This is a genomic window from Sphingomonas lutea, from assembly GCF_014396785.1.
GTDB lineage: Bacteria > Pseudomonadota > Alphaproteobacteria > Sphingomonadales > Sphingomonadaceae > Sphingomicrobium > Sphingomicrobium luteum.
Map to the genome: position 1 here is coordinate 2,340,127 of NZ_CP060718.1, position 54,338 is coordinate 2,394,464.

At 65.8% G+C, this 54,338-nt stretch carries 60 protein-coding genes and 1 pseudogene (2 of these 61 only partly in view); 24 read left to right on the plus strand and 37 right to left on the minus strand.

Annotated elements, in window-relative coordinates; all coding sequences use genetic code 11:
- Positions 1-324, plus strand: partial view of a bacterioferritin gene (bfr, locus tag H9L13_RS12145; protein WP_187537926.1) — the 3' portion only. 159 nt of this gene lie to the left of the window's left edge; only the last 324 of its 483 coding nucleotides appear in the window; its start codon lies beyond the left edge, outside the window; the stop codon is at positions 322-324.
- A gap of 38 nt (positions 325-362) precedes the next feature.
- On the opposite strand, the gene H9L13_RS12150 is transcribed toward bfr, so the two are convergent.
- The 5 genes from H9L13_RS12150 to panB all read right to left on the minus strand — a co-directional run bounded on the left by H9L13_RS12150 (position 363) and on the right by panB (position 5,260).
- A complete protein-coding gene (locus H9L13_RS12150; protein WP_187537927.1) occupies positions 363-788 on the minus strand; it encodes an Hpt domain-containing protein in 426 nt (141 codons plus the stop codon).
- Positions 789-822: 34 nt separating this feature from the next.
- Positions 823-2,175: a ribosome biogenesis GTPase Der gene (gene der, locus H9L13_RS12155; protein ID WP_187537928.1), complete on the minus strand. Its 1,353-nt coding sequence runs from the start codon at positions 2,173-2,175 to the stop codon at positions 823-825.
- A gap of 40 nt (positions 2,176-2,215) precedes the next feature.
- A complete protein-coding gene (locus H9L13_RS12160) occupies positions 2,216-3,547 on the minus strand; it encodes an outer membrane protein assembly factor BamB family protein (protein ID WP_187537929.1) in 1,332 nt (443 codons plus the stop codon).
- Between the two features lie 8 nt (positions 3,548-3,555).
- On the minus strand, positions 3,556-4,221 hold the full coding sequence (locus H9L13_RS12165; RefSeq protein WP_187537930.1) for a tetratricopeptide repeat protein: 666 nt from the start codon (positions 4,219-4,221) through the stop codon (positions 3,556-3,558).
- A 154-nt stretch (positions 4,222-4,375) separates the two neighbouring features.
- A complete protein-coding gene (panB, locus tag H9L13_RS12170) occupies positions 4,376-5,260 on the minus strand; it encodes a 3-methyl-2-oxobutanoate hydroxymethyltransferase (protein ID WP_187537931.1) in 885 nt (294 codons plus the stop codon).
- 151 nt (positions 5,261-5,411) lie between these two features.
- On the opposite strand from panB, the gene H9L13_RS12175 reads away from it, so the two are divergent.
- Positions 5,412-5,606 carry a hypothetical protein gene (locus H9L13_RS12175; RefSeq protein ID WP_187537932.1) on the plus strand — a complete coding sequence of 65 codons (195 nt, stop codon included), beginning with the start codon at positions 5,412-5,414 and terminating at the stop codon, positions 5,604-5,606.
- Here H9L13_RS12175 and H9L13_RS12180 read toward each other — a convergent pair.
- The 8 genes from H9L13_RS12180 to H9L13_RS12215 all read right to left on the minus strand — a co-directional run bounded on the left by H9L13_RS12180 (position 5,603) and on the right by H9L13_RS12215 (position 14,259).
- Complete coding sequence (locus H9L13_RS12180; RefSeq protein ID WP_187537933.1) at positions 5,603-6,037, minus strand: hypothetical protein; 435 nt, start codon at positions 6,035-6,037, stop codon at positions 5,603-5,605. The genes H9L13_RS12175 and H9L13_RS12180 overlap by 4 nt on opposite strands.
- The gene (locus H9L13_RS12185) at positions 6,034-6,501 is read right to left on the minus strand and encodes an RrF2 family transcriptional regulator (protein ID WP_187537934.1); all 468 of its coding nucleotides are present in this window, start codon (positions 6,499-6,501) and stop codon (positions 6,034-6,036) included. The genes H9L13_RS12180 and H9L13_RS12185 overlap by 4 nt, the downstream gene beginning before the upstream one ends.
- Positions 6,502-6,543: 42 nt before the next feature.
- On the minus strand, positions 6,544-7,119 hold the full coding sequence (locus tag H9L13_RS12190) for a L,D-transpeptidase family protein (RefSeq protein ID WP_187537935.1): 576 nt from the start codon (positions 7,117-7,119) through the stop codon (positions 6,544-6,546).
- A 61-nt stretch (positions 7,120-7,180) separates the two neighbouring features.
- Positions 7,181-10,105: a PAS domain-containing protein gene (locus H9L13_RS12195; protein WP_235090995.1), complete on the minus strand. Its 2,925-nt coding sequence runs from the start codon at positions 10,103-10,105 to the stop codon at positions 7,181-7,183.
- Between the two features lie 128 nt (positions 10,106-10,233).
- Positions 10,234-11,805 (minus strand): glutamine-hydrolyzing GMP synthase, encoded by a 1,572-nt coding sequence (guaA, locus tag H9L13_RS12200; RefSeq protein ID WP_187537936.1) that lies wholly within the window; start codon positions 11,803-11,805, stop codon positions 10,234-10,236.
- Positions 11,806-11,892: 87 nt separating this feature from the next.
- Positions 11,893-12,483 carry a hypothetical protein gene (locus H9L13_RS12205; protein WP_187537937.1) on the minus strand — a complete coding sequence of 197 codons (591 nt, stop codon included), beginning with the start codon at positions 12,481-12,483 and terminating at the stop codon, positions 11,893-11,895.
- A 131-nt stretch (positions 12,484-12,614) separates the two neighbouring features.
- On the minus strand, positions 12,615-13,034 hold the full coding sequence (rplQ, locus tag H9L13_RS12210) for a 50S ribosomal protein L17 (protein ID WP_187537938.1): 420 nt from the start codon (positions 13,032-13,034) through the stop codon (positions 12,615-12,617).
- A gap of 112 nt (positions 13,035-13,146) precedes the next feature.
- Positions 13,147-14,259: a fatty acid desaturase family protein gene (locus tag H9L13_RS12215; protein ID WP_235090997.1), complete on the minus strand. Its 1,113-nt coding sequence runs from the start codon at positions 14,257-14,259 to the stop codon at positions 13,147-13,149.
- 130 nt (positions 14,260-14,389) lie between these two features.
- On the opposite strand from H9L13_RS12215, the gene H9L13_RS12220 reads away from it, so the two are divergent.
- Positions 14,390-15,535 (plus strand): N-acetyltransferase, encoded by a 1,146-nt coding sequence (locus H9L13_RS12220; protein WP_187537939.1) that lies wholly within the window; start codon positions 14,390-14,392, stop codon positions 15,533-15,535.
- A 60-nt stretch (positions 15,536-15,595) separates the two neighbouring features.
- Here H9L13_RS12220 and xth read toward each other — a convergent pair whose 3' ends face one another.
- Together xth and H9L13_RS12230 are read right to left on the minus strand one after the other, a co-directional pair.
- Complete coding sequence (gene xth / locus H9L13_RS12225) at positions 15,596-16,372, minus strand: exodeoxyribonuclease III (RefSeq protein WP_187537940.1); 777 nt, start codon at positions 16,370-16,372, stop codon at positions 15,596-15,598.
- A 23-nt stretch (positions 16,373-16,395) separates the two neighbouring features.
- The gene (locus tag H9L13_RS12230; protein WP_187537941.1) at positions 16,396-17,136 is read right to left on the minus strand and encodes a helix-turn-helix domain-containing protein; all 741 of its coding nucleotides are present in this window, start codon (positions 17,134-17,136) and stop codon (positions 16,396-16,398) included.
- Between the two features lie 282 nt (positions 17,137-17,418).
- Here H9L13_RS12230 and H9L13_RS12235 point away from each other — a divergent pair, with 282 nt between their 5' ends.
- Both H9L13_RS12235 and H9L13_RS12240 read left to right on the plus strand, forming a co-directional pair.
- Positions 17,419-17,607 (plus strand): hypothetical protein, encoded by a 189-nt coding sequence (locus tag H9L13_RS12235; RefSeq protein WP_187537942.1) that lies wholly within the window; start codon positions 17,419-17,421, stop codon positions 17,605-17,607.
- Positions 17,608-17,621: 14 nt separating this feature from the next.
- A complete protein-coding gene (locus H9L13_RS12240; protein WP_223176455.1) occupies positions 17,622-18,242 on the plus strand; it encodes a hypothetical protein in 621 nt (206 codons plus the stop codon).
- Here H9L13_RS12240 and erpA read toward each other — a convergent pair.
- Together erpA and H9L13_RS12250 are read right to left on the minus strand one after the other, a co-directional pair.
- Positions 18,239-18,571 carry an iron-sulfur cluster insertion protein ErpA gene (gene erpA, locus H9L13_RS12245; RefSeq protein ID WP_187540416.1) on the minus strand — a complete coding sequence of 111 codons (333 nt, stop codon included), beginning with the start codon at positions 18,569-18,571 and terminating at the stop codon, positions 18,239-18,241. The genes H9L13_RS12240 and erpA overlap by 4 nt on opposite strands.
- A gap of 37 nt (positions 18,572-18,608) precedes the next feature.
- Complete coding sequence (locus H9L13_RS12250) at positions 18,609-19,553, minus strand: M23 family metallopeptidase (RefSeq protein WP_187537943.1); 945 nt, start codon at positions 19,551-19,553, stop codon at positions 18,609-18,611.
- Between the two features lie 364 nt (positions 19,554-19,917).
- Between H9L13_RS12250 and H9L13_RS12255 the strand changes: the two genes are divergently transcribed.
- The 4 genes and pseudogenes from H9L13_RS12255 to H9L13_RS12270 all read left to right on the plus strand — a co-directional run bounded on the left by H9L13_RS12255 (position 19,918) and on the right by H9L13_RS12270 (position 23,622).
- Complete coding sequence (locus H9L13_RS12255; protein ID WP_235090999.1) at positions 19,918-21,054, plus strand: phosphoserine transaminase; 1,137 nt, start codon at positions 19,918-19,920, stop codon at positions 21,052-21,054.
- Positions 21,051-21,521, plus strand: coding sequence for a Rid family hydrolase (locus H9L13_RS12260; protein WP_187537945.1), 471 nt, complete (start codon positions 21,051-21,053; stop codon positions 21,519-21,521). The genes H9L13_RS12255 and H9L13_RS12260 overlap by 4 nt, the downstream gene beginning before the upstream one ends.
- Positions 21,518-23,106 (plus strand): annotated as a pseudogene (serA, locus tag H9L13_RS12265) (phosphoglycerate dehydrogenase). Before H9L13_RS12260 ends, serA begins: the two are co-directional and overlap by 4 nt.
- A gap of 78 nt (positions 23,107-23,184) precedes the next feature.
- Positions 23,185-23,622 (plus strand): DUF6766 family protein, encoded by a 438-nt coding sequence (locus H9L13_RS12270; RefSeq protein ID WP_187537946.1) that lies wholly within the window; start codon positions 23,185-23,187, stop codon positions 23,620-23,622.
- Here H9L13_RS12270 and H9L13_RS12275 read toward each other — a convergent pair.
- The gene (locus H9L13_RS12275; RefSeq protein ID WP_187537947.1) at positions 23,619-24,614 is read right to left on the minus strand and encodes an alpha/beta hydrolase; all 996 of its coding nucleotides are present in this window, start codon (positions 24,612-24,614) and stop codon (positions 23,619-23,621) included. The two genes, H9L13_RS12270 and H9L13_RS12275, sit on opposite strands and share 4 nt — an antisense overlap.
- A 180-nt stretch (positions 24,615-24,794) precedes the next feature.
- On the opposite strand from H9L13_RS12275, the gene H9L13_RS12280 reads away from it, so the two are divergent.
- A complete protein-coding gene (locus H9L13_RS12280; protein WP_187540418.1) occupies positions 24,795-26,084 on the plus strand; it encodes an adenylosuccinate synthase in 1,290 nt (429 codons plus the stop codon).
- A 122-nt stretch (positions 26,085-26,206) separates the two neighbouring features.
- On the opposite strand, the gene H9L13_RS12285 is transcribed toward H9L13_RS12280, so the two are convergent.
- The 6 genes from H9L13_RS12285 to H9L13_RS12310 form a co-directional block, all read right to left on the minus strand.
- Entirely contained in the window at positions 26,207-26,482 is a 276-nt protein-coding gene (locus H9L13_RS12285; protein WP_187537948.1) for an acylphosphatase, read from the minus strand.
- Complete coding sequence (locus H9L13_RS12290; RefSeq protein WP_187537949.1) at positions 26,479-26,655, minus strand: KOW motif-containing protein; 177 nt, start codon at positions 26,653-26,655, stop codon at positions 26,479-26,481. The genes H9L13_RS12285 and H9L13_RS12290 overlap by 4 nt, the downstream gene beginning before the upstream one ends.
- 13 nt (positions 26,656-26,668) lie before the next feature.
- Complete coding sequence (gene fabI, locus H9L13_RS12295) at positions 26,669-27,472, minus strand: enoyl-ACP reductase FabI (protein WP_280528164.1); 804 nt, start codon at positions 27,470-27,472, stop codon at positions 26,669-26,671.
- A 103-nt stretch (positions 27,473-27,575) separates the two neighbouring features.
- The gene (locus H9L13_RS12300; protein ID WP_244954814.1) at positions 27,576-28,457 is read right to left on the minus strand and encodes a YihY/virulence factor BrkB family protein; all 882 of its coding nucleotides are present in this window, start codon (positions 28,455-28,457) and stop codon (positions 27,576-27,578) included.
- Between the two features lie 53 nt (positions 28,458-28,510).
- Entirely contained in the window at positions 28,511-29,473 is a 963-nt protein-coding gene (locus tag H9L13_RS12305; RefSeq protein ID WP_187537950.1) for a DnaJ C-terminal domain-containing protein, read from the minus strand.
- A gap of 97 nt (positions 29,474-29,570) precedes the next feature.
- The gene (locus tag H9L13_RS12310; protein ID WP_235091002.1) at positions 29,571-30,842 is read right to left on the minus strand and encodes a hypothetical protein; all 1,272 of its coding nucleotides are present in this window, start codon (positions 30,840-30,842) and stop codon (positions 29,571-29,573) included.
- A gap of 144 nt (positions 30,843-30,986) precedes the next feature.
- On the opposite strand from H9L13_RS12310, the gene pdxH reads away from it, so the two are divergent.
- The 5 genes from pdxH to H9L13_RS12335 all read left to right on the plus strand — a co-directional run bounded on the left by pdxH (position 30,987) and on the right by H9L13_RS12335 (position 35,007).
- Entirely contained in the window at positions 30,987-31,562 is a 576-nt protein-coding gene (pdxH, locus tag H9L13_RS12315; RefSeq protein WP_187537951.1) for a pyridoxamine 5'-phosphate oxidase, read from the plus strand.
- Positions 31,563-31,627: 65 nt separating this feature from the next.
- On the plus strand, positions 31,628-32,530 hold the full coding sequence (locus H9L13_RS12320) for a cation diffusion facilitator family transporter (protein WP_187540424.1): 903 nt from the start codon (positions 31,628-31,630) through the stop codon (positions 32,528-32,530).
- Positions 32,490-33,272: a PhzF family phenazine biosynthesis protein gene (locus tag H9L13_RS12325; protein WP_187537952.1), complete on the plus strand. Its 783-nt coding sequence runs from the start codon at positions 32,490-32,492 to the stop codon at positions 33,270-33,272. Before H9L13_RS12320 ends, H9L13_RS12325 begins: the two co-directional genes overlap by 41 nt.
- Positions 33,269-34,540 (plus strand): APC family permease, encoded by a 1,272-nt coding sequence (locus H9L13_RS12330; protein WP_187537953.1) that lies wholly within the window; start codon positions 33,269-33,271, stop codon positions 34,538-34,540. Before H9L13_RS12325 ends, H9L13_RS12330 begins: the two co-directional genes overlap by 4 nt.
- Complete coding sequence (locus H9L13_RS12335) at positions 34,537-35,007, plus strand: YybH family protein (protein ID WP_187537954.1); 471 nt, start codon at positions 34,537-34,539, stop codon at positions 35,005-35,007. Before H9L13_RS12330 ends, H9L13_RS12335 begins: the two co-directional genes overlap by 4 nt.
- Here H9L13_RS12335 and H9L13_RS12340 read toward each other — a convergent pair.
- Together H9L13_RS12340 and mnmA are read right to left on the minus strand one after the other, a co-directional pair.
- Positions 34,976-36,070, minus strand: a complete 1,095-nt coding sequence (locus H9L13_RS12340) for an alpha/beta fold hydrolase (protein ID WP_187537955.1) — start codon at positions 36,068-36,070, stop codon at positions 34,976-34,978. The two genes, H9L13_RS12335 and H9L13_RS12340, sit on opposite strands and share 32 nt — an antisense overlap.
- A 41-nt stretch (positions 36,071-36,111) precedes the next feature.
- Entirely contained in the window at positions 36,112-37,218 is a 1,107-nt protein-coding gene (gene mnmA, locus H9L13_RS12345; protein ID WP_187537956.1) for a tRNA 2-thiouridine(34) synthase MnmA, read from the minus strand.
- A gap of 118 nt (positions 37,219-37,336) precedes the next feature.
- Here mnmA and H9L13_RS12350 point away from each other — a divergent pair, with 118 nt between their 5' ends.
- The 3 genes from H9L13_RS12350 (at position 37,337) to H9L13_RS12360 (ending at position 38,362) form a co-directional block, all read left to right on the plus strand.
- On the plus strand, positions 37,337-37,507 hold the full coding sequence (locus H9L13_RS12350) for a hypothetical protein (protein ID WP_187537957.1): 171 nt from the start codon (positions 37,337-37,339) through the stop codon (positions 37,505-37,507).
- A gap of 110 nt (positions 37,508-37,617) precedes the next feature.
- On the plus strand, positions 37,618-37,917 hold the full coding sequence (gene sciP / locus H9L13_RS12355; protein WP_187540426.1) for a CtrA inhibitor SciP: 300 nt from the start codon (positions 37,618-37,620) through the stop codon (positions 37,915-37,917).
- Between the two features lie 193 nt (positions 37,918-38,110).
- Positions 38,111-38,362: a GlsB/YeaQ/YmgE family stress response membrane protein gene (locus tag H9L13_RS12360; protein ID WP_187537958.1), complete on the plus strand. Its 252-nt coding sequence runs from the start codon at positions 38,111-38,113 to the stop codon at positions 38,360-38,362.
- Between the two features lie 67 nt (positions 38,363-38,429).
- Here the strand turns inward: H9L13_RS12360 and H9L13_RS12365 are convergent, their stop codons facing one another.
- The gene (locus H9L13_RS12365; RefSeq protein WP_187537959.1) at positions 38,430-39,161 is read right to left on the minus strand and encodes an SIMPL domain-containing protein; all 732 of its coding nucleotides are present in this window, start codon (positions 39,159-39,161) and stop codon (positions 38,430-38,432) included.
- A gap of 76 nt (positions 39,162-39,237) precedes the next feature.
- Positions 39,238-39,507 (minus strand): GlsB/YeaQ/YmgE family stress response membrane protein, encoded by a 270-nt coding sequence (locus tag H9L13_RS12370; RefSeq protein ID WP_235091004.1) that lies wholly within the window; start codon positions 39,505-39,507, stop codon positions 39,238-39,240.
- A gap of 209 nt (positions 39,508-39,716) precedes the next feature.
- Between H9L13_RS12370 and H9L13_RS12375 the strand changes: the two genes are divergently transcribed.
- The 5 genes from H9L13_RS12375 (at position 39,717) to H9L13_RS12395 (ending at position 47,541) form a co-directional block, all read left to right on the plus strand.
- Positions 39,717-40,892: an efflux RND transporter periplasmic adaptor subunit gene (locus tag H9L13_RS12375; RefSeq protein ID WP_187540430.1), complete on the plus strand. Its 1,176-nt coding sequence runs from the start codon at positions 39,717-39,719 to the stop codon at positions 40,890-40,892.
- A gap of 33 nt (positions 40,893-40,925) precedes the next feature.
- Complete coding sequence (locus H9L13_RS12380) at positions 40,926-44,078, plus strand: efflux RND transporter permease subunit (RefSeq protein WP_187537960.1); 3,153 nt, start codon at positions 40,926-40,928, stop codon at positions 44,076-44,078.
- 54 nt (positions 44,079-44,132) lie between these two features.
- Positions 44,133-45,389, plus strand: a complete 1,257-nt coding sequence (locus H9L13_RS12385; protein ID WP_235091351.1) for a DUF445 domain-containing protein — start codon at positions 44,133-44,135, stop codon at positions 45,387-45,389.
- Positions 45,386-46,153 (plus strand): GNAT family N-acetyltransferase, encoded by a 768-nt coding sequence (locus H9L13_RS12390; RefSeq protein ID WP_187537961.1) that lies wholly within the window; start codon positions 45,386-45,388, stop codon positions 46,151-46,153. Before H9L13_RS12385 ends, H9L13_RS12390 begins: the two co-directional genes overlap by 4 nt.
- Before the next feature lie 62 nt (positions 46,154-46,215).
- Positions 46,216-47,541 (plus strand): metal-dependent hydrolase family protein, encoded by a 1,326-nt coding sequence (locus tag H9L13_RS12395; RefSeq protein WP_187537962.1) that lies wholly within the window; start codon positions 46,216-46,218, stop codon positions 47,539-47,541.
- A gap of 38 nt (positions 47,542-47,579) precedes the next feature.
- On the opposite strand, the gene murA is transcribed toward H9L13_RS12395, so the two are convergent.
- The 3 genes from murA to H9L13_RS12410 form a co-directional block, all read right to left on the minus strand.
- Positions 47,580-48,863, minus strand: a complete 1,284-nt coding sequence (gene murA / locus H9L13_RS12400; protein ID WP_187537963.1) for a UDP-N-acetylglucosamine 1-carboxyvinyltransferase — start codon at positions 48,861-48,863, stop codon at positions 47,580-47,582.
- A gap of 119 nt (positions 48,864-48,982) precedes the next feature.
- A complete protein-coding gene (gene clpS, locus H9L13_RS12405) occupies positions 48,983-49,315 on the minus strand; it encodes an ATP-dependent Clp protease adapter ClpS (RefSeq protein ID WP_235091352.1) in 333 nt (110 codons plus the stop codon).
- Positions 49,316-49,466: 151 nt separating this feature from the next.
- Positions 49,467-50,192 carry a phasin family protein gene (locus H9L13_RS12410; protein ID WP_187537965.1) on the minus strand — a complete coding sequence of 242 codons (726 nt, stop codon included), beginning with the start codon at positions 50,190-50,192 and terminating at the stop codon, positions 49,467-49,469.
- 133 nt (positions 50,193-50,325) lie between these two features.
- Between H9L13_RS12410 and gmk the strand changes: the two genes are divergently transcribed.
- On the plus strand, positions 50,326-50,973 hold the full coding sequence (gene gmk / locus H9L13_RS12415) for a guanylate kinase (RefSeq protein WP_187537966.1): 648 nt from the start codon (positions 50,326-50,328) through the stop codon (positions 50,971-50,973).
- Here the strand turns inward: gmk and H9L13_RS12420 are convergent.
- The 6 genes in view from H9L13_RS12420 to H9L13_RS12445 are tightly spaced (at most 12 nt apart) and all read right to left on the minus strand, a layout consistent with a single transcriptional unit that may run on beyond the window.
- On the minus strand, positions 50,960-51,670 hold the full coding sequence (locus H9L13_RS12420) for an ATP12 family chaperone protein (RefSeq protein WP_187537967.1): 711 nt from the start codon (positions 51,668-51,670) through the stop codon (positions 50,960-50,962). The genes gmk and H9L13_RS12420 overlap by 14 nt on opposite strands.
- Before the next feature lie 6 nt (positions 51,671-51,676).
- The gene (locus H9L13_RS12425; protein WP_187537968.1) at positions 51,677-51,925 is read right to left on the minus strand and encodes a hypothetical protein; all 249 of its coding nucleotides are present in this window, start codon (positions 51,923-51,925) and stop codon (positions 51,677-51,679) included.
- Positions 51,918-52,583 carry an HAD-IA family hydrolase gene (locus H9L13_RS12430; RefSeq protein WP_187537969.1) on the minus strand — a complete coding sequence of 222 codons (666 nt, stop codon included), beginning with the start codon at positions 52,581-52,583 and terminating at the stop codon, positions 51,918-51,920. The genes H9L13_RS12425 and H9L13_RS12430 overlap by 8 nt, the downstream gene beginning before the upstream one ends.
- The gene (locus H9L13_RS12435; protein WP_235091005.1) at positions 52,580-53,656 is read right to left on the minus strand and encodes an RluA family pseudouridine synthase; all 1,077 of its coding nucleotides are present in this window, start codon (positions 53,654-53,656) and stop codon (positions 52,580-52,582) included. The genes H9L13_RS12430 and H9L13_RS12435 overlap by 4 nt, the downstream gene beginning before the upstream one ends.
- A 12-nt stretch (positions 53,657-53,668) precedes the next feature.
- Entirely contained in the window at positions 53,669-54,034 is a 366-nt protein-coding gene (locus tag H9L13_RS12440) for a ribose-phosphate pyrophosphokinase (protein WP_187537970.1), read from the minus strand.
- Positions 54,031-54,338, minus strand: the 3' portion of a protein-coding gene (locus H9L13_RS12445; RefSeq protein WP_187537971.1) for a DUF4893 domain-containing protein. The gene runs 355 nt beyond the window's last position; only the last 308 of its 663 coding nucleotides appear in the window; its start codon lies beyond the right edge, outside the window; it ends in the stop codon at positions 54,031-54,033. Before H9L13_RS12445 ends, H9L13_RS12440 begins: the two co-directional genes overlap by 4 nt.

Consider the following 54,338-nt stretch of genomic DNA (forward strand, 5'->3'; position numbering starts at 1 on the left):
CATGCCGACCGCTTGGCGGAGCGCATCCTGTTCCTCGACGGCCTGCCCAATTTCCAGGCGCTTGGCCGGCTGCGGATCGGCGAGAATGTCGAGGAAGTCCTCAAGGCCGACATGGAAGCCGAGCTGTCCGGCGCGAAGCTTTACCGCGACCTCGTCCAGCACGCCGAAAGCGTCCGCGACTATGTCACCCGCGACCTTGCGCGCGAAATCCTGGCGGACGAGGAAAAGCACATCGATTTCCTCGAGACGCAATTCGAGATGATCGCCCGAATGGGCCTGCAGAATTACGTGCAACTGCAAAGCGAGGCGGCGGAGGGCGAGTAAGGTCTACCGGATCAGGTCCGGGATGACTCCGACGCGGTTCAGATTCGCCCGAACCCCTGGTTGCTGGCTTTGCGGCCGAAGCCCGTGGGCGCGGCGCGCGTCATCAGCGGGTTGGTCGCCCGGTCGAACTGATCGACGGTCGAATCGAACAAGCGGCGCAATTCCACGACTTCCGGGACGAGTTCGTCGGGGAAGCGATGAGTTTCCACGCAAACGCGGGCGGTGGATTCGATGAGTTCCGCGATCTTCGCCAGCGGCTCTGCGCCCAGTTGCCGCGATTCGCCCTTGATGGTGTGCGCGGGAAGGACGAGCGCGGGCGTGTTCTGCTCGCGCATCGCCTGCTCGATCTGGGTGATCGACTTGGCGCCGTCCTCACGGAAATAGCTGAGGATGCGGATGAACCCCGGGCCCAGCTCCGCCCGACTCTTTTCGAAGAGCGCCCAATCGATGATGTCCGCGTCCATAGCTCCGGACTAGGCACAAACGGTAAACTTTGCCTTAGCGCCGCGCCCGGTCGAACGGATTGGCACGACCGCGGAATTCAAGCCGGAGCGGGACCGGACCAATCCCCAGGTCGCGCCGCATCGCGTTCAGCAAATAGCGGCGATAACTGTCGGGCAATTCGTCGAGCCGATTGCCGAACACGACGAAGCTGGGCGGTCGGCTTTTCACCTGCGTGATGTAGCGCAGCTTGATCCGCTGGCCCTTCGGCGCGGGCGGCGGGTTGGCCTCGATCGCGCCTTCGAACCAGCGGTTGAGCTCGCCCGTGGGAACGCGCTTGCTCCACGCCTCGCGCAGGTCGAACGCGACTTCGAGCAAGGTATCGATGCCCTTGCCCGTCTTCGCTGACACCGTGAGCAGCGGCACGTCGCGCAATTGCGACAGCCCTTCCGCAAGCGCCGCCTTGATACCGTTGAACAGCGACGAGGCCTGTTCGGCGACGTCCCACTTGTTGACCGCGATGATCAGCGCGCGGCCTTCCTCCAGCGTTTGCGAGGCGATGCGCAGGTCCTGTGCCTCGAGCCCGCGGGTGGCATCGAGCAGCAGCACCACCACCTCGGCATAATCGATCGCCCGGCGGGTGTCGGCGGCGGATAGCTTTTCAAGCTTGTCCTCGACCTTGGCGCGCTTGCGAAGGCCGGCCGTGTCCACCAGCCGCACCGGCTTTCCCTGCCAGGTCCAGTCGAGGCTGATTGAATCGCGCGTGATGCCCGCTTCGGGTCCGGTGATCATCCGGTCTTCGCCAAGCATGCGGTTGACCAGGGTCGACTTGCCCGCGTTGGGGCGCCCGACGATCGCCAGCTTGAGCTGATGGTCGCCGTTCGCCTCGTCGTCCTCCTCCGCGTCGGGATCGCGCTCGACATGGGGGCGGACGGCCTCGAACAGATCGGCGACGCCCTCGCCATGTTCGGCGCTGAGCGCGATGGGGTCGCCGAAACCAAGGCCGAAAGCTTCGAAAATGCCCGATTCGGCGGCGCGGCCCTCGGCCTTGTTGGCGACCAGCACGACCGGGGTCTTCGACGCGCGCAGCCAGCGGCCGATCTCCTCGTCGAGCGGGGTCAGGCCTTCGCGCGCATCGACCAGGAACAGGGCGACATCGGCCTCATTCACCGCGGCTTCGGTCTGCTGCCGCATTCGCCCGGGCAGGCTGGCGGGATCCTCGTCCTCGAACCCCGCCGTGTCGATCACGCGAAAGTCGAGCCCAAGCAGATTCGCCTCGCCCTCGCGCCGGTCGCGGGTCACGCCGGGCCGGTCGTCGACCAGCGCCACGCGCTTGCCAACGAGCCGGTTGAACAGGGTCGATTTACCGACGTTGGGCCGGCCGACGATCGCAACAGTGGGGAGCGGCATGGCAGCGCCGATAGCAGGCTGTTCGCCTCGCGGCGAAATATTAGCGGAAGGCGTGCAACTGGCCGTCGTTGTCGAACACGAACAAGGTCGAATCCGCGACGATCGGCGACAGGTTGATGCCCGCCGATACGCGCGTCTGGCTCTGGAAGGATCCGCTGACCGGATCGACGTTCACCAGGACGCCGTTGGAGCCGGCGACAATCAGGCGGTCACCGGCCAGGATCGGCCCCGAATAATCGATTTGCCCGCGCTTCGAGCCGGGCCGTTCGAACTGCGGCAATTGGTTGATCCAGCGCACGCGCCCGGTCGCCCGCGACAGGCACAGCAGCTTGGCGTCGGCGGTCACGACGAAAATCCATTCCGGCGCCACCCACGGCGTCGAAATGCCCGAGATGTTCACTTCCCAGATGCGCTGGCCGGTGGTCAGCTCGAGCGCGACCATGCGCCCGCCTTGCCCGACCGCGATCACCTGGCCATTGTCGATCACCGGATCGGCGTCGATGTCGCTGAGCGAGGAGACGCTGGTGCGGATGCTGGTCGGCTGGAGCGCGTCCTGCCACACCTGCCGGCCATTTTCGTAGCGGTATGCGTTGAGCTCGCCCGACGAAAAGCCGGCAACGACCGTGCCCTGCCCGACGGCGGGCGCGGCCGATCCAAAGATCCCCGCAATCTCGAGCGAGGCGGGCTGCGACCAATTCTGGCGGCCGTCGGATTCCCGAAGCGAAAAGATCTGATTGTCCTGGCTGATGACGTAGAGCGCGCCATCGGCCACCGTCGGCGCGCCGCGCAGCGGTCCGCCCGGGCGCACTTGCCAGACGATGCCGCCATTGGTGACGTCGAGCGCGGCGACATAACCGAGGCCGTTGGTGGCGTAGATGCGACCGTTGTTGAAGGCGATCCCGCCGCCGTAGAGGGAGGCTTCGTTGCCGCGGTCGTTGGGGGTCTGGCTAGCCCACAGCAGCCCGCCGTTTCGCGTGTCGAAGGCACGCACGGTGCCCAGGATATCGATGGTGTAAACGCGGCCGCCGGCAACCACCGGCTCTGACGCCAGGCGCGCGGTCAGCGTACTTCCGCGGCCGCCATTGACGGTGAAGGCACGTGTCAGGGCATTGCCGAGCGCGAGATGCCCCATCGACTTGGTCGCATTCCCGCCCGACTGCGTCCATTCGCTGTTTACGGTGGCGGGAGGAAGCGACATCGGCAGTGCCGTGGTCGCCGGATCGACCTGAACGTCACTGTCCGCGGTCAGCACCGCAATGCGCTCGCCAAGAACCGGGGTCTTGGGAGTCGATTTCTTGATGATGCCGCATCCGCTGACGGCGAGCGCCGCTGTGGCGATAACGAAGAAACGGGTGATGTCAGACTTGATCATGCTTGGTCCTACTGGGCCGTCGCCGGCAGCGCCGCGCTTGCATCCACGCCGAGTGTAGCGGCGATCTGAACGGCGCGAGCGCGAAGTGCGTCCGGAACGGTGTTGTCCTTGGCGATGGTGGCAAAAAGGCGACCCGCTTCATCCCGCTTGCCCTGCTTCAACAATGCTGCGGCGGTCATTTCCCCGGCAGAGCCGAACCACGGCTGTCCCGGCTTGGCCAACGGCGCCATTCGGGCAATCACGTCTTCGGGCTTCATGCTGTCGAATTCGAGTGCAGTCTGCCGAAGGAGGGCGAGATCGCGATAGGGTTGCGGCATATCCTCGTCCCCGGACACCTCGCGATACTTGGCCAAGGCGAGCTTGATGTCGCGTTGTTCGATCGCGATCGCCGCACGGGTAAACAGCGCGGAGGCGCGAATCGCTTCGTCACTTTCGGCCGCCAGGCTATCGAGCTGCGCGGGTGCCTGGCGAATGTTTCCGTTGGCGATCGCGCGATAGATTTGCGCGAGCTGCTCGACCTGGGCTTCGGCTTTCCTGATCTGCTGCTGCTTCCAGAAAATATATCCGCCGCTGGCGACCAGGAACAGCACCACGCCGGCGATGATCCATGTGCCATATCGCTTCGCGAAGTCGCGCGCGCGGTCCCGCCGGAGGTTCTCGTCGACCTCCCGCAAAAAGGTTTCGCTAGTGTTCGGGGGTTGCGCCAAAGACGTGCCTCAGTCCGCTCGCTCGGGGTCTTCATGCCGGATCGCTTCCTTCCCCACCCTTGATGAATGGAAGCTGGCGGCGACCGTCTAGCGGCTGGCGTGGCAAAGGCAAAGGGGCCGATCAGGCGCTTTTCGGCCGATACGTCTGGTCGGCCGTGGGGAAGGCGCGGTCGCGCACTTCCTGTGCATAGGCCGCCGCCGCGTCGCCGATCCGCGCGGCGAGGTCGTCGTAACGCTTGACGAAACGCGGCGTGCGCTCGAACAGCCCGAGCATATCGTCGGTGACGAGGATTTGGCCGTCGCAGGCGTTTGAAGCGCCGATGCCGATGATCGGAACGGCAATCGTATTGGCAAGCTCGGTCGCGAGCTCCTCCATCACCCCTTCGACGACGATGCAGAAGGCACCGGCCTCCGCGACCTTTTGCGCATCGCGGCGGATTTTCTTCGCTTCGGACGACTCCTTGCCGCGCGCGCCATAGCCGCCAAGGATATTCACTGCCTGCGGGGTCAGGCCCACGTGGCCGATCACCGGGATGCCGCGATGCGTCAGATATTCGATCGTCGGCGCCATTGCCTCGCCGCCTTCGAGCTTGACCGCGGCGCAGCCGGTTTCCTTCATCACCCGCGCGCAACTTTCGAACGCCTGCTGCGGCGAGCCCTCATAGGAGCCGAACGGCATGTCGACCGCGACCAAGGCATGCCAGCTGCCGCGCACCACCGCCGCTCCGTGCGCGATCATCATGTCGAGCGTCACTGGGATCGTCGAGGGAAGGCCGTAGATCACCTGCCCCAGGCTGTCGCCGACGAGCAGGAAATCGCAATGCGCGTCCAACAACTGCGCCATGCGCATCGTATAGGCCGTGAGCGCGACGATCGGCTGATCGGTGCGCCAGCCCTTGTCCGCTTCGACCTTGCGCGCGCGAATGGCGGGCGCGGTCATGCGCTTGCCAGGGACCGGCGAGGGCGTCGCACGGCTGGTCGACGTGTCGAGGGTGAAGGTCGACATAAGGCGCGGCTCTAGCGCCTCCGCCACCGGAAGGAAATCGGACGTACAGTGCGAGCGCGGTCGTTAATCCGGAACATTAACGGCCTTCCGTCGTCGAACCGGGCAAGTGCGCGGACGCCAGCGTCCACGTGGATGTGATCTGGAGTTGACCATGTTTGACCGTTCGATGCTGCGCGATGCGGCATTCGCCATCCTGTTGGGTGTGCCGACACTGGCCCTGGCCCGTCCCCAATCCGAACCTGCTCCCCTGAATGCGCCGGCGGCGCAGCCACTGGTCGAGCAAGCGGCGATCGCCGATCAGAGCCAGGCCGAGCGCCGCTTCACCGTTTCCGACACGCAGGCCTAGCGCAACCAGCCGCGCTGGCGTGAGTGCCGCGCGAACCAGTAAATCGTCCATGTCACGGCCGTGACCACAATGGCGACGATCAGGTCGTTGGCCGACATGTTCTCGCGAAGTTCGGTCACGACGATCAGCCCCGCAAGCCATACCAGCACCGCGACAAGCGCGACCAGCAGGACCCATTCGGCCAGCTTGCGCTTCATCACCAGAAGAACCGTTCCGGCAAGGCCGACCCACACTGCGACGGCGTTGGCGCCTGTTACCCAGGTCGGCTCGGCTAGGTAGGCGGCGCGCTGGTCCAGCGTCAGGCTAGCGGGATCGGCGAGGACATGCGTCAGATAGGCCACGCATCCCAAGCCCATGAATAGAAGTGACGCGATCGCCGCGGGCGTGAACCAGCCCGCAATTGGCCGCGGCGAATATGAATCCTCGGTCATGATTCCCCCTGTTTTTGGCGCGCGTCGGTGGCGCCATTGCCAAAACGCTCTTCCCAATCGGCGCCCTGCGCAAGCGAAATGGAATCGAGCAATTCGGTCGTTTGATCGCGCAAGATCGCGAAGGCGCGGCGAATGGCGCAGGTTGCCTCGTCGCGGCAGTCGCCGCAGGGCGCGTAGTGATTGACGCTGGCGCAGGACACGAGCGCGATCGGCCCTTCCATGCTGCGAACGATCTCACCGAAGGAAATCTGCTCCGGCGGGCGAGCGAGCCGATAGCCGCCCTTGGGCCCGCGCGCGCTCTTGACCAGTCCGGCGCGCTTGAGGTCGAGCATTATGAGTTCAAGATATTTGGGCGGGACCTGCTGCGTTTCCGCGATCCGGCTTAATTGAACGGGCAAGCCGTCCTGCGCCTCGGCCAGGAACAACAGCGAACGCAACGCATAACGGGTTTTCTGGGCAATCATGCTTGTGGCCGACGGTAGCGCCGCCCCGCGCCCGAGGCAAAGTCAGCCTTCGATGACGACCTTCGACCCGACGCGGGTCAGGGCATAGAGCTTCTCGGCAAACTTCATCGGCAGCCGGACGCACCCGTGGCTTGCGGGGTAGCCGGGGTTGGCACCGCCGTGGAGCGCGATGCCATATTCGTCGAGCCGCTGCATGAAGGGCATGGGCGCATTGTCATATTTGCGGCTGCGGTGGAATTTCTTCTTTTCCAGCACCGACCAGAAGCCGAGCGGCGTCACCTTGCCGGTCTTGGCGCTCGAAATGCTCGATGCTCCCACCAATTGCGGCCCGCGGTACGCGTATGCCGTCTGGGTAAGCAGGTCGATCACGATCCGCGTCTCCCCGGCCTGCGGCACCGAAGCGGCCCACACGAACTCGCCCGGCGCAAGCCCGCCGCGGCTGAAGGTCGCGAGCATGTCCTTGTGCGCCTTGGGGGCATTGCCCTGGGTCCAGCGATAGGGTGGCGGCTGCGGCGCCGGTGCGGTCGCGGCAACGCTGCGCGGCGCGCTGAACGGCGTAATCGCCGAACAACCTGAGAGGAGTGCCGCGGCCAGGATCAGGGGAATTGAGAACTTCATGCCTGCGAGACAGCCGAAGCGCGCCGGGCCGTCAATGCCCCGGTAAACGGCGATTTAGCGGTTAACTCTTGTGCGCATGCGCCGACGAACCGTCCGCGGCGCCCAGGCCAAGCGTCGCCAGCTTCGCCGCCAAATCGTCGTTCCGAAACGGCTTGGTCAGCCGCGGCAGGTCGGCGGCAATGCCTTCGATATCGGTATATCCCGACACGACAAGCACGGGCATGTCGGGCTTCTCGTCCCGCAGCCGCCGCGCCAGCTCGGTCCCGGTCATCCCGGGCATGAGGTGATCGGTAACAAGGAGGTCGGGTTCGAGGCCCTGCTCGACGAGGAGCATCGCCTGTTCCGCCGACTCAGCCTCGATCACGCCATAGCCGAGCCCGGCAAGCATATCCGCGGTGCTTGCGCGCACGAGTTCCTCATCATCGACAAGGAGGACCTGGCCTTGCGAATCGCGCGGCCCCGTGGGCTCCGTCGGAATCGTCACTGGAGCGGCAACGTCGTCGGTTCGCGGAAGCCACAGCGCGACATTGGTCCCAAGCCCAGGCCGGCTGTCAATCGTCAGCGCACCGCCCAGCTGCGAGGCAAGGCCGTGGACCATCGACAGGCCGAGGCCCGTGCCCTTGCCGACGCCCTTGGTCGAGAAGAACGGCTCGACCGAACGCGCGACCGTAACCTCGTCCATGCCGATCCCCGTGTCGGCGACGGACAGACGGACATATTCGCCGGTTGGGAGGCCCGACCGGTGCCCGGTGCGGATGCGCTCCAAATCGGCACTGATCCGCAGCGTTCCGCCGTCGGGCATGGCGTCGCGGGCGTTCACGCCAAGGTTGAGCAACGCCATTTCGAGCTGGTTCGCATCGGCCTTCGCCAGCGGCAGATCTTTTTCGGCCTCGACGACCACCCGAATCTGCGGGCCAGTCGTGCTCGCCAGAAGCTCGGCCATGCCCGTCACCAGCTCGACCACGTTGACGGCGGTCGATTGCAGCGGCTGGCGCCGGGCGAAGGCGAGCAGGCGTTGCACCAGCGTCTTTGCCCGATCGGACGACTGGAGCGCGCCTTCGATCAGCCTCTGCTCGCGTTCGCCGCCCACGCCCTTGCGCTGCAGCATGTCGAGCGCCCCGACGATCGGCGTCAGCAGATTGTTGAAATCGTGCGCGACGCCCCCGGTCAGCTGGCCCATCGCCTCCATCTTCTGGCTTTGGCGGAGCTGCTCCTGGGCGTCGGCGAGCTCGGTTTCGCGCGCCTTGCTGGCGCTGAGATCGCGTCCCACCGCAATGAAATTGACCCCATCGGGCTCGGGGGCGACGGTCCATTCGATGTGCTTCCAACCGCCGTTCCGGGTCGCGATACGATTCTCGAACCGAGCGGGCTCACGCGTGTCGGCCATCTTGCCGATCGCCGCCAGGGTCGGCGGCATGTCGTCGGGATGCATGAACGTGGCATAAGCCCGGGTGAGAAGTTCGGTTTCGCTCCAGCCGAGAACCTTGGTCCAGGCAGGGCTGACCGCCGACATCATGCCCCCATAATCGGCCCGTGCCAGCATATCTTGGGACAAGTTCCAGAGCCGGTCGCGCTCGGCCGAACGCAGATCGATTTGCTCTTCCAAGGTCTCATTTAGGTCGCGCAGTCGTTTTTCGGCGGAATGACGAGCAGTGATGTCATTGAACAAGACGGCGACACGGCGCTGCTCCGGAGCCCCGACGCGGAAAGCAATGATATCAAACCATCGGCCGAGAGGCGCTGCTTCGCCCTCGACGCGCAGCGGTTCCCCGGTCATCGCCACATGCCCGTAACGTTCGAACCACTCCTCTTCCAGATCGGGCGCAAATTCGCGCATGCGACGCCCGACCGCGCCGTCGAGGCCTGACTGACGCTCAAAGGCCGGATTTGCCTCCACGAACCAGTAATCGGTCGCGCGCCCGTGTTCGTCGAGAATCAATTCGATGATGCAAAAGCCAGCATCGATCGCTTCGAACAAGGTGCGGTAACGAACTTCGCTTTCCCGCAGCGCCTCGTCGGCACGACGGCGGGCGACCGCGGCGCGCGTGCGATTGGCGAACTCCGCGGCGACGGCGATTTCGTCTTCGTTCCAGATCCTGGGGTTGGGCGCGTGAACGAAGACCTGGGCCACCGTCTCACCATCTTCCACAACCGGAGAATCGATGAACGCCCCGATCCCAAGCTTCCGGAATTGGGCGGCGCGCGCACTAGTGCGGGGATCGTCCGCGATATTGGCAACCGAGACGACTTCTCCGCGGCGCAATTCGTCAATGTAGGTGCCATAGTCCGCAAAAGCGTGCACACCGGTCACGTCCGGCAAGCCCGGCGTGCTCCAGGTCCTGCCAACGCGGATCGTCCCCGCTGCCGAGTCAATGTCGCCATACCCTACGCGACAAGCATTCAACGCCTTGCCGAGAAGTTCAGCCGAAGCTTGCGCAATCTCCTCGGGATCAGCGATATCGCGCAGTCGATCATCAAGCATCGACAGGGCTGACCACCGACGCTCGGCGAGAACGCGCTCGGTGGTCTCGGCGCCGGCGCAAAACATTCCCGCGATTGCACCGCTTTCGTCGCGAAGCGGCGAATAGGAAAAGGTGTACCAAGTATCTTCAGGGTACCCGTTGCGCTCCATCACCAGATGAAGGTTCTCGGACCAGGTCGCTTCGCCCGCCAAGGCCTGATCGACTAGCGGCGAGATGTCATCCCAGATTTCCGACCACACTTCCTTGAATGGCCGGCCGAGCGCCCACGGGTGCTTGTTGCCGAAGACCGGCCGGTATCCATCGTTGTACAGGAAGGCGAGTTCGGGTCCCCAGGCGACGAACATCAAATGCTTGTTGGCAAGCATCAGCTGCACCGCCGAGCGAAGCGATTGCGGCCATGTCGACGGCTCGCCGACCGGGGACGTTGACCAATCGTGGGTGCGAAAGAGCTCGGCCATCTCGCCCTTCGCACCAAATGCCGGGTCGAGGTTTACCAATCCCACCTAGGTGACACCCTTCCCGCCCGCATCAGGATCGAGTGTCCTGTTCTGCAACGGAGAGTCAAGCAGGCCATTCGGCCCTGCCCTAGGAGCCTGTGCGATCGGAAAGTTTGCCGTCAACGAGTAGCCGATCACTCCCATTCGATCGTGCCCGGTGGCTTGGACGTATAGTCGTAGACGACGCGGTTGATGCCCTGCACTTCGTTGACGATGCGCGTCGCGACGCGGCTGAGAAAGGCGGCGTCGAACGGATAGATGTCCGCGGTCATGCCGTCGACGCTGGTCACCGCGCGAAGGGCGCAGACGTAATCGTAGGTGCGATAGTCCCCCATCACCCCGACGCTGCGCACGGGCAGAAGAACCGCGAACGCCTGCCAGATCGCGTCGTACAAACCGGCGCTGCGGATTTCCTCGAGATAGACTGCGTCCGCCTTGCGCAAGATGTCGCATTTGTCCTTCGTCACCTCGCCCGGGATGCGGATTGCCAGGCCCGGGCCGGGGAACGGGTGGCGGCCGACGAAGACGTCGGGAAGCCCAAGCTCGCGGCCGAGCACGCGGACTTCATCCTTGAACAGCTCACGCAATGGCTCGACCAATTGCATGTTCATGCGCTCGGGCAGGCCGCCGACATTGTGGTGGCTCTTGATCGTCACCGACGGCCCGCCGGTGAAGCTGACGCTTTCGATCACGTCGGGATAAAGCGTGCCCTGCGCAAGGAAGTCGGCGCCGCCGATCCGCCGCGCTTCCTCATCAAACACGTCGATGAAGGTCTTGCCGATGAACTTGCGCTTGGCCTCGGGGTCGGTGACGCCAGCGAGGCCGGTGAGGAAATCCTGCTCGGCGTCCACGACCACGAGCGGGATGTTGTAATGGTCACGGAACAGACCTTCGACATGCGCGCGCTCATTGAGGCGCAGCAGCCCGTGATCGACGAACACGCAGGTCAACTGGTCGCCGATCGCTTCGTGGATCAGCACCGCGGCAACCGCGCTGTCGACCCCGCCCGATAGCCCGCAAATGACCTTGCCGTCGCCGACCTGGGCACGAATGTCGGCGATCTTCTGGTCGCGGTAGGCGGCCATCGTCCAGTCGCCCGAGCAACCGCAGACATGGCGTACGAAATTCGCCAGCAGCTTGCCGCCATCGGGCGTGTGCACGACCTCGGGGTGGAATTGCGTGCCGTAATAGCGGCGCTCTTCATTGGCGATGACCGCGAAGGGCGCGCCGTCGCTGACCGCGACGATTCTAAAGCCAGGCGCGAATTCGGTGACCTTGTCGCCGTGGCTCATCCACACCTGATGGCGCTCGCCGATTTGCCACAGGCCATCGAACAAGGCGCATTCTTCAGTGATGGTGATGAAGGCGCGGCCGAACTCGCCGTCCCATTCGCCGTCCTTGCCCGGCTCGACGCGCCCGCCGAGCTGGTGGCTCATGACCTGCTGGCCGTAACAGATGCCAAGGATCGGCAGGCCGCTATCGAACAGCGCCTCAGGCGCCCGCGGCGAGCCTTCTTCCGGCACGCCGGCCGGCGAGCCTGACAGAATGATGCCCTTGGGCTTGAGGCGCCGAAAGGCCTCTTCTGCCATCGAGAACGGCGCGATTTCGGAGTAAACGCCGGCTTCGCGCACGCGCCGCGCGATGAGCTGCGTCACCTGGCTGCCGAAGTCGACGATGAGAATGGATTCGGTGTGCTGGACCGTCATGGCGGGCGGATAGAGAGGCCCGCGCACAAAAACAATGCGCCGGAGCCTTTCGACCCCGGCGCACCGTTCGCTGGCAGCTATCCGCGCTTAGTAGCGACGGTAACCGTACTGCGAGTAGTCGTACGGCGTGTACTGCTGGTTGTAGCCATAATTCACCGACGTGCGATCAAGGTCGACGTCGCTGACGTAGCCGCGATAATCGACGCGGCAACGGAACGTCAGGTCCGGCACAGTCTGGCCGTTATAGCCGTAGCCGGCCTGCACACCCGTCGAAGCAACGCCGCGGACAGTGAGCCCACCGTTCGAGCGCGGTTCGACCCGGCTGATGCCCAGCACGCGCGCACCGCCGGTGGCGCCGTAGCCGTAACCGTAACCGTAACCGTAGCCACTGTAGTTGCGGGCAAGACGCGCCTGCACGGCATTGACGCACTGGCTGACGGCGACCTGGCTGTTGGCGCGGTAGCCATAGCCCTGGTTGTAGCCGTAACCCTGGTTGTACGCCCCGCCGCCGAGGACCTGGTTCAGAACCTGGCCGATGACGTTGGCGCCATTGTTGTAACCGTAGCCATAGGGCTGCGGATAATATTGAGCCGCAGCGGGTGCTGCGCTGAACAGCGCAGCGGCAACCACGCCGCCCGCCAACACTTTCGTGATTGCCTTCATCGATACTCTCCTCATCACCAGCGGCTCGCGCACGAACGCACGGCCGCCCAGTGAGGGTGCAATATCGTTACGGCGCTGCAGCGTTGCTGAACTGCGCGTTTGCTGCCGTTCAGCAAACGCGCTCGTCTCAGAGAGGCGAAGCGGCCTTACGCGGCTTCGAATTCTTCCTCGTTCATGACCGGGCCCGAATCCTGCCCCTTGGCCGACACGTCGCGGTCGACGAACTCGATGATTGCCATCGGTGCCGCGTCCGACTGGCGGATGCCGGCCTTGATCACGCGGGTGTAGCCACCGTCGCGCTTGGCATAGCGCTTGGCGAGGACGTCGAACAACTTCACCAGCTGCGCATCGTCCATCAGCCGCGACTGGGCGAGGCGGCGATTCGACAGCCCGCCGCGCTTGGCCAGGGTGACCAGCTTCTCGACGTAGGGGCGAAGTTCCTTCGCCTTGGCCGTGGTGGTGGTGATCTGCTCATGCTTGATCAGCGCGGCCGCCATGTTGCGGAACAGGGCCGCACGGTGGCTCGAGGTGCGCTGAAGCTTACGTCCGCCTACGCGATGGCGCATGGGTCATTCCTTTTCGTTCGTCAGGGGACCGTATGAGGCATCCCCGGCCACGCAATTCTTTGGGGCGATTGCGCAAAGCCCTAAATGACGACGGCGAGCCATCAGCCCGCCCTCAAGCGGATCTACGGCGATTCGTCAAGGTGCTGGCGGCGAGCCGCGCCATCAGCGGCGACAGCCCGCGGTGGCTCGACCGGTGATAGATCGACCCGGAATCGAGGGCGGCACACAGCCGGCGGTGGGCTTCGCCAAGCGCGTGATAAGGCACGCCGGGCAGCAGATGGTGGAGTGCGTGGAAGCGCAGCCCCACAGGCGCCCAGATCGCGGGCAGCGTAGCCGGCGGCGGGACGTTGACGCTGTCGAGATATTGCGCGGTGACGCTCATCGCCGCGCCGTCATTCTCCCACAGATGTGCGACCAGCGTGCGCACCTGGTTGAGGACCATTGCACCCGAGGCAACGATCACGCCGATGAACAGCGCTGGCACCGGGATGACGCCGGTGACGGCCAGCGCAATGAGCGAGATGGCCCAGATGCTGCAGGCGATTTCCTGGACGATCCAGTCGCGGCGGAAATCGCCCTCCGGCGCGGGACGGCGGAACAAGGGGTTGAGCTGCAGGCCCGAATAACGTTCGACCACGAACTTGCGCAGGCGGCGCGAGAAGATCGACAGCGGACCGAGTACGCCAAAGCGGAGCAACAGAAGCGCCGGCGAAATCAGCGCCACGATCAGCACCGCGGGCAGCGTCCACGGCTTCATCAACGCGAGCGGCAGATATTCGGGGTCGTCGATCGTCCCGTAGTAGCACTTGGCGTGATGCTGGTTGTGGACGCCTTCGTAGATGAAGGACGGCACCAGCAGCGGCACCCCGACCAGCGCGTTCCAGGCGAGGCGGAACCCACGCACCGACCCACGCTTGAGATGCGTGAGCTCATGGATGAAGCTACCCGCGCGGTAGAGGGCAAGGATCGCCACGACCGCCGCCACGGCGACGACCCACGTCGGGCGGGCGGTGACCGCGATCGCCAGCGCGCCATAGCCGAGCGCCGCCGACGCAAGGAGATCGGTCCAGTAGATCCACGCTTTGGGCGCATTGAGATCGCGCGTCAGGCTCGCCGCTTCGCGCAGCATCGCAGCATCGTCGCTGATCGGCATGACGCGCGCGGCGTCGCGCGGCCGATCGGCGGCGTCGAAATGTTCGCGTCGAAGAAGAGCGCTGCTGTTCACTGGAATCCTTGCCGAAACATACAGGATGGCGGGAGATAATGGCGCCATTGGGGCGAGTGAAGGGCCGACACGGGCGAAACCGCCCTTCCGCCGGGTGGCGCGACCCGCCCTGGGCCGCTAGCCATCGCGCATGAGCATGGCCCCGGTCAACCTTCGCGCGGTCGAAAGCAAGGCCGACCTGCGCGCCTTCATCGACTTTGCCTGGCGCGTCTATCGCGATGACCCAGCGTGGGTGCCGCCGCTGAAGGACGAGGTGCGGGCGCTTCTGACCCCAGGCAAGAATCCGTGGTTCGAACATGGCCGCGCCAAGCTCTGGCTGGCGACACGCGACGGCGAAATCGTCGGGCGTATCTCGGCGCAGGTCGACAATCTGGTCCAGCAGCATATGGCGCCCGGCACGGGCCAGTGGGGCATGTTCGAAGCGCTCGACTCGGGGGCTGCGGCGGCGCTGATCGAGGCCGCCGAGGAGTGGCTGCGTGACCAGGGCATGACGCGCGCGCTGGGGCCGATCAGCATCTCGATCTGGGACGAGCCCGGGCTCGAGATCGAAGGCTTCGAAGAACCGCCGACGGTCATGATGGGGCATCATCTTCCACACTATGCCGGCTGGATCACCGACGCGGGCTACGCCAAGGCCCGCGACCTGCTGACTTATGAGGTCAACATCGCCGACTGGCACAGCGAGCCGATCGCGCGGCTGATCGCGATGGGCCAAAAGAACCCGCGCATCCGCATCCGCACCGTCGACAAGGCGCGGTTCGATGCCGAAGCGCGCATCATCCTCAATCTTCTCAACGACGCCTGGTCGGACAATTGGGGGTTCGTGCCGCTGACCGAAAGCGAGATCGCTTATGCCGGCAAGAAGCTGAAGCCGATCATCTACGAAGAGCTGGTGCGGATCGCCGAATATGATGGCGAGCCGGTCGCGTTCATGATTACTTTGCCCGACATCAACGAGTTCATTCGCGACCTCGACGGCAAGCTGTTCCCGTTCGGCTGGGCCAAGCTTCTGTGGCGCCTGCGCAACCCGCGGACGAAGCGCGCTCGCGTGCCGCTGATGGGGGTCGCCAAGAAGCTCCACGGCACGCGCCTGGCGAGCCAATTGGCGTTCATGCTGATCGAATTCATCCGCCGCGACGCGGTGGGCAAGTTCGGTATCCGGACGGGCGAATTCGGCTGGATCCTTGAGGACAATAAGGGAATGCTGTCGATCGCCGAACTGCCCGGCGCGCGGGTGAACCATCGCTATCGCATTTATGAAAAGGTGCTGACCTAGCTCCTCCCCATCGCAGTCGAGCGTTCCCCCTCCCCACGATCTTCGCTCGCAGGGAGAAGCCTAATCGGCCAGTTCCACCCAGGTCGGCGCGTGGTCGCTGGCCTTCTCTTCCCCCCGCGCCCAGCGGTCGACCTCCGAGCCGCGCAGGCGGTCGGCGGCTTCGGGCGAGCACAGCAGATGGTCGATGCGAAAGCCCGCGTCACGTTGCCAGCAGCCGGCCGTATAATCCCAGAAGGTGTAGAGCCGCGGATCGTCGGGATGGAAGGCGCGCAGCGCGTCGGTCCAGCCCTGCGCCAGGATTCGCCGCCACATCTCACGCGTCTGCGGTTGCAGCAGGGCGTCGTGCTGCGTCGCCTTGGCGCTGAACACGTCGCGATCTTCGGGCACGACGTTCCAGTCGCCTGCAAGCACCACTGGCCGTTCCAATTCCAGCAACTCGGCAGCATGTTCGCGCAGCCGGTCCATCCAGCGCAGTTTATAATCGAACTTCTCGGTCCCGACCGGATTGCCGTTGGGCAGGTAGATCGACGCGACGATGAAATCGCCGACTTCCGCTTCGATATAGCGGCTGTGGCTGTCGTCCGGGTCGCCTGGCAGGCCGACGCGCCGCAGCTTGGGACCGTCACCGCGAGAAAGGATGGCGACGCCGTTGAACCCCTTCTGCCCGTGCCACACGGCGCCGTAACCCGCCGCCTCGATGTCGGCGATCGGCAGCGATTCATCGGCGCATTTCAGTTCCTGCAGGCAGGCGACGTCGGGTTTCTCACGGTCGAGCCATTCGACCAGCCGTGGAAGGCGCGCGCGGATGCCGTTGATGTTGAACGAGGCGATCTTCATCGCCGCCGCTTAGCGGCTGCGGCCTAGCGGGGAAACAGCGCGAAGCCGCGCTCGGTCACGCGGTCGACGCACTCGCGATATTCGTCGAAGCAGGCTTCGCCCTTGCGCACAACGCCGACCACCATGTCCGATCGTGCCTCGGTCGACATCATGACGATCGGCAGTGCCGAGGGAATCAGCTGCGCCCCCTGCCCCGCCGCCAGCGTGAGCAATATTCCGGTCATCCCGCCGCCGCTCGGACGATTGAGCAAAGCAACACGATATTGCCCCTCGCTGATCGTCACTAGGTAGATCGCGCCCGACAGGTTGGGGAAGGAGACGAAGCCCCGTTGCTCATATTCGGCATCGGTGCGCGACGCCTCGCTGAACACGAGATGCCCGTTGGCATCGTCCCAGCTAATCGAAGTCAGATAGGCGAATATTGCGCCGGGCTCGCTGAACGACGGACGCAGGGTCAGGTATGAGCCTTCCAGCCACTGCACCGCCGGGCGTGCATAGGCACCCATCGATTCGGGTGCGAACAGCCCCGGCGGCTGGGCAAGGTCTGCCTTGGGCCCGCGTAAGCTGGTTCCGAGCACATCTTCGATCCGCACCACCGTCGCCAGCGTGAACGGCCGGCGACCGGCCAGCGCCTTTTCGAGCGTCGACAGGCTGACCCGTGCCTCATCCGCCAGCCACTGCCGCGACAGGCGCCGGCGCGCGAGCTCCTCGCGCACCCGCAAGGCGACCGATTCACTGCCCTCGACCGATAATTCGCTGTGCATGGACTCGCCCCGATCGGCGCACATATCCGCACAAATCCGCACATTCCGTCAACCGGCCAGCCCCAAAGGCGGCGCGCAAGGACGGCATTTGAAAAACTTGCCCGTGGCGGGACCGAAACGACCGGCGCATTAGGCCCGCATCTCATGTGGGGCATGAGGTCACGGACAAAGGGGAACGACGATGCGTGTTTACCGCGCAACGACCGGATTCAGCGGACTGGCCGCCGTTACGGCCATCCTGCTGACCGTCCAGCTGATCACGGGCGTTGGGGCCTTCCCGCTATGAGCCCGCTGTGGTCCGACATGGCGATTGCGCAGGCCGCGCGGGCGGCAGCGGTCGAACGCGGAGTCGTCCCCGCGGCGACTGCCGACACGTCGAAGCGTCCCGCCAATGACAATCGCACGGGCCAGCCTGGCCGGCCCGCGCCCCGGCGGCCAATCCGCCGCTACGCACCGAGCTACGCGCTCTAAACCTAGAGGAAAAAATGACACCACGATTCGTGAGCTTCGCGCTCGCGGCCGCGCTTGCGCAGGCGGTTTCCGCTTCCGTGACCACCGATCCGCAGCTCGACGCCGTCCGCACCGCCACCGCGCGCTTCAAGGACGTCAAGGTCGCCCTCGCCGAGGGCTATGTGCCGGCGCCCGGGAACATGTGCGAGACCAGCGCGATGATGGGCCGCAGCGGCCCGCCCGAGGCGATGGGCATCCACTACTTCCGGCCCGACCTGCTGGGGATCTCGGGGCCGCCTAGTCCGCGCGTCAGCGGGACCGGCACGCACACCGATTTCCTGAAACCGTCGATCCTGATCTACGAGCCGCAGGCGGACGGGTCACTGCAACTGGTCGCGGTCGAAAACCTGGTCTTCGAAAAAGCCTGGAAGGCGGCCGGCCACAAGGCGCCGCCGACGTTCCACGGCGTGCCGTACGACCATATGGCGGACGACCCGTCCACCAAGGCCGACGAAGCGCACATGTTCGAGCCGCATTACGACCGGCATGTCTGGGTGCATCGCGACAACCCCAAGGGGGTCTTTGCGCAATTCAATCCGAAGGTCAGCTGCGCCGCACAGGCCTCAACCCCGCACGCAGGGCACTCGGGCCACTAGACGCTGAAGCTCGATCCGCAGCCGCAGCCCGATTGCGCGTTGGGGTTGGTCACCTTGAAGGCGGCCCCGCCGAGATCCTCGACGAAGTCCACGGCCGACCCCTGGACGAGCTCGAGGCTGGTGGGGTCGACCACGAGCCGCACACCGTCGGTCTCGGCCACGGTGTCGTCGCCCTCGGCCTGCTCGGCGAGCTCGAACTTATAGGTGAAGCCGGCACATCCGCCGCCGTCGACCGCAAGTCGCAGGATCGCGGGCTTGCGCTGTCGTTCGGCAATCCACGCGACGCGCTTTGCAGCGCCTGGTGTCAGGCTGATGATGGGCTCGCTCACACGAGCGAGATAGGTGTGGAGAGCCGAAGCGGCAAGCTTAGCGGCGGGCGCCCGGTCCACCGATCGCCAGCGATTCCATCGCGTGGGTGTTCGACTTTTTCTGCATCGCGAGCACGTAGTCGGTCGACTTCATGAACGGGACCGGGTTCACTGCGCGACCATCGATGCGCACTTCATAGTGCAGGTGGCTGCCGGTCGAACGGCCGGTCGAGCCCATGCGGCCGATCACCTGGCCGCGCGTCACGCGCTGCCCGGGGCTGACGGTCATTGATGCCAAGTGGCCGTAGCGCGTCTCGATGCCGCGGCCGTGATCGACCTTGACGAGATTGCCGTATCCGCCGCTGTTCCAGCCCGCTGCGCTGACGACCCCGTCGGCGGTGGCGTAGATCGGCGTGCCGATGGGACCGGACAAGTCGATCCCGGCGTGCATCGCTGCGCCGCCCTTGAACGGGTCGGAGCGGACGCCGTAGCCCGAGGTGAAAGCGGCGGTCTTGACCGGCTTGTCGGCCGGGACCGAAATCACGCCATCCTGGATTGAGTCCAGCTTCTTCCAGCTGTTGAAGAGCGCCTTGAAGGTCGCATTGCCGGCCTTTTCGAGCGGGCCGCCGCGGCCACCGTTGGCAGCCGGGTAAAAGCCCAGCTTGCGAAGCGAGGCAGGGTCGATGTCCTGGTCGACAAGGGCGGCGGCGAGCGCCATCTGGCGTTGCTCAATCGCCTGGACACGGCGTTCGGTTTCGGCGGTCAGTTCGGCAAGCTGCGCCGAATAATTTTCACCCGAAACGATCTTGGAAGTCAGTGCTGGGGAGGAAGTGATGATCCGGCCGACGGCGTAGCTCGACCAGGAAATGAGGGCGAAAAGCGCCGCGACGGCGACAATCTGGATCATCGCGGAAATGCGGAAACGGCGGAGCTTCGCACCATCGTGCACGAAGAATTCGCGATCACGGAACAGCCCCGTCGCTGCTGCCAGAACTTGCGTCATGAACCCGCTCCAAACCTCTCGCCGCGTCGTTGGACGGCGCGAAAAAACCCATCGAAGTAAGGAGCTCCCCAGCCCCCGCTGACCGCCCGCGAATTGCCCATCGCCGGCTGACGAGGTGAACCTGTCCCAGCTTGGTTAACAAATTCAACCTCGGGTTCCGGCTTGCGGGATGAGCCGCGAGGTAACTGCGGTGAAACGTTTCGCCGGCGACGAAATCACGCATTTCCCAAGTGTTGTGCAGCGCAGCATTGCCGAAAAAGTGATTCTTTCGCGGCACCGGTTGCGCGCTTGCGCCAAGCCGTTACAGCCGTCGGCGGGCCACGCCGTCCCAACGCGGCGCGTCCTCTCTGGAAGGAGAGCTGATTTGGTTGAACGTCCCGCGGCGCTGCCGGCGCGCCCATATTTTTCGTCCGGCCCGTGCGCCAAGCCACCCGGCTGGCGCCTCGATCTTCTCGATACCGCATCGCTTGGCCGGTCGCATCGCGGCGCGGCGGGCAAGCCACGCCTGGCCGAAGCGATCGAACGGACCCACGCGCTCCTGCAGCTTCCCGCGGATTATCGGCTTGGGATCGTCCCCGCGTCCGACACCGGGGCGATGGAAATGGCGATGTGGTCGCTGCTCGGGACCCGTCCTGTGACCATGCTTGCCTGGGAAAGCTTCGGGGCCGGCTGGGTCACCGATGCGGTCAAGCAGCTCGGGCTCGATGCCGAGGTGCGGACCGCCGACTATGGCGAGATTTCGGACTTGGGCGGAATCGCGCCCGATCGTGACCTGGTGTTCACCTGGAACGGCACGACCAGTGGCGTGCGGGTCCCCGATGCGAAGTGGATTTCGAGCGACCGGACGGGGCTCTCCATTTGTGACGCGACATCGGCCGCCTTTGCGCAGCCGATCGACTGGTCGAAAATCGATGTCGGCACCTTCAGCTGGCAAAAGGCGCTCGGCGGGGAAGCTGCGCACGGCATGATCGTGCTTAGCCCGCGCGCGATCGAGCGGCTCCAAAGCACGCCGGCGCCGCGCCCGCTGCCGAAGATCTTTCGGCTGACCAAAAGCGGCAAGCTGATCGACGGCGTCTTCCGCGGCGAAACGATCAACACGCCATCGATGCTCGCGGTCGAAGACTGGCTGGTCGCGCTTGATTGGGCCGAGGGAATTGGCGGCCTCGATGCGCTCATCGCGCGTGCCGACGCCAATGCCGCGGCGCTCGACCTTTGGGTGCAGTCGTCGAACTGGATCGACCATCTGGTGAGCGATGCCGCCATTCGCTCCAACACGTCGGTCTGCCTGCAGTTCGTCGACCGTAGCGACCCTGTGGCGAACGCTGCTCGACAAAAGGCACTGGTGAAGCTGCTCGAACAGGAAGGCGCGGCGTTCGACATCGGCGCTTATCGCGATGCGCCGCCGGGTCTTCGCATCTGGTGCGGCGCAACCGTCGACACCGCCGACATTCAAGCACTCGGACCCTGGCTCGACTGGGGATGGGAGGAGACAGGCAAATGATCTCGACAGCAATCCTCGCCCTGGCCGCCGCGGCGCAGAACCCGCACGGCGCGCGTCAGCAGGCCACTGTCATCATGCCGGACGACGCACGGCAACGGCAGTTCCAGCAGGACTACGGCTATGCCGATGCCGTGGTGAGCAATGGCGTCGTCTATCTTTCGGGCGTGCCGGCGTTTCTGGCGCCGGGCGAAACCGATCTCGACAAGGCCTTCACCCGCGCGTTCGAGGCGCTTGGCAAAAGCCTGGTGCGCGCCGGGGTGAGCTGGGACGATGTGGTGCAAGTGCAAAGCGTTCACACCGACGTCAACAATCAGATCGATGCCATGGTGAAGGTCAAGAACCGATACATGACGGGCAAGCCGCCCGCCTGGACCGCGGTCGGCACGAACGGGCTTTTGCAGCCCGGCGGAATCGCCGAAATTACGCTGATCGCGCATGTTCCGACGGCCCGCGGCGGCACGCAATGAGCGATACCTGCAAGGTCTTGATCGCCGACAAGATGGACGCCCGGGCAGCCGCGATCTTCCGTGAACGCGGCGTCGACGTCGACGAGCGGCCCGGCCTTTCGCCCGAGGAGCTGGCGGCGATCATCGGCGATTATGACGGGCTTGCGGTGCGCAGCTCGACCCGGGTGACCGCCGCAGTGATGGACGCGGCCCTGCCCCGGCTTAAGGTCATCGGCCGCGCCGGAATCGGCGTCGACACGATCGACGTGCCCGCCGCCTCGGCGCGCGGGATCGTGGTCATGAACACGCCCTTCGGCAATTCGATCACCACCGCCGAACATGCGATCGCAATGCTCTTCGCGCTCGCCCGTGAAATCCCCGACGCCAATCAATCTACCCAGGCCGGCAAGTGGGAGAAGAACCGCTTCATGGGGGTCGAGCTGAGCGGCAAGACGCTTGGCCTGATCGGCTGCGGCAATATCGGGTCGATCGTCGCCGATCGCGCGCATGGCCTCAAGATGAAGGTCGTCGCCTACGACCCGTTCCTGTCGCCCGAACGCGCGGTCGAACTGGGCGTCGACAAGGTCGAATTGCCCGAGCTTCTCGCGCGCGCCGACTTCATCACTTTGCACACCCCGCTGACTGACCAGACGCGCGGCATCCTGTCGCGCGAAGCGCTCGCCGCCGCCAAGCCCGGCGTGCGCATCGTCAATTGCGCGCGCGGCGGGCTGATCGACGAAGCCGCGCTCAAGGATGCGCTCGACAGCGGCCATGTCGCGGGCGCCGCGCTCGACGTGTTCGCGCAGGAGCCGGCCAAGGAGAATGCGCTGTTCGGCACGCGCGGCCTGATCTGCACGCCGCACCTCGGCGCGTCGACTACCGAAGCGCAAGTCAATGTCGCGATCCAGATTGCCGAGCAGATGAGCGACTTCCTGCTCCTCGGCGGCATTTCGAACGCCGTAAACGTCCCCTCGCTGACCGCCGAGGAGGCGCCGCGGCTGCGCCCCTACATGGCGCTTGCCGAAAAACTCGGGCGGCTGGTCGGGCAGATTGCCGGAAGCGAGATCCGCTCGATCGACGTCGAGGTCGAAGGCGCCGCGGCCGAGCTCAACATCAAGCCGGTCACCGGCGCGGTGCTTGCAGGCGTGATGCGCAGCTGGTCGGACAGCGTGAACATGGTCAACGCCCCTTATCTCGCCAAGGAACGCGGGATCGGCGTTCGTGAAATCCGCAACGAGGCGGAGCGCGACTATCATACATTGATCGCGGTCAGTGTCGGCACCGCGCACGGCGACCGCCGCGTTGAAGGCACCCTGTTCGGCAACCGCGCGCCGCGGTTGGTGAACATCTTCGGCATTCCGGTCGAGGCCGAGCTGACCGGGCAAATGATCTACATCGTCAATGACGACGCGCCGGGCTTCATCGGCGCGCTCGGCACGGCCCTGGGCGAGAACGGGATCAACATCGCGACCTTCAATCTCGGCCGCCACGCGGCGGGGGGCAGGCCGTGGCACTGGTTGCCGTCGACGACCCGATCCCCGCCGAAGTCGTCCAGCGACTGCAGGCGCTGCCCGGCGTTCGCGAGGTCATCCCACTCGCCTTCTGAGGTGCAATAAAAACAGCCGTTGCACCCCGCACAGGCCTGAAGCGTTCCGCCGCCAATGACGATCATTGGGAGGACGCAATGATTTTTCGCAAATATGCTTATGCTTGGCTGACGGTCGGCTTCTTCCTGGTCTCGCTTGCGCTTCATTGGTGGTTCGGTTGGCGATCCTATGCCGACGAGGCGGCGGCGCACGGCCAGGCCGCGCTATCGGCTGAGTATCTCAATGAGATGATGCGCGACACGTTCGAGAATTGGCAGTCGGAATTCCTGCAGCTGCTGTGGCAAGTCGTTGGTCTCGCTTACTTCCTCTACGTCGGATCACCGGCATCGAAGGAAAATGACGACCGCGTCGAAGCGAAGATCGATGCCTTGCTCCACTTCCACGGCGATCGCGGGCGTGACCTGGTCCAGCGTCTCGATAGCCATTTCATGCGCGATCACGGTCACGCCAGGCCGCACGGTCATGACGAGCTCGACGCGGTGCTGGCCGGCGAGCGCAAGGCCGGCGAAGCCTAGTGCAAGGCGGCGAGAAAGGCGTCGACCCTGGCGGTGGCGAAGTCGCCGGCTTCTCCCAGCCCGCGGTTGAGGGACCCGTGGCTTTCGTTTGGCACCGGGACCACGTCGGCTTTTGCGCCCGCGCGCGACAAGGCCGCCGCCAGTCCGCGCGACTGCGCGTTGGAATCGGGACGGTGCGCGACGGGCAGAATCAGCCAATTGGCCACGTTGGGCGCGGCGGCGTGCCGTGTCGGCGACAAGCGCGCGTGGCGCGCCGGGTCAGTCCCGAACGCGGCAGCGTACATCGCCGCAGCAACGTTGCGCGGGCTCGCCATCTGCGCCGGGACGTCATAGCCCGCGCCGTCGAGCAGGACGACGCCGTCGACCGCCGACATCGGCACTTTTGCCGCTGCGAGATAGGATGGATCGGTCGCGACGAGGGCGGCGAGATGCGCCCCCGCACTATGTCCCATCAACACGATCCGATCGGCATCGAGATGGTTCGCGGACGCATTGGCGCGAAGCCAGGCGATCGCCGCCGCGACGTCCGCCGCCTGCTGTTCGACCGTCGCGCTGGGAACGAGCCGATAGTTGATCGACGCGTAGGCCCAGCCGCGTTCGCTGAAATGCGCGGCCTTGGGCGCAGAGGCATGGCGCTTGTCGCCGATGGCCCAGCCGCCGCCGTGAATGAAGAGCAGGATCGGCGCCTTCGCGGCGCCGGCGGGACGGGTATAATCGAGCTTCTGCTTGACGTCGGGTCCGTAGGCGACCTCGCGCATCCCCGGCGGTAGCGCCTGCGCCTGGGCGGCGCGGTCCGAAACGGCCTTGCGGCAATCGTCGCTCAATTGCGGAAGCGCAGTGCGGACGCACGCGCGCATGCCCCCGCCCATTCGCGATTGGCACAGCGCCATGATCTGTTGGCGGCATTCGGGCGGCAGTGGTGCGCGCTCCTGCGCTAGTGCCGCGCCACCGATCGCCGCCGCGGCCAAAGCCGCCCAGATCCCTGTCCGCATCTTTGCCTCCACAAAACTGGACGCTCTGGAGTTCAATCAATAGGAGGCGCGCTGAACCGCGGCTGACCCGCCGTAGTGAGGAATTCATCCGTTCGTCCCGAGCGAAATCGAGGGACGTCCGCGCCAAGGCCCCTCGACTTCGCTCGGGGCAAACGGGAGCGGGAAAGCAGGAGCATGGCTTTGGGCAACGTGACCGTCATCGGCGCGCAATGGGGCGACGAGGGCAAGGGGAAGATCGTCGACTGGCTCGCCAGCCGCGCGGACATGGTGGTGCGCTTCCAGGGCGGCCACAATGCCGGGCACACGCTCGTCGTCGGTGACCAGACCTACAAGCTCTCGCTCCTGCCGTCGGGCATCGTGCGCGGCACGCCATCGGTGATCGGCAACGGCGTGGTGCTCGACCCCTGGGCCCTCAAGTCCGAGGTTGAGAAGCTGTCCGCGCAAGGCATCGCCATCACGCCCGACGTCCTGCGTATCGCCGAAACCTGCCCGCTGATCCTGCCCATCCACCGCGACCTCGACGCCTTGCGCGAAGATGCCAGCGGCGCGGGCAAGATCGGCACCACGCGGCGCGGCATCGGCCCGGCCTATGAAGACAAGGTCGGGCGCCGCGCGATCCGCGTCTGCGACCTCGCCCATCTCGACGACCTCGAGCCGCAGCTCGACCGCTTATGCGCGCACCATGATGCGCTGCGCGCCGGCTTCAACGAGCCACCGGTCGACCGTGCGCGCTTGCGCGGCGACCTCGCGGAGATCGCCGACTTCACATTGTCCTTCGCCAAGCCGGTGTGGCGCGACCTCGACATCGCTCTGCGCGCAGGGAAGAAAATCCTGTTCGAAGGCGCGCAAGGCGTGCTGCTCGACGTCGACCACGGCACGTATCCGTTCGTCACCTCGTCCAACACGGTGGCGGGAACGACCGGCTCGGGCAGCGGCATGGGACCGGGCGCGGCGGGGTTCGTGCTCGGCATCGTCAAGGCCTACACCACCCGCGTCGGCTCCGGCCCCTTCCCGACCGAGCAGGACAATGCCATTGGCCAGAAGCTCGGCGAACGCGGCCATGAATTCGGCACCGTCACCGGGCGCAAGCGCCGCTGCGGCTGGTTCGACGCCGTGCTGGTGCGCCAGTCGGCCGCGGTCAGCGGCGTGACCGGGATTGCGCTGACCAAGCTCGACGTGCTCGACACGTTCGACACGATCCGCATCTGCACCGGCTATCGCATCGGCGGGGAGACATTCGACTATCTGCCTCCGCACCCCGCCGACCAGGCGCGGGTCGAGCCGATTTACGAAGACATGCCGGGCTGGAGCGGAAGCACTGCCGGCGCGCGCAGCTGGGACGACCTGCCGGCGGAAGCCATCGCCTACGTCCGCCGCATCGAGGAATTGATCCGCTGCCCCGCGGCGCTGGTCAGCACCTCGCCCGAGCGCGAGGATACGATCCTGGTGCGCGATCCGTTCGCCGGTTGAGCCGAGCGTAACGTAAGCGGAGCGAAGCGAGCGTCGTTACGTCGAGAGACGGTGAAAGCCGGCCGACCGGCGCGGAGCGACCGGATCGACGTCACGGGATTCGCTCCCGTGACGGCAGTCACCTAGTGCCGCACCTCGAACCGGTGGCTCAGTTCACCCGGATCGACCTCGGCAACTTCGACATCGTCGACGCGCGCATTGGCGGGGCCGCGCCGCATCCGCTCGATCATCCGCGCGACGTCATGTTCTTCGCCCGCGACATGCGCTTCGACCGTTCCGTCGGCGCAATTTCGAATCCATCCGCTGACGCCAAGTTCGCGCGCCTGTCCTTGCGCCCACACGCGGTAGAACACGCCCTGCACCTGGCCGGTGACGCGGACATGGCGCGTAATGGTCATTGCCGGTCGACGTTGCGAGCCAAGGTCTTGAACCGCGCGCCGTCGTCCTGACGAACGGTGATAGTGACGTTCCCGGCCTTGCTGACGTTTCTATCCTCCACGATACCCGCCTTCCCCTTGTGATTCCCGGCGGTCACCACGCAACGTTCGCCGTTCGCAATATCGTCGGGCATTGTCGGCTCCTGATCACACGGTGGCGATATCCGGCGCGTCCTCGGCCTTCATGCCGACGACATTATAGCCCGCATCGACATGGTGTATTTCGCCGGTGACGCCGCTGGCGAGGTCGCTGAGCAGGTACAGCCCCGCCCCGCCAACATCCTCGATCGTCACATTGCGGCGCAGCGGGCTATTATATTCGTTCCACTTCATGATGTAGCGGAAGTCGCCGATGCCGCTGGCGGCGAGCGTCTTGATCGGCCCCGCGGAAATGCCGTTGACGCGAATGCCTTCCGGGCCAAGGTCCATCGCCAGATATTTGACGCTTGCCTCCAGCCCCGCCTTGGCGACGCCCATGACGTTGTAGTGCGGGATGACCTTTTCAGCGCCGTAGTAAGTGAGCGTCAGGATCGATCCGCCGGGCTTCATCATCTGCCGCGCGCGCTGCGCCACCGCGACGAAGCTGTAGACCGAGATGTTCATGGTCATCAGGAAATTGTCCATCGAGGTTTCGACGAACTTCCCGCGCAGCTCATTCTTGTCCGAATAGCCGATGGCGTGGACGACGAAGTCGAGGCTGTCCCAGCTTTCGCGCAGCTTGGCGAAGGCCGCGTCGAGCGCATCCATGCTGCTGACGTCGCAATCGATCAGAAGATCGCTGCCAAGCTCCATCGCCAGCGGCCGCACGCGCTTCTCCAGCGCTTCGCCCTGGTAGGAGAAGGCCAGCTCCGCGCCTTGCTCCCCAAGCGCGCGCGCGATGCCCCAGGCGAGCGAGCGGTCGTTGGCCAGGCCCATGATCAGCCCGCGCTTGCCCTTCATCAATCCGGTCACAATTGCGGTCCCCCTGTTTCCAGTTCCGCCTCCACATCCTCGCCGGGCTGCGGCTCCTCGACCTCGAGCTGGTCGGTGTACGGCCCGGAATAGACTTCGCCCTTTAGCGCGGCCGCCCCGCTATCCGCCAGCGCGGCGTTGAGCTCGGCCCCATCACCACCCCAAGCCCGATGACGAAGAAGAACAGCAGGACGATCATCACGCCGGCGAGGCTGCCATAGGTCAGGCTGTAACCGCCGATCCAGTCAAGCACGTTGGGCAGCAATTCGACGGTGATCAGCCACCAGGCGGTGACCAGCAGCACGCCCGGCCATTTGCGGCACCCCCGTCGGCGATAGCGCGAGGGCGTAAGAAAATAGAACAAGGCGTAGAAGGTGACGAAAAGCCCCGCCGCGGGAATAATCCTGAACACCTCCACCGTGCCGATGACATTGTCCGCGAGGGGGAACAGCCGTTCGATCGCCGACTGCATCGATCGCAGCGCGACACTCGCCGCGAAGGCGAACATCAGAAGCACCACCGCGACCATGATGAATGCCAGCGAACCCAGCCGATATTCCCAGAACGGCGCGCAATATTTGACGCCGTAGGCGCGGCGCAGGATGTCGCGGATCGTCTCGACAAAGCTTGCCGCGGTCCACAGCCCGACCAGCGCGCCGAGCCACAACAGGGGCCCCGTCCGCGCCGTCAGCACCTCTTCGATCGGCGGGCGCAGCGTTTCGGCGACGTTGGGCGGCAGTTCCGACATGAAGGTCGCCACGGTCCGTGCCCCGTCCTCGCCGCGTCCCAGCAGTTGTGCCACCGCCGCCGCCAGGATGAAGAAGGGAAACAGCGCGAGGATCGCAAGATAGGCGAGGTTGCCGGCGTGGATGAATCCATCGTTATAGACGCCGACCGCAATGCGCTTGGTCACTTCCCAGACGTTTTCGCGCGGCTTGAGCTTCGCTTCGACTTCGGTGCCGAAGGCCGCGCGGACGCTGGCCATGCGTTTGCGGCGGGCTTCCGGTGACTGGGGGAGGTATCGCGCATTGAGCGGGGTTACACGTCCAGGCCGGCGCGCGGGTTCCCGCCGCCGCTCCAGCTTTCGGCGAAACGCTGCAGTGCGGCGTCGTTGGGGGGCAGGTCGATGTCGAGCGTCACCAACAGGTCGCCGCGCTTGCCGTCCTTGCGCGTGAAGCCGCGGCCCTTGAGGCGCAGCACCTTGCCCGATGTCGTGCCCTTGGGCACCGTCAGCATCACCGGCCCTTCGGGCGTCGGCGCTTTGATCTTGGCGCCGAGCACCGCTTCCTTGAGCGTGACTGGCAGCGTCAAGCGGATGTCGTCGCCGTCGCGCGTGAAATGCTTGTGTGGCGCGATGTCGATCGTGACGATGGCGTCGCCGCGCCCGCCCGGCCCGTCCTCGCCCTTGCCCGATATGCGGATGCGCGTGCCATGCTCGACGCCCTTCGGCAGCTTGAGGTCGATCGCCTTGCCGTCGCCGAGCGTGATGCGCTGCGGCGTCAGCGCCACCGCATCGACGAATGCGATTTTCAAGCGATAGCTGACGTCGGCGCCCTTCTGCGGCGCGCGCTGGCGCTGGCGGAATCCCCCGAAGCCGCCCTGACCTGGCCGCCCGCGCCCGCTCGCCGCGGCACCGAACAGGCCTTCGAACAGATCGCTGAGGTCGGCGGTGTCGGCGCCGCCGAAATTGAAATTCTCGAATCCTTCCGGCGTGCCGCCGGGGCGCGGCCCGCCCCTGGAGTAGCCGCCGAACCCGCCGCCGAACGGCATCTTGGGGTTGCCGTCCTCGTCGATCTCGCCGCGGTCGTAGCGCGCGCGCTTGTCCTTGTCGGACAGCAGGTCATAGGCCGCGGTCACTTCGCCGAAGCGCTTGGCGGCATCGGGATTGTCCTGGTTGCGATCGGGGTGGAGCTGCTTGGCGAGGCTGCGGTACGCCTTCTTGATTTCGTCGTCGCTCGCGCCGCGCTGAATGCCGAGCCGTTGATAAAGGTCGAGTGCCATTGCCGCTCACATGCCGGAACCGTGTCGGCCTGACCAGATGGGTTGGCGCTGCGGGCCGGCAAGGGCCTGGCGCGGGGACTTCTCTCGCTAGCCCCAGCTACCGCGTCAGATCCGACGGCAGGGTCGGCTCGCTCAGCAATTGCGTCATCCGCGCCCAGCGCACAGCCGGGGCGGTTCCTGCCCGCTCGACGCTGGCGCGCACCATGTCATGACCCAGTCCGTAATTGATCACGTAGCTGCGATATTGCTTGATGAACGACAGCGATTTTTCGGCCCGTTCCCTGGACAGCAACTGATAGCGCTGGAGCAGCGCAACCGCCGTCGGATCGTCGATCCGCCCCTCAAGATAGTCGCGCGCGATCGTGAAGCGCGCGCCGGAGAGGGCTTTCAGCGCATTCTGGAGCTTGGCGTAAGCCGCTGCGTCGGCCGTCGCGATGCCGGCAAGAGGGTAGAGCGCCCGGGTCTCGAACGCCAATTTTTCGTCGCCCGGAAAGGCGAGCTCGATGCCGTAATTGGCCGATCCTTCGGCCAGCAGGGATTGCGGCGAGTACAGCGGATACATGCTGAATTCGATCCAGTTGCGGCCGCGAGTCAGCTTCTGCTCAAGCAAGGCGTTGAGCACATGGTGCCCGGGGTAACCCTCGTGACAGCCAAGATCGAGCGCGCGGTCGATTCGGCTCGGAAGGTCGGTGTTGATCTCGATCCGGCTGTGCGCATTGCCTTGGTAATAATTGTAGCCGCCCCAGCTTTTGCCGGTGACGAAGGCCAAATCGAAGCGCTCATGCGCTGGCAGCGCGATGTGCCGCAGCGTACGGCGCCGGCATTCGGCGATGGCCGCGTCGAACACCGTCTTGAGCTTGTCGCTCGGGATCACGAAGCGATTCGAAAAATTCTCGACGCGATCGGGCAAGGCACCGGTTCCCGGGACTAACTCCTCGATGCCGGCAACGATCGGATCGTAGCTTGCCAGCGGGCGAATTTCCGGGCGGACGCCAAAAAGTCCCTCGGCCTCGTCCACGAACGACAGCTTCTCGCCCCGCATCATTCGCAGCCGCGTTTCCGCCGCCGTCAATTGCGCTTCGAGGAACCGGGCTCGGCGCGTGTCGAGGTCGTTGCCGGTGGCGAGCGCGGCCGCGCGTTTGCGCAAGGCCGCGACCTTGGCCGAAAGCGCCTCCAGGCTCAGCTTGGCCGCATCGGCCTTGGCCGCAGCTTGGAGTTCGGGAGGCCCATAATAGGCATCGATGTACCCCTCCTCCTTCTCGCCGATCGTCAGGCTGGTGAGGACGTAATCGCGCGCCAGGGCGTCCAGGCTGTCGGACGGCGAACGATCACAGCCGGCTACGATGACCAGCAGGGCGAAGGCAAGCAATGCGCGGAAGATCGGCTGGCTCCCTGAATTAGGCTGCGCGGGAAAATCGCACCGAGCCTAACAGCTGCGCCACTGGCCGCAATGGGTAGGAGGCGAACGTCCCCCCGCTTGAAGCCGCCGTCGCCGCGGCGCTAAGGCTCGGGCGTGGCCGACCCCTTTGCCCTGTTCGACACGTGGTTCGCCCAGGCGCGGGCGGCGGAGGTCAACGATCCCGAAGCGATGGCGTTGGCGACGGCGGACGCATATGGCCTGCCGTCGGTGCGGATGGTTCTGCTGAAAGGGCATGGGCCCGGCGGCTTCACCTTTTACACCAACGAACAGAGCGCCAAGGGGCAACAGCTCTCGGCCAACCCGCAGGCAGCCTTGCTCTTCCACTGGAAATCCCTGCGCCGGCAGGTGCGCGCCGAAGGGGCCGTGGAGCGCGTGTCGGACGTCGAGGCCGACGCCTATTTCGCCTCGCGCGGGCGGGAGTCGCAGCTCGGCGCCTGGGCGTCGGACCAGTCACGGCCGCTCGACAACCGCGAAACGTTCGAACGGCGGTTCGCGGAGATGCAGGCGCACTTCGAGGGCGGCGACGTGCCGCGTCCGCCGCATTGGGGCGGCTTCCGCTTGGTGCCCGAGCGTATCGAATTCTGGAGCGACCGCCCGCACCGCCTGCATGAGCGTCGTCTGTTCACAAGCAGCGGCGACGGCTGGTCCGAAGGCTTGCTTTACCCGTGACCCAGACGGCCACCGGCGCCGACCGCGCGAAGCTGACCTTCCGCGCCGCACTGGCAAGCAGCGCGATGGCGATCACCCTTATCGGCCTCAAAAGCTGGGCGGCGCTGCAGACATCGTCGATGGCCATGCTCGGCTCGCTCGCCGACAGCGGGCTCGACCTCATTGCCAGCCTGGTCGTGCTGCTCGGCGTGCGTATCGCGGCGCAGCCGGCCGACGACGACCATCGCTTTGGGCACGGCAAGGCGGAAGCGCTCGCCTCGCTTGTGCAGGTGATCCTCATCACCCTTTCGGCCTTGTTCATCGGCTTCCGCTCGATTCAACGGATGATCAGCGGGGCGGAGACCGCGCAAGCCGAGCTGGGTATCACGGTGTCGCTGGTCGCGATGGCGTTGACTGTCGCTCTCATCACCTACCAGCGCCATGTCGTGCGCCGTACCGGATCGCTCGCGATCGGCACCGACCGGCTGCATTACGCGTCGGACCTGCTGCTCAACGGATCGGTCATCGCCGCGCTGGTGCTCGATCAATATCTTGCGATCACCGGCGCGGACGCGGTGTTCGGGCTGCTCATTGCCGGCTGGCTCGCATTCGGCGCGTGGAGCGCGTCGACTCATTCGCTCGACCAGTTGATGGATAAGGAATGGCCCGCCGACCTGCGCGCGCGCTTCCTTGCCGCGACCAGGGAATATCCCGAACTCGCCGGCCTCCACGACTTCCGCACCCGCACCAGCGGCAACGTGTATTTCGCGCAATTCCACGTCTGGGTGCCGGGCGACTGGACCGTGCAGCACGCGCATGACCGCCTCGACCGCGTCGAGGAGGCGTTGCAGGCGCGCTTTCCGGGCACCGAAATCCTGATTCACCTCGACCCCGAAGGGCAGACCGACCGCGAAACGCTTTTGCCCCCGAAATCACGGAGCGCGCGACATGACCAGCCTGCCCTTCTTCCAGGTCGACGCCTTCGTTGAGGGCCCGCTGAGCGGCAATCCGGCGGCGGTCATGCCGCTCGACCGCTGGCTCGACGACGATCTGATGCAGGCGGTCGCGGCCGAGAATAACCTCAGCGAAACCGCCTTCACCGTCGCCAGCGAGGCCGACGACGCAGATTATGAGCTGCGCTGGTTCACGCCCGAGCGCGAGGTCGGGATGTGCGGCCACGCGACGATGGCCAGCGGGCACATCCTGATCACCGGAAAACAGGTCCGCTTCGCGACGCGCAAGGCGGGCGTGCTCACCGTCCGCCGCGCCGGCGAGGGGCTCGAGCTCGATTTGCCTGCCTGGCATCCGCAGCCGGCGCGCGACGATGCCGTGCTCGAGGCGCTCGGCGTTAGCGGCGAAACCTTCCGCGCGGACGGCGCCGAGGCTGTGCTCATCGTCATGCTCGATAGCGAAGAGGCGGTCCGCGCGGTCGCGCCCGCCTACGCCGCGCTGCGCAAGATCGACGCCCTCGTCATCGTCACCGCGCCGGGCGACGAGCAGGACATCGCCAGCCGTGTCTTCGCCGCCAATGTCGGGATCGACGAGGATCCAGTGACCGGCGCCGCACATGCCGCGCTCGTGCCCTTCTGGGCCGAGCGGCTGGGGCGCAAGCGCTTCACCGCGCTCCAGGCGAGCAAGCGCCGCGGCCTGCTCGACTGCCGGCTGGAGGGGGATCGGGTGGTGCTTGGCGGGCGCTGCCACACGGTCATCGTCGGGCAGTTCCAGCTTTGAACGACACGCCGCCGCGCCTGGAGCGCCGCATCGGGCTCGGCGGCGCGGTGATGCTGTCGTTCAACGGCGCGGTCGGCGCGGCCATTTTTGCGCTGCCGGCGACGCTTGCGGCAGACTTCGGCGCCTTTTCGCCTTGGCTGTTTCCGCTGATCGCGATCGGGGCCATGCTGGTCATCTGGCCCTTTTCGCGCAGCGTCGCCGCCTTTCCGGAAAGCGGCGGCCCCGCGACCTACGGACGTGCCTTCGGACGATTCGCGGGGTTCGAGCTGGGCTGGATTTTCTACGTCGCGCGCGCCGCCGCCTTTGCCGCCAACGCCAATGTCCTCATCGCCTATCTCGGCCGCTGGGTGCCCGCGGTTGAGCAGGGCGTCATTCGCGCTTCCATCCTTGCCGTCGTCACGCTCGGCTTGGCCATCGCCAACCTCGTCGGGGTCGAGCGCGCGCTGCGCCTGCTCGCCGGGCTGACCTTGCTCAAGGCGCTGCCGCTGCTCATCGCGGCGCTGGCGGCGCTGGTGCTGTTCGCGCCGATCCCCGCGCCGGGCGCCCCGCCCGCCCTGTCCGAGTTCGAGGCCGGCGCCCTGCTCGTCTTCTACGCGTTCGTCGGATTCGAAAATCTCGTCGTTCCGGCGGGTGAGACCAAGCAGCCTGCGACGACGCTCCCGCGTGCGATCCTGCTGTCGATCCTCGTTACGACCACGCTCTACTTCCTCGTCCAGCTCGCCTTCGTCACCATGTTCCCCACTGGCGGCGCGGATGCCGATGCGCCGCTGATCGACCTCGGCCGCCGCCTCGCCGGTCCAGCCGGCGCGGCAATCCTGATGGTCGCCGCCATCTCTTCGCTCGGCGGCAATCTGCACGGCATTATGGCCGCAGTCCCGCGAGTCACCTCGGCAATGGGCGAGCGCGGCGACCTCCCCGCCTGGTTCGCCCGCGTGCAGCGCAAATATCAGACGCCCGCCAACTCGATCCTGTTCTTCGCCTTGTTTGCCGGCACGCTCGCGGTCAGCGGCAGCTTCGTCTGGTTGGCGGTGGTGAGCACGCTGGCGCGGATGATCATCTATGCCGTGACCATCGCCGCTTTGCCTCGTGCGCCGGGCAAGCCGCGCGTGACGGCGGGACATTGGGCGATCGGTGCGGCCGGCATCCTGGTTTGCGTCTGGGCCGCCGCGCAGGCCGACGCCAAGGCATGGCTGACGCTCGGCATTCTGTCTGTCGCAGGCGTGCTGCTCTACGCCCTGGCCACATTCGCGCGAGGCAAGACGCCATGATCCAGCCGGTCCTTATCGCCCTGGCACTGATGGCGGCCCCCGCTGCAGATCCTGCCGAGCAGGACCGCGCGGCCATCCTTGCCACGATCGAACGCATGGAGGCAGCGTGGAATCGCGGCGACTTTCCCGGCTACATGTCCGGCTTCAAGAAGCCCGACGCGGTCTTCGTTTCGGGCGGGCGGTTCCTCGACGGCTGGCAGGGCCGCCTCGACCAATATGTGCGCGATTATGGCGGCGGGCCCGAGCGTCGCGGCACGCTGAAATTCTACGACATGACGGTCGAGCTTCTAGCGCCGGATGCGGCGATGCTGGTCGGCAAATATCGCATGGATCGGCCGGGCCGGGTGACCCACGGGATCAACACCCGCCTGTTCCGCAAGATGGGAGGACGGTGGCTCATCACCATGAACCACGTGTCCGCCTACGACGAACCGACTAGCGCGCGGTCCGAACGAGGAGCGCGCTGAGGTCGTCCTTCCAAAATTTGGCCCATGTATGGGTGCTGTGCCCGCGCGTAGCGTCGGTTTCGGGGATTAGCCGAAACGTCGCATTGCCCATCCGCCTGACCGCCTGCGCCGGAAAGCCGAAGTTGCGCGGGTTGATGAAATCGTCGGCGGAATTGATCCACGTCGTCGGCGCGGTGATGGCTTCCAGTCGCGGCCGCGGATTGTACGTTCGCGACGCGTCGAGCTGGTAGATGAGGTCGTTGGCGTCAAGCTGCGGCAGGGCGCTTGCCACGCGCTCCTCGGCATTCGCACTGGCCAGCGCCTGCGTCGGATATTCCTTCTGGAAGTAAAGCGGGGCTGATCCGGCGACGACCAGCAGCGACTGGGCGGTCCGCAGGCCCTGCAGCGGCTGCGCGCCGTAATTGCCGTTCTGCCACGCCGGATCGAACTTGATGCCGTTGATCGCCAGCTGCCGCCACATGCGGTTGAGACCGGCGATTTCGACCGGCATGCAGGCCATCGGCATCAGTGCGTCGGCGACGGCGGGGTGCGTCTGTCCCCAGACGAAGATGTGCATGCAGCCCATCGACGTGCCCATGATCAGCCGCAGCCGCTTGATCCCCAGCCCCTCGGCCAGCATGCGTCGCTGCGCCTCGACCATGTCGTCATAATCATAATTCGGAAACGCCATCCGCATACCGTCCGACGGCTTCGACGATTTCCCGTGGCCAAGATTGTCGGGGAGGATGATGAAGTAGCGGCGGATATCGAGTGGCTGACCCGGCCCGTAAAGCTCGTCCGCGAACTGCGGGCGCAGGAACTGCTCGGCGCTTCCGCCGGTGCCGTGGAGCACCATCACGGCATTGTCGATTTCGCCACGCCCATTGCGCCGCGGCTGACCCAGCGTGAGATAACGCATGCGAAGCTGCGGCAGGCGCTGGCCCGAACGGAATGCAAAGTCCTTGAGGACGACCGTGCCTTCGCTCGTCGCCCAGCTCTTGGCTGCGGGCGCGGCGGGTTGCGCGGCGGCGGCGGGGGTTGCCGCGAGCGCGGCGGCAATCAGCAGGAGAATCGGAAGTTTCATCGGGCCAGCTTGTGCGCCAGCGGCCCGCGCGGCGAAAGTGGTTAGGCCGCGGCGCGCGCGTCGGCAGCGACCGTTTCCTCGATCCAGCCGCCGCCGAGCAGCCGCGTCCCGTCGTAAGCAACCGCCGCCTGACCGGGCGCGACGCCATATTCGGGCGCGGCAAAGCGCACCCAGCCGTCGGCATCCCGAATCGCCGGCACGGGCCGCGCGAGTGAGCGAACCTTGAGCATCACGTCCCGCTGGTCCTCGCCCAGCCAATTCCACTCGGCGACGCGCACCGCGGCCACGGCGAGCGCCTGCCGCGGGCCGACGATCAGCCGGCGCTGCGCCGGGTCGATCCCGACCACGTAGAGCGGCTCGGCCTGCCCGCCGACTTCGATCCCGCGCCGCTGCCCGACGGTGAAATGGACCACCCCGCGATGCTCGCCCAGCACCCGCCCGTCGACATGGACGATCTCGCCCGGCGCCTCGGTCTCGGGGCGGATGCGCTTGACCAGGCCGGCGTAGTCGCCGTCGGGGACGAAGCAGATGTCCTGGCTATCGGGCTTGGCCGCGACCTCCAGCCCGACCTCGGCGGCGATGCGCCGCACTTCGGGCTTGGGCAGGTCGCCCAGGGGAAAACGCAGGAAGTCGAGCTGGTCGCGCGTCGTGCCGTAGAGGAAGTAGCTCTGGTCGCGACGCTCGTCGGCGCCCTTGTGCAGCTCCGCCCTTCCGCCGGCAACGATCCGCCGCACATAATGACCCGTCGCCAGGCAATCCGCGCCTAGCTCGCGCGCGAAGGCAATCAGGTCGGTAAACTTCACCCCCTGGTTGCACAAGGCGCAGGGAATCGGCGTGCGGCCGTGCGCATATTCCTCGACGAACTTGTCGATCACCCCGCTGCGAAAGCGGCTTTCGTAGTCGAGCACATAATGCGCGATGCCGAGCTGCTCGGCGACCTGGCTGGCATCGTAGATGTCCTGCCCGGCGCAGCAGGCACCGCTGCGCTTCACCGCTTCGCCATGATCGTAAAGCTGGAGCGTCGCCCCGATCACCTCGGCCCCGGTGCGCGCGGCGAGCGCGGCCGCGACCGAGCTGTCGACGCCGCCGGACATGGCAACGACGATGCGCGCGCGCTCGGGCGCTTCGAGGTCGAAATCGATCTGCATAGGATGAGCCGCGCGTTCTTTACTCGAATTTCACTCATCCCCGCTAGGTCGGGCGTTGCAGGGCAACGAGTGAGGGGATTCCATTTTGTCGCGTCACGAGAGGGACTTCCGCAACAACGTGGAGGCGCCGCTCACCCTTGAAGACCTCACCGCGCTTCTGCGCGGCGAGAAAGGGGGCGACGATCGTGCGCGGCAGGATGCCATCGCTTGCTACCTGTCGGCCGGTGACGGCTGGCGGGACGCTGTGAAAAAGCTCGGCGGCGCCTTCGCGCCGGGGGCCAAGAGTTAAAGGAGCGTAAGCCGGGCTAACCACCGCGTTAACCAGCGCGTTTCAGAATATTTTCAACGCCGGGGACTTAAGAAGTCCGCAGTAGCAATGATTAAGCAGGTGTGACGGGAATGCTCGAGAACCAGAAGATTCGACCGGCCCAGGTCATCGGACCTCTCGGCGAGCCGCTGACGCTGGACAGCCTGCCGCCGGTTGGAACGACGCGCTGGGTCGTGCGTCGCAAGGCCGAGGTCGTGGCCGCGGTTGCGGGCGGTCTTCTTACCGTCGACGAAGCCTGCAAGCGCTATACCTTGAGCCTCGAGGAATTCACCAGCTGGCAGCGGGCGGTCGACCGCAGCGGCATGCCGGGCCTGCGCGTCACGCGGATCAAGCACTATCGCGACCAATACGAGAAGCAGCAGCGCTACTAGGCGCCGAACCCTCGAGAGAGGGTCGTTTCGACATCGTATTCCTCAAGCTTTCCTGTCCTCCAGTGCGCAATTTCCGCGCGAAAAACTGGACAGACCCTTGCGAATCCGGAACAACTGACTGGCATCACGCGTCTGTGGTGCCGGAAAGTCGCTCATTGCTTACCAGGGCGGCTTGGAAACAGGAGGGAAGCTCATGGCAATCATTATCTGGCTGATCGTTGGCGGTATTTGCGGATGGCTCGCGAGCCTAATCATGCGCACCGACGCTCAGCAGGGAATCATCCTCAACGTGATCGTCGGAATCATCGGTGCCGTGATTGCCGGACTGCTGTTCGGCGTGAACATGAACGCTGGGGTCACGATCGAAAGCTTCCTTTACGCCTTGCTTGGCGCCGTGATCCTTTTGGCGATCGTCAACTTGGTCCGTCGCGGTTCGGTCCGCTAGATCGACAAAAGTTCGGACGTGAGATGGGCCGCGCGGCATGAGCCGCGCGGCCCTATTCTTATCCGCGTTACTGAAGCTCGAACACCATCCCGAGCGTGATCGACAGCTTCTGTTCGCCCGGATCGATCTTGGTTGAGGCGTCACTGCTCGCCGCGCGCGCTTCCATCATCACCGGCACCGGCGGCTGGAAGCCGCGGTTGCCGCTTTCGCTCACCGACAACAGCCGCACGACGCGCATGTTCAGTGCACGGGCGTAAAGCTCGGCGCGGGCGCGGCCGGCCGCCAGTGCCTTGGTCCGCGCCTCGTTGAGCGCGCCCTCGGGCTCGTCGATCGACAGCGTCGGGCCGTTGATCTGGTTGGCGCCCTCGGCGACCAAGGCATCGAGGATGTCGCCGGTCTTGGCGATGTCGCGGAAGCGCACATTGACCTGGTTGGACGCAGTGTAGCCGGTCAGCGTCGGCGCACGGTCCTGGACGTAGCGATATTCGGGGTTGAGGCTGATGTTGCTCGTCTGGATGTCGCGGTCGGCGATTCCGGCGCGCTTCAAGGCGGCACGCACGCGCTCCATGCGCGCAGCGTTCTGCGCCAGCGCGGCACGCGCGCTGGCCGCGCGGGTCACCACGCCGGCGTTGATATTGGCGATATCGGGAACCCGCGTCGCATCGCCGGTCGCGCTGACGTCGAGGCGTGTTCCGCTGATGCTCTGCGCGATCGCCGCGGTCGGCTGTGCGTTCGCCCCGCTTGTGAGCGCGAGCGCACCAAGCGCCGCCGCCGCCGCCGCCAGCAAAACACGTGTCATCTTTCCGCTCCTTGAAACAGCAATGGGGCCGCGAGGCTTGCCCGCGGCCCATGGCTGTTTCCTGAACGGGCGGCGGCTAGACCCGTCGGCGGCCCGCGACGACGCGGTAGATCAGCAGGATCAGAAAGGCGCCGACGATGGCGGCGATGAAGCCCGCCCCCTGGTCGCCAGCGTCATACCAGCCGACCAGGCGTCCCAGCCATCCCGCCACAAGCGCACCCGCAACACCCAGCAGGATGGTGACAATGCAGCCGCCCGGATCTTTGCCGGGCATCAGCAGCTTGGCGATGCCGCCGGCGATGCCGCCGATGACGATCCAGGCGAGAATTCCGTAGTCTTCCATCATATTGCGTGTCCCCTCTTGAATGTGTCGCCGCGCGCGTCGACGTTGCCGGCGCCAGACTGCGCCAACGCGCGCTTGCCAGACAAGTGCCGTCGTTGGTCGAAAAGCGGTGGCGGGGGCGCTATAGGTACCGTCTGTTGCGCTCGGTGACTTATTGGACTAATACAGCTCCCGACCCGTGGGGCAAGAGTCGCGAAATTGGGCAGGGAATGATGAACCGGGAAACTTCGATCCGTACTTCAGATACTCTCGTGGTGACCGACAATTCCCGCCGGAAGCGCAGGATGGTCATCGTCGCCGCGGTTCTGATCGCGTTGCTTGCGATCGGTATGCTGATGTTCATGCGCGGCGGTGAGGAGGCGGCGCCGGGCGCCGCAGCAGCCGGCGGCGGGCAGGTCCCGACCGTGACCGTCGTCGTTCCCGGGCGCAGCCAGGTCGGGCGCACGATCGTCGCCAGCGGCCCGCTTGCGGCGCGGCGCGATCAGCCGATCGGCATTGCCGGCGGTGGTGGCAAGGTTGTCCGCGTCCTTGTCGATGCCGGCAGCTGGGTGCGCGCAGGCCAGGTGCTCGCGATTGTCGACCGTTCGGTACAGTCGCAGCAGGCGGCGCAACTGGCCGCGCAGATTGACGCCGCCCGCGCCAATGCCGCACTGGCGCAGAATAATTACGAGCGCGCGCTGGCGCTCCAGTCGCGCGGTTTCGTGTCCAAGGCCGAAATCGATTCGAAGAGGGCGACCCGGGACGCGGCCAATGCGCAGGTACGCGTGGCCCAGGCGCAGCTCGCAGCGACCCGCGCCGAGATCGGACGACTCAACGTCACGGCGCCGACCAGCGGCTTGATCCTGTCGCGCAGCATCGAAGCCGGTCAGGTGGTCGGCGCGGGCTCCGGCGCACTGTTCCGGCTGGCCGAAGGCGGCGCGATGGAGCTGCGCGCGCAGATGTCGCAGCAGGATCTGGCCTTCGTCCGCGTCGGCATGCCCGCCAGCGTCACGCTGATCGGGTCCGATCAAGCGATCTCGGGCTCGGTCTGGCAGGTCGCCCCGGTGATCGATCCGCAGACGCGCCTGGGCGACGTACGCATCGCCATCCCATATGCGCCAGGCATCCGTCCCGGCGGCTTTGCCGAAGCGCGCATCTCGGGCGGCGCGACGACGGCACCGCTTCTGCCGCAAAGCGCCGTGCTCAGCGATTCCAAGGGCAATTACGTCTACATCGTGAACGGCAAGAACGAGATCGAGCGGCGCTCGATCAAGATCGGGACGGTCGACGGAAACGGCGTGACCATCGCGGAAGGCCTGTCGGGCACCGAGGCGGTGGTCCTTTCCGCCGGCCCGTTCCTCAACCCGGGGCAAAAGGTCAATCCGCGGCGACAGGCGGCCGCGCGCTGATCACAGGACGCCAGCCAAGAGAGCCAAGCTGACATGAACTTTCGCAACATCTCGTCCTGGTGCATCCGCAACCCGGTTCCGCCGATCGTCCTGTTCGTCGGCCTGATGCTGGCTGGACTGCTCTCTTTCTCGAAGATGCAGGTGAACAACTTCCCGGACATCGACTTCCCGGCGGCCATCGTCGTCGTGTCGCAGCCGGGCGCCGCGCCGAACGAGATGGAAAGCCAGATCACGCAGCGCATCGAATCGGCGATCCGCAGCGTCGATGGCGTGGACGAGATCAACAGCACGGTTCGCGAAGGCGTCAGCGAGACGTTCGTCCAGTTCGAAATCGGCACCCCGACCGACGTCGCGGTCAACGATGTCCGCAATGCCATCGCCCAAGTCCGCGGGAGCCTGCCCGACGGGATCCTCGAGCCACAGGTGACGCGCGTCGATGCCGGTGGCGGCGATGCCATCGTCACGCTCGGCGCCGAAACCACCGACATGAGCGTCGAGGAATTGAGCTGGTATGTCGACAATACCGTGGCGCGCCGCCTGCTTGCGGTGCCCGGCGTGGCGACCGTCACGCGCACCGGCGGCGTCGACCGTTCGATCCGCGTCATTCTCGATCCCGCCGCGCTGCAGGCGCAGGGGATCACCGCGGCGCAGGTCAATCAGCAGCTGCGGCAGAGCAACATCAACGCCGCGGGCGGCCGGGCGGAAATCGCTGGGTCCGAACAATCGGTCCGCGTCCTCGGCAATGCGCAGGACGCCTATGCGCTGTCGCAAACGCAGATCTCGCTGCCCGGCGGGCGCTTCGTCCGCCTTGCCGACATCGGCGAGGTCAAGGACGCCTATTCGGAGCAGCGCACACTGGCGAAGATGAACGGTCGCCAGGTCGTCACGTTCGAAATCCAGCGCGCCAAGGGCGAATCCGAAGTCTCCACCTATGACCAGTCGTGGGCGGAATTGCGCAAGATCCAGGCGGAAAACCCGCGCGTTCGCTTCAACGAGGTGTTCACCGAGGTCGACTACACCAAGGGCCAATATCATTCGGCGATCGAAGGCTTGATCGAAGGCGCGATCCTTGCCGTTCTCGTCGTCCTTCTATTCCTGCGCGACATCCGCGCGACACTGATTTCGGCGTTGGCCATTCCGCTGTCGGCGATCCCGGCCTTCTGGTTCATGGACATGCTGGGGATCACGCTCAATTTCATGTCGACGATGGCGATGAGCCTCGTTGCCGGCGTGCTGGTCGACGATGCGATCGTGGAGATCGAAAATATCGTCCGCCACATGCGCATGGGCAAATCGGCCTACCAGGCGTCGATGGACGCGGCGGACGAAATCGGTCTCGCCGTTCTGGCGACGACGATGGCGATCGTCGCCGTCTTCCTGCCGGTCGCGCTGATGCCGGGCATCTCGGGTCAGTTCTTCAAGGCGTTCGGCTTCACCGTCGTCGTTTCGGTGCTGATGAGCTTGCTCGTCGCGCGCATGATCACGCCTTTGATGGCGGCCTATTTCCTGAAGTCGCAAGGCGCCCAGCCGCACGCCGACTTCAAGTGGATGCACGCTTATCTGCGCATGCTGGGGTGGAGCCTGGATACCAGCAAGGCGCATGCCTATCGCGCCCGTCACCCCGGGTTCCGCGGCGCCGTGATGTCGATCTTCCGCGACCACCGGCTGTACATGGTCGGCGCGGGCCTTGCGACGCTCGTATTAAGCGGGATTCTCTTCGCCACGCTGTCGATGACCTTCCAGCCGCCGCTCAACCGGCCCTTCTCGTTCGTCAACATCAGCCTGCCGCCGGGCACTACCCTGCAACAGACCGAAGCCGTCGCCGATCACGTGGCCGAGATCATCAGGAAGGATCCCAGCACGGGCACGGTGTTCGAGCGTGTGCGCGTCGGCAACGCCCGCGTCATTGCAGTGCTCAAGGAAGACCGCGACGTGACGAGCACCGAGTTCGAGCGCAACCTGTCCCCAACGCTTGCGGCAATCCCCGACGCGCGCGTCAGCTTCCAGAGCCAGGGCGGCGGCGGCCCCGACGGCGCGGGCCGCGACATCATGCTCTATCTTGGCGGCGACGACCCGGTGAAGCTCAACGCCGTTGCCAATCAGATCGCTGAAGAAATGGCGACGATCCCCGGCCTTCGCGCGCCGCGCGTCGGCGGCGACCTGGTGCGGCCCGAAATCCTCATCAAGCCGCGCTTCGACCTGGCTGCCGACCTTGGCGTGACGACCGGCGCGCTGAGCCAGACGATTCGTATCGCGACGCTTGGTGACATCGAACAGAACAGCGCCAAATTCTCCGTCGCCGACCGCCAGATCCCGATCCTCGTGTCCTTGTCGGAAGATTCGCGGCGCGACCTGCAAGTGCTGGAGAATCTGCCTGTCCCAACCTCCAGCGGCGGGTCGGTGCCTCTGAAGTCTGTTGCCGAAATCGGCTTCGGTTCGGGCCCGACCACCGTCCAGCGCACCGACCAGGTGCGCCGCATTGCGGTTGGCGCCGACCTTGGCCCGGGGCTCGTCAGCGGCGATATCTGGCCCAAGATCAACGAACTGCCGACGGTCAAGAACTTGCCGCAGGGCGTGTCGAAGCTCAATCTGGGCGATCAGAAATGGCAGGGCGAGCTGATCTATTACTTCCTGCTCGCGCTCGGTGCCGGAATCCTGCTCGTGTTTGCGGTTCTGGTGCTGCTCTACCGCCGCTTCCTCGCCCCGTTCGTCAACATGGGCTCGCTGCTGCTGGCGCCCCTGGGGGCGGCGATCGCGCTCCACATCGCGGGTCAGCCTGTGTCGCTGCCGGTTTTGATCGGCGTGCTCATGCTGTTCGGCATCGTCGCCAAGAATTCGATCCTCTTGGTCGATTTCGCGGTCGAGATGATGAACCACGGGATGGAGAAGGACGAAGCGATCTACGAAGCCGGGCACAAGCGCGCGCAGCCGATCGTCATGACCACCATCGCCATGGTCGCGGGCATGATGCCGATTGCCTTGTCGCTGACCGGCGACGGCAGCTGGCGTGCGCCGATGGGGGTGACCGTGATCGGCGGCCTCATCTTCTCGACCATCCTCACTTTGCTGCTGGTGCCGGCCTATTTCTCGATCGCCATCTCCTTCGAATCGCGGATCGGACGTCTGTTCCGCCGCTTCATCGGCGACGATGCGCACAAGGGCGGCACGCCCGTTCCGGCGGAGTGACACGGCCCATATGAACCTTGCGCGCAGCTCGTCTATTGAGCTGCAATGGTTCGCATGACCGCCAACCCGCTCGCGCGTTTCAACCCGGTTCAGCCGGGCGCAGCGGGCATGAAGCGGGTGGCGACCGGCCTGCTGATCGTCATGGCTGCGGTGTTCGCCCTCGCCCGGGCCTATGAGGACCGCTACCCCGCGCTTGCCTACGTCAAGGCCTTCGCCGAAGCGGCGATGGTCGGCGGCCTCGCCGACTGGTTCGCGGTCACCGCCCTTTTCCGCCACCCGCTCGGCCTGCCGATCCCGCACACCGCGATCATCCCGCGCAACAAGGACCGCATCGGGGAAACCCTCGCCAATTTCATCCGCGAGAATTTCCTCATCCCCGCCGTCGTCGCGCGAAGGATGCAGAATATCGACGTGGCCGGCGCCGCGGGCCGTTTCCTCCAGACCCCGGCAGGGGAGGGCAACCGAATCCGAGCGGGTGCCTCGCGGCTTATCGCCGACATCTTCGAAAGCCTCGACGACGAACGGCTCGGCGGGATCGTCAAGGGCGCCATCGCCACCCGCCTGCGCAAGATGGAGGTGTCACCGCTGCTTGGTCATGCCCTCGCCTCGGCGATCAACGAGGATCGGCACGTCCCCATGCTTGAAGCCGCGATCCGTTGGATGGCCCGCGCTCTTGACGCCAATGAGCCGCTCATCCGCGACATGGTGCACAAAAAGGCCAATTGGGTGCTGAAGCTGGCCGCGCTCGACACCAAGCTCGCCGACGCAATCATCGACGGTCTGAAGAAACTGACGGTGGAAATGTCCACCGATCCTGCCCACCCGGTGAGGATCAGGATTGAAGAAGCGCTGGTTCAGCTCGCCAACGACTTGCAGACCAAGCCGGAAACCCGCGCCCGCGTGGAAGAGATGAAGGACCAACTGCTCGACAATCAATCGGTCAGCTTGTGGATCGACGCGCTTTGGCAACGCGCCCGCGAGGCGATGATCAAGGCCGCGCGCAATCCCGATGCCGTCCTCGCCGGCAAGCTTGGCGACGTCATGAAGGCGATGGGCTCGACGCTTGAGCGCGACGCGCGCATCCGCGCCGCGATCAATCAGTTCGCGCGCCGCGCCGCGGTCGGCATGGCGGCGAGCTACGGGGGATCAATGGTCAAATTGGTGTCGGAAACGATCCGCGGCTGGGACGCCAACACGGTCACCGGCCGGCTCGAAGCCGCGGTCGGGCGCGACCTCCAATATATCCGCATCAACGGCACGCTGGTCGGCGGGATGGTCGGCCTCGTCCTCCACCTGCTCGACGGGCTGTGAGCGATCCCGCGATCGACGCGCTGGCGGATTCGGCCCGTTTCCGCGGGTTGAAGCTGGTTCGCTCGCGCGTTCGGAAAGAAGGCAAGCCGGGCTTCGGCAAAGTCGGCCTGACCGACGCCAAGGGAACGGCCGTGTTCGGACTGGCCGATGGTAGCCCGTCGGCAACGCCTGACGATGTCGCCGATTATCTGCGCAACATGGGCGCGCAGGATTGGGGCGCGTCGCTCGACGTCGCAGAGCCGCTGCGCAAGTCCAAGCCGAAGAAGGCGGCGGCGCGCGATCATGGATCGCCTGCCACGCCCCGCCACGCGCCCAGACCGCCCAAGCCGCGACCGGAACCCAAGCTCACGATTCGCGATGCAAGGCCCGCCGATGCCGCAGCGCTGTCCGACCTCATGCAATTGCTGAATCACGACATCGACGAGAAGATGGCGCGCACGAATGTGGCGCGGCTCGCCAGGCTTGGCGAAGCGCCGCTGGTCGCCGCGCTCGACAAGAAGGTAATCGGCCTGTGCGGGTTGCACATCATGCACGCCATCCATCGCGACGCGCCCGTCGGACGCATCAACATCCTCGTGGTTGCCAAGGATCTGCGCGGCAAGGGAATCGGCCGGAAACTGGTCGAAGAATGCGAAGTCCGCCTGCGCGAAGCCGGCTGCAAGATTATCGAGGTCACCAGCAACGATCGCCTTGGCCCCGCGCACGCCTTCTACCGCCACATGGGGTATGAACGCACCAGCATTCGCTTCGCCAAATCCCCCTAGGTTGCGGTTGCGCCGCCAAATTGCGGCGCTACGCTTTGGGCAACGACAAGGGGATCCATGTCATGAAATTGCGTCTGCTCGCCGCCTGCGCGGCGCTAGCCATCACCACATCTGCTTTCGCCCAGCCCGCAGAGCGAGTGACCGTCATTCATGCGGGCACGCTGATCGCCCAGCCCGGGCAAGCGCCGATGCGTAACGCCACGGTTGTCGTGCGCGGCAGGACAATCGCCGAAGTCCGCCCCGGCTTCGTTGAACTGCCGGGCGCGCAGGTTGTCGACCTTCGCACCAGCACGGTCATGCCGGGCTTCGTCGACATGCACGTCCACCTGCGCGGGCTCGACGATCGCATGCAGGCACGGCTGCTTCAGAACACGCGCGACAATGAGGATGAGGTGCTCACTGCGCTGGTCAATGGGCGCAAGACCCTGCTCGCCGGCTTCACCACGATCCGCGACCTCGGCAATGACCCGCGCCTGATCTTCTCCCTGCGCGACGCCATCAACGCTGGGATGATCGCGGGGCCGACAATCGTTGCCGCGGGCAATGGCATCAGCGTCGCCGGCGGCCATGGCGACCCGCGCAACGGCCTCAACCGCGACCTTTACGAGATCGCCAATGCGAAGATGATCAACACCTGCAACGGCCCCGACGACTGCCGCCGCGCAGTGCGCGAGCAAGTCGGGCTGGGTGCCGAGGTGATCAAGATCGCCGCAACCGGCGGCGTGCTCAGCAATGTCGCCGGCGGCCTAGCGCAGCAGATGATGGACGATGAGATGAAGGCGGTGGTCGACACCGCCCGGATGTTCGGGCGCAAGGTCGCCGCCCATGCGCACGGCGTCGACGGCATCAACTCCGCGCTTCGCGCCGGCGTCGCGTCGATCGAACACGGCACCTTTACCAATGACGAAACCTTCCGCCTCTATAAGCAGACCGGCGCTTATTACGTGCCGACCCTGCTCGCCCCCGCCGCGGCCGTGGCCGACGGCCAGCGCGGCGCACTGACGCCCGCCCAATATGAGAAGGCGCGCCAGGCCGCCGGTAATGCGGAAAAAAGCTTCGCGCGGGCGGTTCGCGAAGGCATCAAGATCGCCTTCGGCACCGACACCGGCGTGTCCAAGCACGGCGACAACGCCCAGGAATTTGCGCTGATGGTGAAGAACGGCATGCAGCCGATGGCCGCGATCCGCGCGGCGACGGTCGATGCCTCGACTTTGCTCGGCAAAGCCGACACGATCGGAACCATCGCCCCGGGCAAGGATGCCGACATCATCGCCGTCGACGGCGATCCGCTGGCCAACATCCGCGAGCTCGAAAGCGTCGACTTCGTAATGAAGCACGGCCGCGTCCACAAACTCGCCGGCCAACGCGTGCTAAGCGAGGTGGATTAGTTTTTCATCCTCCCCGCGGGTTCGCGGGGAGGATGATGCTAGCCCGCGCTCCGCCGCTCGATCGTCGCACCGACGCCGGACAACTTCTCCTCCAGCCGCTCGTAGCCGCGGTCGAGGTGATAGACGCGCAGCACTTCGGTCTCGCCCTCTGCCGCAAGTCCGGCGAGGACCAGGCTCATCGAAGCGCGCAGGTCAGTGGCCATGACGCTTGCGCCGGTCAGCTTGTCGACCCCGCGCACGATCGCGGAACGGCCGTGGATGTCCACTTCGGCGCCCATGCGGCGAAGCTCGGGCACGTGCATGTAGCGGTTCTCGAAGATCGTCTCTTCAAGGATGCTGTCGCCATTCGCCAAACAGAGCATCGCCATCATCTGCGCCTGCATGTCGGTCGCGAAGCCCGGATAAGGCGACGTCGCAAGCGAAACGGGCCGGATCTTGGAATCGGCGCTGACACGCACGCCCTTGGCGTGGAATTCGATGATCATCCCGCAATGGGCGAGGGCGTTGAGCGTCGCGCTCATTTCTTCGGGACGCGCGCCGATAAGGTTGATCGACCCGCCCGTCATCGCCGCAGCACAGGCGTAGCTGCCCGCTTCGATGCGGTCGGGCATGACCTCATATTCGGTGCCGTGCAGCCCTTCGACGCCGTCGATGATGAGGTGGCCCGAACCGATGCCCTCGATCTTCGCGCCCATCGCCACCAGAAGATTGCACAGGTCGACGATCTCGGGTTCGCGCGCGGCATTGTAGAGGTTGGACCGGCCGGTGGTCATGACCGCCGCCATCAGCGCATTTTCGGTCGCGCCGACCGACACCACCGGAAAGCTGAAGTCGCCGCCCCGTAACCGGCCGCGCGGCGCGCTCGCCTTCACATAGCCCGCGGCCAGCTCGATCGTCGCGCCGAGCGCCTCGAGCGCCTTCAAATGGAGGTCGATCGGCCGGTCGCCGATCGCGCAGCCACCCGGCAATGACACGGTCGATTCGCCCGCCCGCGCCAGCATCGGCCCAAGCACCAGCACCGACGCGCGCATCTTGCGCACCATGTCGTAGGGCGCGACGGTCGAGGCGATGTCGTTGGCCTGGAGCGTCATCTTGCGCCCATATTGGCCCTTCTTGACCCCCGCCACGCTGGTCGAAACGCCAAGCTGGTTGAGGAGGTGCGCGAAGGTGTCGACATCCGCCAGGCGCGGCAGGTTGCCGAGCGTCAGCGGCTCTTCGGTGAGCAGCGCGCACGGCAGCAACGTCAGCGCCGCATTCTTCGCTCCGCTGATCGGGATTTCCCCCTGCAGGCGAGCTCCGCCCTTGATCCAGATACTGTCCACCGGCGCGCTTTAGCGAGTGACGAAACGGTTACAAGCGGCCGTCATTGCGAGGAGCCGCAAGGCAACGTGGCAATCCATGGGCCCGGATTGCTTCGCTTCGCTCGCAATGACGGAAAGACCTACGCCTTCTCCAGCGTGCATTGCAGCGGGTGCTGGTTCTCCCGCGCGAAATCGATCACCTGGCTGACCTTGGTCTCGGCGACTTCGTAGGTGAACACGCCGCACACCGCGACGCCCTGCTGGTGGACCTGAAGCATGACCCGCGTCGCATCCTCGATCCCCATCGAGAAGAATTGCTGGAGGACGAGCACGACGAATTCCATCGGCGTATAATCGTCGTTGAGCATCAGCACTTTGTAGTTGGACGGCTTTTTGGTCTTGGGCCGCGTGCGCGTTGCGACACCGGTCTCGTGATCGTCGAGTCCGTCGTCATCGGGGCCGTTCGCCATCATGTGGAAGCGTGTCACCATCAGCGTCTTAAAATATGGCAAGTTGAAAAGGTGCCGCAAGGGCGGGCATTTTTTCGTCGCGCACAAAAAAGGCGGCCGCCCCAAAAAGGAGCGGCCGCCGCAGTCCGTTACCTGACTTTAGGAGGGGAGAGGGTCAGGCAACGAGCGTGTTGAAGCGCTCGGCATTGGCCGTGGCGCGGTTCGAAAGCGGCTGGAAGGCTTCGCCGGCCAGCTTGACCATCGCTTCGGTCAGCTTCGACGTCTCGGCGACCGCACGGTCGAACGAGGCGCGGGCGAACTCGCCCTGAAGCTGCATGTACTCGGTCGGCGACTTGGCTTCGGCGAGCGAACGGATCGCGTCCGCAGCCTGCTCGACGCCGTCACGGCCCGAAGCGACAGCGTCCTGGCCGATCGAGCGCGCGCCTTCGGCGGCAACGCGGCCGGCTTCGACCATCGCTTCGATGTTGGCGCGCGTGAGGTCGGCCAGTTCTTCGGCGACGCGCTGCGTGCGCTGCGTCATGTCCTGGCTGCGCTCACCGGCATTGGCGAACATCGACTGGAAGGGCGCGAACGCCGGAACGGCGTCGAAGCCGTTGAAGAAGTTGGTCTTGGTCACGGTTTCGATTCCTTTCTGGGCGACAGCAGTCGTCTGGCGGACTGCCTTGCGGGTGTTGCGGCGAGCCGTCTTGGTGCGGCGCGCATTGGTCTTCTCGGCAGCAGCGGCGACGCGCTTCACGCGGCGCTTCGAAGCGGCGCGCTCGCGCTTGGCGACCTGCTTGGTTTCCGCAACGACCTTCTCGGCCGTCTTGGCAACCGTGTCGGCCAGCTTGGCCGGGGCGTTGGCGGCGGCTTCCGCCTGAACCTTGGTTTCGTCTGCCATCGTCAAATTCCTCAAATCTGTAATTATGTTGCAGTGCACAATATGCATTGCGCCGCACCATTTCAAGAGAAAAATTGTGCAGTGCATCATTCCGCCGCTTGACGGCCACGGCTCGCCCGAAGCAAGAGCAGTCATGGACGCCCCAACCGAGCCGCCGCCCCGCCAGCGCAGAGGGTTGCTGATCGTCCTTTCCTCCCCCTCGGGTGCCGGCAAGACGACGATCTCGCGCCGCCTGCTCGAAGCCGACCCGGACATTGCCATGTCGGTTTCGGCCACCACGCGCCCCAAGCGGCCGGGTGAGGTCGAGGGCCGCGACTATATCTTCGTCGACGATGCTGCGTTTCAGCGGATGATCGACGGCAGTGAGTTCGTCGAATGGGCGCCGGTCTTCGGCTATCGCTACGGCACGCCTAAAGGCGCGGTGAAGCAAGCGCTGCGCGACGGACGCGACATCCTGTTCGACATCGACTGGCAAGGCACGCAGCAGCTCAAGGCGGCAATGGGGGAGGATCTCGTCTCGATCTTCCTCCTGCCCCCGTCGATGGAGGAGCTGGAGCGCCGCCTGCGCGCGCGCGGCACCGATTCGGACAGCGTCATTTCCGACCGAATGACCCGCGCCGCGGCCGAGATCAGTCACTGGCCCGAATATGAATATGTCCTCGTCAATCATGACGTGGAAACCTGCCTTCAGCAGGTGCGCGCGATCGTCGCCGCCGAACGGCTGAAAAAGGATCGCCAGACCAACCTCGTCGCCTCGGTGCGCGCGCTCACCGGCCAGTAAGGTCGGGGTCGAGCAGCGCGAGGAAGCTCGCTGCGGCCATGAAATCGCGCTTTCGGTTGTCGAGCGCGGCAACGGCCTCGGCATCGTCGCCCCAGGTCTCGATCTGCCAGCGTTCGTCAATGCTCACAGCGTTCCACGCTTCGGCGGCGGTCAGCGCGCCGTCGAGAACCGCAAGCCCGGCTATGAGCGATCCACCCACGGTGACCAGCGGCGACAGGCCGGCCAGCCGGAACGCATCGAGCGCCGCGACTTCATGCGCCAGCCGCTCGACCGTCGCCGGCGGCTGCGCCACGTGCATCAGCCCGCAAGTCGACGCGAAGTCGACATCGAAGCGGCGCCGCGCCCACGCCAGCAGCGCATCCCATGCCGCCACCTGGCGCTCGACCAGATCGGGCGGCCATTCGCTGCGATAGCAGGCAAGGTCGGCTTCGGCGTAGCGCGCCAGCCCCGCGGCAAAGGCCGGACGGTCGGGGGCGACGCGGTCGATGGCGGCATTGGCCAGGCCCGTCAGCGGCATTGCACGCGGGTCGATGGTCTCGCCGCAGTCGCGCCATTCGCCCGCAATCGCCTCGGCCAGCGCGCGGCTTGGAACGCTAAGCGCCACCCGCGCCGGGGTGCGCAACGGCTTGCCGTCGAGCGCCACGCCCCAATCCGCGCCGCTGGTCTCGACGCTGACCTCTTTCCAGAAACGCTTCACGTCTGCTCACGCACCGGGCGGATCGTTCGCTGCGGCCGCATCCTTTTCGTCCCACATCTTCTTGAGCAGCCGCGGCGCTAGCAAGGCGTCGAGCACGCCCATGATGGCGACGATCGCGCCGAGCTGCGGCCAGCCGCCTTCGCGCACCAGGTCCGAATAGATGATTGCCAGCCCCAGGATCATGATCGCCAGCCCGAAGGCGCGCGCGGCAGTGTAGGCGAGCAGCCGGTTCCGATAGACGCTGTCGTCATGCATGGACGTGCTCCCTGACAAGCTCGAGAACGTCGCGCGGCTGGTCGGCCACCGCGACGGCACCGGCGGCCACCAGCTCCCCGCGCTCATGATAGCCCCAGCCGGCGCCGATCGGCACTGCGCCGGCCGACGCAGCCATGCCCATGTCGAAGCTGGTATCGCCGACGACGAAGCTCGTTTCCGGGCTTGCCCCCGCTTCGGCAATGGCTTCGATCGCCATCGACGGGTGAGGCTTGGATGGATGGCGGTCGGCTGTCTGGAGCGAGACGAAGCGCGCGTGGATGCCGTGCTTTTCCAGGCAATGCTTGAGCCCGCGGTCCGACTTGCCGGTGGCGACGGCGAGCAGCCAGCCGTCGCCCTCGAGCGCGTCGAGGAGCTCGAGCACGCCGTCGAACAGCGGTTCTTCGACCAGATTGGCCGCGCGCAGGGCCATGAAATGCTGCTTGTAGGATTCGGCCAGCGCCAGATGGTCGACGTCCGCAATGTCGGTCGTCAGCCCGGCCATGGCCTCGACCAGGCTGAGCCCGATTACCCGCCGCGACACTTCGGGCGGCGGCAGCGCGAGCCCGGCATCGCGAAATGTGGCCTTGAGCGCCGCATAGATCGGCGCCCCGCTGTCGACGAGCGTCCCGTCGCAATCGAAGATCGCCAGGCGGTTCATCGTCGCTTTGCCTTGGGCGCCGTGGCGCGCGAGCGGCGCTCGCCGCGCCGGCTCGACATCCGCGCACGCGCCGCCTTGCCGGGAGCGGGCGGCGCGGCAATCGGCGGCAGGTCGTCGCCCGCCGCTTGCTGGAAGCCCAACGTCGTCAGGCTTTCGGCGAAATGCGGTGGCAATTCCGCCGTCACGTCGATCTTGCCGCCTTCGGGCGCATCGACCTTGAGCCGCCGCGCGTGAAGGTGAAGCTTGCGGCTGATCCCGCCGGTCAGGAAGGCCTCGGGCCCGCCATATTTGGCGTCGCCGACGATCGGATTGCCCATCGCCGCCATATGCGCGCGCAGCTGGTGCGTGCGCCCCGTCAGCGGCTGCAGCTCGACCCATGCCGCGCGGTTGCCGGCGCGGTCGATCACCCGCCAGCGGGTCTTGGCCGGCAGGCCATGTTCCTCGCTGACATGCATCTTCTCGCCGCCCGTGCCCGGCTGCTTGGCGAGCGGGGCGTCGATCGTCCCATCCTCGCCCTGCACGTCGCCGGCGACGATCGCCCAGTAGATTTTCTTCGCCGTGCGCGCCGAAAAGCCCTTGGCGAAATGGCCCGCCGCGCGTGCCGTACGCGCCACCAGCAGCGCGCCGGACGTATCCTTGTCGAGGCGATGCACCAGCTTGGGCCGCCCGCGCTCGTCGGCCAGCCCGTCGAGCAGACGGTCGAGATGCTGCGTGGTCTTGGTCCCGCCCTGCGTCGCCAGCCCCGGCGGCTTGTTGAGCACGAACGCCGTCGGCTGTTCGAAGATCACCATGTCGCGAACATAGCTTTCTTCTTCAGGCGTCAGCGCCTTGCGCTCAGGCGTCCGCCGCGCGCTCCGCGCCGGCGTGACCTCGACCGGCGGCACGCGGATTTCCTGCCCCGCCTCGACGCGGTCGCCCGGCGCGGCGCGCTTGCCCGCCACCCGCAACTGCCCGGTCCGCGCCCAGCGCGAGACGATGTTGAAGCTGACGTCGGGCATGTGCCGCTTGAACCAGCGGTCGAGCCGGATGCCGTCGTCGTCGTCGGTCACGGTAAAGGTGCGGGGGTCGCTCACGCGAGGCCCCTATCAGCCCTCCGCCCAGAAATCGAACGCCTCTTGCTGCAGCTTGCGGATCAGGCGCGCCGCCTTGGGTCCTTCCCAGGGTCCGGCATGTCCATGCTTTTTCGCCCCGCCGACCCACCAGCCCTGGCCCGGGAGCCGATCCGACTGGCGCACCACCAGCACCGCCAGCTCGGGCTCGCCCCGCGCCTCGGCCTCATCGTCGACGAACGCCAGCACCTTGCACAAGGCGCGCATCTTGGGCCGCGTGAAATGGTGGCCGAGCAACGCAAGCACTTCCGAATAAGTGATCGCTTCGCCCGCTTTGGCCGACGCAACCAGGATCGCGCGCACTTCGTGCGGATCGGCGAGCAGCCCCGCCCCCTCACTCATTGCGGTTGGCGCGTGACCGGCGTCAGTTCGAACACGTCGAGCTTGGAAGTACTTTGCGGCCACGGGATGGTCAGCCGCCATTTGAACGGACCAATCCGTTCGAGCACCCCGGCCATGTCGCGCTTCGGGTCGTCGCCATAAGCGATCGGCGGTTGGGAATCGCCCAGCGCCAAACTGCCGAGAAAGATCAGGCGATTGGGGTCGTCATCCTCCCACAACCGCCCCGCGGGCCGCTGGCTACCGGTCTGCTTGACGATCGTCAGAAGGTCGCCTTCGACCTCGACGTAACAAAAGAAGGGTTTGA

Bases quoted from the DNA above. Each gene is read 5' to 3' on its own strand.
- H9L13_RS12150 (WP_187537927.1), bottom strand. From the start codon at position 788: ATGGACGCGGACATCATCGATTGGGCGCTCTTCGAAAAGAGTCGGGCG.
- der (WP_187537928.1), bottom strand. From the start codon at position 2,175: ATGCCGCTCCCCACTGTTGCGATCGTCGGCCGGCCCAACGTCGGTAAA.
- H9L13_RS12160 (WP_187537929.1), bottom strand. From the start codon at position 3,547: ATGATCAAGTCTGACATCACCCGTTTCTTCGTTATCGCCACAGCGGCG.
- panB (WP_187537931.1), bottom strand. From the start codon at position 5,260: ATGTCGACCTTCACCCTCGACACGTCGACCAGCCGTGCGACGCCCTCG.
- H9L13_RS12175 (WP_187537932.1), top strand. From the start codon at position 5,412: ATGTTTGACCGTTCGATGCTGCGCGATGCGGCATTCGCCATCCTGTTG.
- H9L13_RS12180 (WP_187537933.1), bottom strand. From the start codon at position 6,037: ATGACCGAGGATTCATATTCGCCGCGGCCAATTGCGGGCTGGTTCACG.
- H9L13_RS12185 (WP_187537934.1), bottom strand. From the start codon at position 6,501: ATGATTGCCCAGAAAACCCGTTATGCGTTGCGTTCGCTGTTGTTCCTG.
- H9L13_RS12190 (WP_187537935.1), bottom strand. From the start codon at position 7,119: ATGAAGTTCTCAATTCCCCTGATCCTGGCCGCGGCACTCCTCTCAGGT.
- guaA (WP_187537936.1), bottom strand. From the start codon at position 11,805: ATGACGGTCCAGCACACCGAATCCATTCTCATCGTCGACTTCGGCAGC.
- H9L13_RS12205 (WP_187537937.1), bottom strand. From the start codon at position 12,483: ATGAGGAGAGTATCGATGAAGGCAATCACGAAAGTGTTGGCGGGCGGC.
- rplQ (WP_187537938.1), bottom strand. From the start codon at position 13,034: ATGCGCCATCGCGTAGGCGGACGTAAGCTTCAGCGCACCTCGAGCCAC.
- H9L13_RS12220 (WP_187537939.1), top strand. From the start codon at position 14,390: ATGAGCATGGCCCCGGTCAACCTTCGCGCGGTCGAAAGCAAGGCCGAC.
- xth (WP_187537940.1), bottom strand. From the start codon at position 16,372: ATGAAGATCGCCTCGTTCAACATCAACGGCATCCGCGCGCGCCTTCCA.
- H9L13_RS12230 (WP_187537941.1), bottom strand. From the start codon at position 17,136: ATGCACAGCGAATTATCGGTCGAGGGCAGTGAATCGGTCGCCTTGCGG.
- H9L13_RS12235 (WP_187537942.1), top strand. From the start codon at position 17,419: ATGAGCCCGCTGTGGTCCGACATGGCGATTGCGCAGGCCGCGCGGGCG.
- H9L13_RS12240 (WP_223176455.1), top strand. From the start codon at position 17,622: ATGACACCACGATTCGTGAGCTTCGCGCTCGCGGCCGCGCTTGCGCAG.
- H9L13_RS12250 (WP_187537943.1), bottom strand. From the start codon at position 19,553: ATGACGCAAGTTCTGGCAGCAGCGACGGGGCTGTTCCGTGATCGCGAA.
- H9L13_RS12260 (WP_187537945.1), top strand. From the start codon at position 21,051: ATGATCTCGACAGCAATCCTCGCCCTGGCCGCCGCGGCGCAGAACCCG.
- H9L13_RS12270 (WP_187537946.1), top strand. From the start codon at position 23,185: ATGATTTTTCGCAAATATGCTTATGCTTGGCTGACGGTCGGCTTCTTC.
- H9L13_RS12275 (WP_187537947.1), bottom strand. From the start codon at position 24,614: ATGCGGACAGGGATCTGGGCGGCTTTGGCCGCGGCGGCGATCGGTGGC.
- H9L13_RS12285 (WP_187537948.1), bottom strand. From the start codon at position 26,482: ATGACCATTACGCGCCATGTCCGCGTCACCGGCCAGGTGCAGGGCGTG.
- H9L13_RS12290 (WP_187537949.1), bottom strand. From the start codon at position 26,655: ATGCCCGACGATATTGCGAACGGCGAACGTTGCGTGGTGACCGCCGGG.
- H9L13_RS12300 (WP_244954814.1), bottom strand. From the start codon at position 28,457: ATGGCCAGCGTCCGCGCGGCCTTCGGCACCGAAGTCGAAGCGAAGCTC.
- H9L13_RS12305 (WP_187537950.1), bottom strand. From the start codon at position 29,473: ATGGCACTCGACCTTTATCAACGGCTCGGCATTCAGCGCGGCGCGAGC.
- H9L13_RS12320 (WP_187540424.1), top strand. From the start codon at position 31,628: ATGGCGATCACCCTTATCGGCCTCAAAAGCTGGGCGGCGCTGCAGACA.
- H9L13_RS12325 (WP_187537952.1), top strand. From the start codon at position 32,490: ATGACCAGCCTGCCCTTCTTCCAGGTCGACGCCTTCGTTGAGGGCCCG.
- H9L13_RS12335 (WP_187537954.1), top strand. From the start codon at position 34,537: ATGATCCAGCCGGTCCTTATCGCCCTGGCACTGATGGCGGCCCCCGCT.
- H9L13_RS12340 (WP_187537955.1), bottom strand. From the start codon at position 36,070: ATGAAACTTCCGATTCTCCTGCTGATTGCCGCCGCGCTCGCGGCAACC.
- mnmA (WP_187537956.1), bottom strand. From the start codon at position 37,218: ATGCAGATCGATTTCGACCTCGAAGCGCCCGAGCGCGCGCGCATCGTC.
- sciP (WP_187540426.1), top strand. From the start codon at position 37,618: ATGCTCGAGAACCAGAAGATTCGACCGGCCCAGGTCATCGGACCTCTC.
- H9L13_RS12360 (WP_187537958.1), top strand. From the start codon at position 38,111: ATGGCAATCATTATCTGGCTGATCGTTGGCGGTATTTGCGGATGGCTC.
- H9L13_RS12365 (WP_187537959.1), bottom strand. From the start codon at position 39,161: ATGACACGTGTTTTGCTGGCGGCGGCGGCGGCGGCGCTTGGTGCGCTC.
- H9L13_RS12370 (WP_235091004.1), bottom strand. From the start codon at position 39,507: ATGATGGAAGACTACGGAATTCTCGCCTGGATCGTCATCGGCGGCATC.
- H9L13_RS12375 (WP_187540430.1), top strand. From the start codon at position 39,717: ATGAACCGGGAAACTTCGATCCGTACTTCAGATACTCTCGTGGTGACC.
- H9L13_RS12380 (WP_187537960.1), top strand. From the start codon at position 40,926: ATGAACTTTCGCAACATCTCGTCCTGGTGCATCCGCAACCCGGTTCCG.
- H9L13_RS12385 (WP_235091351.1), top strand. From the start codon at position 44,133: ATGACCGCCAACCCGCTCGCGCGTTTCAACCCGGTTCAGCCGGGCGCA.
- H9L13_RS12395 (WP_187537962.1), top strand. From the start codon at position 46,216: ATGAAATTGCGTCTGCTCGCCGCCTGCGCGGCGCTAGCCATCACCACA.
- clpS (WP_235091352.1), bottom strand. From the start codon at position 49,315: ATGATGGCGAACGGCCCCGATGACGACGGACTCGACGATCACGAGACC.
- H9L13_RS12410 (WP_187537965.1), bottom strand. From the start codon at position 50,192: ATGGCAGACGAAACCAAGGTTCAGGCGGAAGCCGCCGCCAACGCCCCG.
- gmk (WP_187537966.1), top strand. From the start codon at position 50,326: ATGGACGCCCCAACCGAGCCGCCGCCCCGCCAGCGCAGAGGGTTGCTG.
- H9L13_RS12425 (WP_187537968.1), bottom strand. From the start codon at position 51,925: ATGCATGACGACAGCGTCTATCGGAACCGGCTGCTCGCCTACACTGCC.
- H9L13_RS12430 (WP_187537969.1), bottom strand. From the start codon at position 52,583: ATGAACCGCCTGGCGATCTTCGATTGCGACGGGACGCTCGTCGACAGC.
- H9L13_RS12440 (WP_187537970.1), bottom strand. From the start codon at position 54,034: ATGAGTGAGGGGGCGGGGCTGCTCGCCGATCCGCACGAAGTGCGCGCG.